A 57,671-nucleotide genomic window follows, 5' to 3' on the forward strand; every position below is an offset into this window, starting at 1 on the left:
ACGGTCATTATCATTGCTCCATGCAATTGCGCAGTTTCCTGCAAAATGTCCGTTTACACAAAATTTTTTACACCCTCTATTCTTCCTGTTTTTTCTGTATTCATAGCCGGCCAGTCTTTAATAAACTCGACAATGTTGACGTGAGTGAGTCCACTTTTTCGCCTAAATTAACTTCGGTAGAAATAAGCAATTGCTGTTGCATCACAGCGCCCGAAGTCCGAAGAAAATTTAAATCGGAGGCACTAAATCTGACATTCTCCAACCGTATACGATTCAAAAAATTATCGACAACTACTTCATTAGCAAATCCATTTTTTCTGACGATTGAGCGCAATTCTTTAGGATTTTCAATAGAAAAAATACGAGCTTTTTCATATGAGGCAAGCAGTTGAAAAACATTATTTGGATAACGAATTAAGAAATCGTCCCTCACATTCAAAAAACCGGGACTATTAAATTCAGGATTGCGATAAAACAATCGTAATTTATCCTCAATTTCAGCTTTAGAGATATAAGGTTCAAGTCCAACCCATGCGTCGACAATTCCCAACTTTAATGCGCGCAATCCTTCCTCATGCGGCAAAAAATGCATACGTACCTTTTCAACTGGAATACTGTGTTGAAGCAAGGTGCGAATCAGAAAAAAATGCGGATCAGTTCCACGAGCAACAGCAATTCGTTTACCAATTAAATCTCTAGGAGTGGCGATTGGGGACCTTTTAGTAGTCAGCAATGCAGTCCATTCTGGTCTTGCAAATATACTGATTACTTTTATACCAACACCTTTCGAACGCGCCAGTAACGATGACGCTGCTGCAGTAGATCCAAAGTCGAGTGTCTCTAAATATAATCCCTCTACTGCTGCTTTGCTGGATGATGACTTGACCCAAGAAACTTTGATTTTTTGCTCTGACAACGCTTGTTCCAAATATCCTTTTTCTTTAAGCACCATACTTAAGGGATTATAGTCAGCATAATCAATTCTGATTTGTTGCAACTTTTCGTTTGCTTTACTTGATTCTCCCAAAAGAATAAGTAATACAAACAAGCTCAAACGAACGTTCAATATATTATTTAATGTCATTTTTTTGCAATACTAATAAACTGATCCTCCACAAAACACATGGATGATCTATTTGCTCGGTTGGTCAAACAATGAAATTTTAAACATCACCGAAGTGGCATATAGCATTTCAGAATTATGATTTGAACTTTCAAATTACGCGTCGTATCTAACCAGAAAACCGTCCACAAACAATCGCTATCAAAAGTAATTCATTTTCCGTTAAATATCACATAAGAAGTTAGTCACTTAATAGTCACTTAACGCTCCGAGCATAATGTAATTTGAATCTAGTTTAGAGGTCAAATGCAGAATTCGCATCGACACTATGCGTTATAAACATAGTCAATTAACGTCGTCATCATTACTACTTGTTTAAATTATGAATGCCTAACTGTTAGCATATTTTTTGTATTGGCCATAGATCGACCTGATCGTGGAAGTGCTTTAATAATTGAAGATTGATGATGAATTGGGTCCAGCTTAAAAACAGACACTGCGTGTACTAAATCTTGAGCTTGCGTCAGCAATTTATTTGTGGCACCCGACATTTCTGCAACAAGCTCTGTATTTTGTTGCGTTCCTTGCTCCATCTTGAGCACAGCGTCACCTACATGCGCAACACCAATTGCTTGCTCTCTACTTGCAATACTGATTTCCGACAAAATATCTGTAACACGATTAATTGAGCTGACAACATCTCCCATCGTGTTACCTGCCTGATCAGCTAAATTCGCTCCTTGCTCTACTCGCTCAACACTCGCATGAATCAATGCCTTGATTTGTTTGGCCGCTTCGGCAGATCGTCCTGCAAGACTTCTAACCTCAGATGCGACGACCGCAAAACCACGCCCTTGCTCACCTGCGCGTGCGGCTTCAACTGCTGCGTTTAAAGCAAGGATGTTCGTTTGAAACGCAATTCCATCAATGACTCCGATAATGTCTGAAATTTGCTTACTAGATTCACTAATTTTACGCATTGTGTGTACAACTTCGGAAACGACTTGTCCGCCCTGTTCTGCTACATTTGAAGCATTTTTCGCGAGTATGTTTGCTTGTGACGTATTGTTAGCAGTCTGCTGCACCGTTGAAGATAACTCTTCCATGCTAGTGGCAGTTTCTTCCAGTGCCTTCGCTTGAGACTCGGTGCGGTAGGATAGATTTTGATTTCCTTTTGCGATCTCGGAGCTGGCAGTTGAGACTAAATCAGAACTTTTACGAACTGCACCAACTACACGTACTAAATTCTCTTGCATCGATTTTATTGACTGCAGCAATCTTCCTAATTCGTCTTTACTTGTTATCTGAATAGGTTCAGTTAAATCGCCTTGTTCAACGCATGTTATTACTTCGATCGCTTGATGAAGAGGCGTAATAATTGCTCGAAGGATTAAATAGGCGGCTCCAACAGCGATCAAAATAATGACGGTACATCCCAATATGAGTCGCCATTTTTTAGTTGTGAAAATTACTTGAGCTTCGCGGACAGATCTTTCAGAGCGAGTGGCCGTCAGGGTATTGTAGCTATCGGTTGCTTTGATCAAAGCCGCCAACAGTGGACGACACTCATTATTCATCTTAGCTATTGCAGCATCATTTTGTTTTTTTAGCACCAAATTAACGATCTCAAGTGCAACGGGTTCGTAAAGTTGCTCAACTTTGACTATCGCATCAATTTTATCTTTTACTTCAATAGGGACATTTGAGTGCATAGCTAACGTTTGGAGTTTAGTTAGGTTTTTTCGAACGTCGTCTACTGCCCGCATGACAGTCGTTTTTTCAATTTCTGCGTCTTCTGGCTTTGTTACTAAAACGAGATTACGCGCTGCGATTGCTCTTAGATCTACTGCCTCTCTCAAAATATGTGCCGTAGTCGCACGTTCATTGATACCATGCACATAATTATCGAATCGTTCGTTCTCCGCTGTCATTTCTTTGATAACGAGTACACAGATCAATGCAATTAGGATAATAATTAATCCAAATACTGCAATCAATTTAGAACGGACACTCATGTTTTTCCACGCATTCATTCACTTCTCCTAGCTGCATTTCTATACGAAAAAATATAGAGTTATTTATTGTTTTTTTAAGGGATTATGTTTCCCAAAGTTCTATCTACTATGATTCTCTAAAAATTTTAAACCCATTTTTCCCTGCTGATTTTGCCTGATACATTGCATGATCGGCTTGTTTTAGTAGATCACTGTAAGTACAGCTTTGACCTTCATAAATCGCGGCACCAATACTGGCACTACAAGTATGCATGATGTCGAAAACTTGAAATGGGTGTTTGAAATTCACAATGATTTTTTGCGCTACAGTCTCTACCCAAGTTAGAGAGTCTTGGCCATTTGATCGACTACAATTCAATATAATGACGAACTCGTCGCCCCCTAGTCGAGCTACCGTGTCAGATTCTCGAACACAATCGGTCAAACGTTGAGCAGCTTGCGTTAATAATTCGTCGCCGGCCTCATGTCCCTGAGTATCATTGAGATTTTTAAAATTATCCAAATCCAAAAACAACACAGCAAAATTAGATTGATCTCTGGACGCTTTTGCCAAGGTTAAACGTAGCCGGTCTTGAAAAAGACGACGATTTGGCAGGCCAGTAAGTACATCATAAAATGCGAGTCGCTGAATTTCGGCTTCTGCCGCCTTGGCTTTAGAAATATCTCTTGCGATCTTTGATGCGCCGATTACTTTGCCATTAAAATCATAGACTGGCGAGATGGTGACTGATACATCGATCAAATGACCGTCTTTATGTAGTCGCTGTGTTTCAAAATGATCGACTTTTTCACCATTCGCAATGCGCGCTAGAATCTCTGGCTCTTCATGTAATCGATCTTCAGGAATGATAGTTTGCATTGATTGGCCTATCATTTCCTGTGCCGAAAAACCAAATATTTTTTCAGCTCCTTGATTCCAGCTGGCCACAATGCCTTTTGTCGTTTTACTGAGAATCGCATCGTCGGATGAATCAACAATTGATTTAAAATGAGTCAAGTCAAGCTGAGCAAGTTTTCGTTGTGACTGCGCTATCCATCCAATCACACTATCTTTGTTCTCTGCGCTTAACGAAATCTGAGTTAAGAAATCGCCTCGACCCAACCTAGTTATCGTTTTTTGTAAATCTGAAATGGGGCATCCAATAATGATCAGAAGTTGTTCGCGTAGCTTTAAGATGAGAAATACTAACAAACCTCCAAACACAAATAGCGATGCAATCACTATTTTTAATCGTGTATATGCTACATCAACAGCTTGCTGCGTCCGTTCAATAATCATGCGTTCGGTTTCTACAATTGGTCGCATAATTTCGGCTTTCATTGATAGAAATTTCTCGCCGAATACTATCCGTAACGCCTGCTCTCGTTTAGCTGGATCAGTTGGCGAATCTTCTTCGACCAAGCGCATTGCTTCGTTTTCTATTGATACCAATTGATCAGACACAGCTTTTGATCTTGAGAGATTTTTTAGCTCTGCGGCAGTAACACCTGCTCTACCCATTAACTCGAGTAAAGGGATTTGTTCGCCTTGTTGCTCGCGTTGAATAATATTGTGTTCGGGTGCTGATGTTTTAAAATCCCAATAGGCAAGATTATAGTTTTTTGGTCTTGGGCGTCTTCCATCTCTAATATCAACGACCGCACGAAATTGTTCTTTGAAGATAGGATTACCTGTTGCGACATAGGTGCGCACAAGCCTTGTCAAGTCATTTGAAGATTGACGCAATTCTTCGGCAAGTGCGATTGCTACAGATCTGTTTGACAGTTCTTCTTCGTAGCGCCTTTGTTCGTAGACTAATACTATAAAACTAATGCCAAGAGAAAAAACAATACCCAGCATAAGATAACGGTAAAAATTAAAGCGCGAATACTGATTATCAAAGAGCTTTGACAATTTTCATTTCCTTCAAATGAATTGCCCCTAATTTAGTAGGCAAAACCTTCCTCGACTTGAGAACAAATATTCGTTAAGGTATCAGCGTAATCAGCAAATGTAACTAGCACTTTGGTGCTATATGTATTTTAAAAGCCTCCCTCAATCAACGCGATTACATCTCCTCCTGCTCGAAAGGCAGTGAGCTAACTAAACACGGTTGTTAAATTCTCGAAAGTCCAAAATTTTAAACTAGTGAGAAAAAGAAATTAGCGAATGCAATTCTCACGTTCAAGCATGACCTACCAACGGCAGACGGCACCAAACGACGAAATCATTACGGCTTTGCCTGAATTTGCAGAACAATTTCCGAAATGGGGATTTGGCAAATACTTTCAGTTAGTAGGTCGAAGCGCCCATCCGCATCAACTGACCACAAACCAGTTCCACCGACGAGCGCTGTGTTTATTTCGTACCAAATACAAGCATCAAAACGTCCAAGCTCTCCATGTCTTATCAGAGCTATCTAAAAACTTCACATTGCAATACTTTAGGCACAAAAATTGCTCCACAACAATTCAGGGAAATTTAACTTTCACAAGTGTAAATTTGAAAAACCTTACACGTAAATTCAAGAATACCTCGTTAAATTACACGGCCAAAAATGCGCCGTCAGAGCACAAATAGCACCGTAGGCGCGCCTAATGGAAAATTTGGGATTATGCCTCTGGCATTTGCGTATCACAGTCTATGTAGTACTATTTTTAGCAAACCTCGATAAAAACAGGACTTAGGCAAAATTGCGTTGGCGAGGGCCTAGTGTGAAATTCAAGCACCCCTTGCTTGCTCAGGTAGCAGAACTCGTGCTCGTGTTGTCGCACTTTGCAAGTGAACACAACAACGCCAGTGCTTGTTTTGCGAAAGTCCTAAACATGTGAACAACGCAGAGACACTATGACAAAAGCTTCCACATTAGTAGATGTATTGCGCCGGGAATTAAAAGCTAGACGTATCACTTACCAGGAGCTTGCCAGACGGATATCGGTCTCAGAATCTAGTGTAAAGCGTATGTTTTCTAACCGGAATCTGACTTTACAAAAGCTTGATCAGATTCTCGACGCAACCGAAATCAGCTTACACGATCTGACCTCACGCAGTTACGAGGAGTCTATGGTCGAACAACTAAGCTACGAGCAAGAAGAGGAATTAATTCGCGACCGGAAAAAATTTATCGTCGCGGTCTCGGCAATGAATTTTCTGACAGTGCAGCAAATCACCACAATTTACGACATTAGCCATACTGAAGTAATAGCCTATTTAGTGCAACTCGACCATTTAGGCATTTTGGAATTGCTTCCGAATAATCGGATTAAACTTCTACTGTCGCGCAGTTTTCGTTGGCTACCCAATGGTCCGATTCAACAACTGCATCGCCAAGAATCGTTCGCTGATTTCTTAAATTCTAACTTCAGTGACAAACACGACTTCATGCAATTCGTTAACGTACTGCTTTCTAAGCAGTCGAGCGCGATCTTACTCGCACGTCTAAAGCAATTAGCACATGACATCACGGATCAACATCAAATTGACGCTGCCATTCCGTTCGAAGATAAGCATAGAATGAGTTTTATGCTATCAGCCAGACCTTGGATACCTGAGTACTTTCAAGCTCTGGTGCGGCCTGAATACATCGCCAACTATCAAGCCCAAAAATTAAAAAAGGCAGATAAATAAGCCTCTACAAGGCCTTCACACACAAACGAAAATCGGGATCTTCTTCGTATTTTTTGACTTCAAATTCAAGACTACGCATCAGCCTGATCATATTGTGATTATTGTTCAACACCAGACCTTCGATGTAGGCGAGACCCCGACTGCGCGCCACCTCCATGATAGACAACATCATGCGCGAGCCCAATCCCTGTCCGGCAAAATCATCGGCAATCAATAAAGAAAACTCGCAGGTACTTTTATCGGGATTGGTCACATAACGCGATACACCGATGATCTTTTCGATGTCACTAAAACTGCCATCCTCGTTGGGGACTCGTTCTCGATAGATAGCGACTAATGCCATTTCTCTGTCGTAATCAATGAGCGTGAATTTTGCCAACATTCGATCCGACAATTCGCGCATCGAGGACACGAAACGGAAGTAACGGCTTTCGGGCGATAATTTTCTTACCAAATCCTGCAACATTTCCGCATCGTGCGGATGCAAAGGTCTGACCGTATATTTACGTCCATCGCGTAAAGGCCATTCCATTTCTTTATCGGAGGGATAAGGCGAAATCGCCAGATGCTCGTAATTGCCAGGTTCCGCCGGAGAATGCTGAACCACGATGCGCGCATCTACCACCAAAGCGCCGTCACTATCAACGATCACCGGATTGATATCCATCTCACGTAATTGCGGTAAGGCGCACACCATTTCAGAAATACGCAACAATATCTGCTCCAGCGCCTCACGATTAACCGCTGCCGCACCACGCCAGGCTCCGAGCAAATCGACGCTGCGTACCCGCTCTATCAGACGATGGGCCAAGAATTGATTTAAGGGCGGCAATTCGATCGCCCTGTCCGCGATCAACTCTATCATCACGCCACCAACGCCAAACGAGATCACAGGGCCAAATAATTCGTCGGTGGTGATGCCGATAAAAAGCTCGCGTCCAAATGGTTTGCCCGACATATTTTGCACCGTGACACCATTAATCTTCGCATCGGGGCATAGCTGCGCCACCCTTGCCATCATGTCTTGCCAACCATCACGTACGCCTGCTGCATTCGCTATATTTAAGACCACACCCTGCACATCGGATTTGTGAAGAATATCTACAGAATCGACTTTTAATGCCACCGGATAGGTCAATTGATTTGCCACCAACATCGCTTCGGTTGCGCTGCGCGCCAGGATGGTTTTTGTGACCGGAATATGGAAGGCAGAAAGCAAGGCCTTAGATTCCATCTCCGTTAAGACTTTGCGCCGCTCTGCCAGCACACTTTCTATCAAGATACGCGCGCCTTCTAAGTCAGGTTTGGCCAATTGTGAAAGCGGCGGTGGTACCTGACGTAGCAATTGTTGGTTGCGATGGAAAAGCGAGACATGGTTAAAGGCATCGACTGCCGCTTCCGGTGTACGAAAACTCGGTATGCCGGCCTTAAACAAAATCGTTCTCGCGGCAGTAACTTTTTCATCGCCCATCCAACAACTGATCAAAGGCTTACCAACGGTCGCTTGCAAGTCAGCTAAAGCTTGCGCAATAGCGCCGGTATCGACGCCGGCGATCGGCGACAAAATGACCAAGATGCCGTCTATTTGCAAACTATGAGCACAGGCCGTAACCGCAGCACGATAATGCTCAGCGTCAGCATCTTGTGACAAATCTATCAGTTCATCTATGACGGAAAATGGGGAGATTTTTTTTGCTAATTCTTTCACCACATCAGCGGGTAATTTTGCTAATTCCAAACCCACTTCGTTCACATGGTCGGCCGCCAAAACTGCGGGGCCACCGCCGTTTGAAATCACGGCAAGACGCCGCCCCATAGGTAAATAACGAGCAGACAGACATTTTGCCGCGGCGAATAACTGCACCATAGAATGCACCCGTACCGCACCAGCACGCTGCAATGCCGCATCAAAAATCGCGTCGCTACCAACGATATTGCCAGAATGCGTCAACGCCGCTTTTGAGCCCTCTGGCTTGCGCCCCGCCTTTAATACGATCACCGGTTTCGAGTTGGCTGCAGCGCGCAAGGAGCTCATGAATCGACGCGCATTATTAATACCTTCCATATAGACCACAATGGTTTGTGTATTCGCATCGTCGGCCAGATAGTCAAGTACTTGTGCCAGATCGACTGAGGTATTCATACCCAGGGACACCACAGCGGAAAAACCCACGCCATTCTTCCCCGCCCAATCCAGAATCGAAGTGGTTAAGGCACCCGACTGCGACACCACAGCCAGAGCACCGGGCTGCGCTAATTTACCCAGTGCGCTGGCATTCAGATGCAATTTAGGACATTGAAATCCAAAGCTATTCGGCCCCAATAAATACAGGCCATGTTCTTTAGCGATCGCATGAATTTTTTTAGCTAGTTCGGCATCAACACCGATTGATAAAATCAACGCAGCGCGGCATTGAATACGGCCAGCCACTTCTAACGCAGCCGCCAATTGATCGATAGGCAGGGCAATAATCGCCAGATCAGCCCGCGATGCGGCGAGATCACCGAGTGTGCCTTTCATCGCGATATCCAGATAGGTGATTTTGCCCTGGTATTCTTTACTTTCTAAATGCTGTAACAACACCCGCGACATCGGTGTGAGTTTTTCAGACTGCTCACGATTACCGCCAAACACCACAATAGAGCGTGGCGCAAACAAGGACGCAAGATAGTGCTTATTCATAAGGCTTCCTGTATTGAATGACGCAACAAAAAAGTAAATTGAGACTAGTCCGCACCGATTAGCACACGCACATGCGCTGCCGCACTACGACCCAACGAAGACAAATCGTATCCACCTTCCAGACAAGATACGATACGACCTTGCGCATGGCGCTGCGCTACTTGCACGATCTGCTTGGTGACCCATTCATAGTCAGCTTCGACCAGAGCCAGGTTGCCCATATCATCTTCACGATGCCCATCGAAACCTGCAGAAATAAAAATCATCTCCGGTTGAAATTTTTCTAAAGCCGGCAGCCAGACATCGGTCACCGCCCGCCGAAAAACATCACCACCAGAACGTGTCGGCAAAGCCACATTGACCATATTCGGCCCCATAGGCACATCACCACAAAATGGATAGAGATTTTTTTCAAAAATGGAGCACATCAAGACACGTGGATCATCGAACAAAATATCTTCACTACCATTACCGTGATGCACATCAAAATCGATCAAGGCAATCCGTTCTATTCCGTGATGCGCTATTGCATGGCGTATCCCGACCACGACATTATTAAAGAAGCAGAAACCACCGGCATTACTACGTTCCGCATGATGACCGGGAGGACGAATATTACAAAACGCAACTGGTGCTTGTCCGCTTGCGACCAGATTCGAAGCCAGCACCGCAGCACCCGCTGCGCGTAACGCAGCTTGGTAAGAAAATTCATTGATATTGGTATCAGGATCAATTTGCACGTGCCGCCCTGAGGGCACACGCTGCGCAATTTCGGCAAATTCCTTGAGATAGCTGACACTATGTGCGCGGGCTAATTGTTCCGTCGTCGCCAATGGCGCATCAAGCTGATCCATGTAGTCGAGCAGCCCCTTCATCAAGAGTTGATCGTTCACCGCGCCCAAACGTTCCGGGCATTCAGGATGATGATTGCCCATGTCATGTTTTTGGCAATCGGTATGCGTGATATAGGCGGCTAACAAGACGGCGACTCCTGAATGTAAACGGAACAGACTGAACTAAGCTGATTGATTCTAGACCCATGCGTGCATGCAGTAAAGCAAGACTCGCCCGGATTTGTGCTCGATCAAACGATGGCCGTCATGACTCTCAAAAACCTGGCGGAACGAAGCTGGCGCCCGGATTAAAAAAAAGCGCTTACAAAAGACGGCGCACGTGACACGCTCTTAGAAAATGAAAGCCATACTAAGGTCCCAATTTTTTACTGGTATGGATAGATTTATGCATACGTCGCAGACCCAGCCAAACGGCACCCAAGACCAAGGGCACAGCAATACCGACAGCAGTTTCGGTATGGGCAATCCAGCCAAATTCTTTTGCCGCTTTCGCCACGTAACCAAATAAACCAATCACATAGTAGGAAATCGCCGCGACCGACAAGCCTTCTACCGCCTGTTGCAAATGTAATTGCTGGGCAGCGCGGGCATTCAAAGATTGTAGAATTTTTCGATTCTGCATTTCCTGCACGATACCGACCCTCGTTCGCAACAAATCATTGCTATTAGCAATACGGCGCGCCAAGGCTTCCTGACGATTCGCCACCGCATCACAGGTATTCATGGCGGGCGTTAATCGTCTATCCATAAACTCGGCCACCATGGGCAAGCCCTCTATGCGTTGTTCGCGCAACTCCTCAATGCGAGCGTGCACTAAACCAAAATAAGCCTTAGATGCAGAGAATCGATAGTTATTTTCGAGCGAGAGTTTTTCTATACGCGCAGCCAGATGGGTGATTTTTTCCAGCAGATGTCGTTCGGAGTCACTCTCCTTGTCCAAGCCTTGTTCGCTCAAAGCGTGATCCGCTTCCACCATAGTGCTAGCCAAATCGACCAAAGCACTTTCTATCGCATTGAGTTGTGGCGTTGTGCGCTGTGCAAAAGGCAATCCCAGCAGTGCCATCATGCGGTAGGTTTCTATCTCTAAAATACGCTGTGCCAAACGCCCGGCCTGTTGTGCCTGCATATCCACATCGCGAATCACAAAACGACTAAAGCCATCGGCCTGCACTACAAAGTCTGACCAAAATTCCCCACCTTGCATGACGCGGCTTCCGGCCAAAGCATGTCCTTGAAACAGCTGCCCCACCTCTTTAGCAAACGCTTCTTGAGACAAAGAACGATTATCTAAAATCAAATGCGCCGCGACTAATACTTTGCCTTGCAAGCTGTGCAACCATGCTTCGGGAATCCGCGTAATCGGCATCTGCGTCATACACGCTGCCAAGCTGCGCGCTTCGCTCTGTCCGTCAGGCTGATGCTGTGCGAAAGTATAGGTAGCAAATTCGGTATGACATTCCCATTTCAAACGAAATGGGCCAAAGTCAAAATAAAAATATTTGGCATCGAGTGCAGGTGGACTCACTCCAAAATGCGCGCACAGTGCCAACAACAAAGCATGCTGCTGTTCATGCGCAGAGGCACTGAGGTCGCTCTGCGGCTCTGGGTAGACAGCCAGATGCGACAGTAACTCGGGCGCATGCAATTTCAAAAACGGTCGCGAGTGAATTTCTGCCGCCAAAGGCACGCGCAGATGATGATTCAATTCAAAAAAATGCATAGACATAGTGAAGGCTCAGGAAGTTAAAAAATCTTTGCTGAAACAAAACGCACATTTTTCAATCCTAATGTGCTTGTAATTTGCCAACTCGTTTCAATCCATAGCTTAAGGTGTCTGCGCGCGGCGATGGCCGTGGCTGTCTTTTTGGGAGCTTGATAATCACCAAACGGGCTGTGATGAGCCGGATTCGAAAAATGATTGTAACAAAGATGTGTGAAACCGGTATGACCACTCGACAAAGCCGGACAATCACACGGAAACATTGTTACTTAAACGAAAGATAAAATAGCTAGCCGCAGAGACGCAGAGAGCGCAGAGAAAGACATGAATCAAGTTTTCTCTCTGCGTCCTCTGCGCCTCTGCGGCGAAGTTTTGTTGTGATTTTCCTCATGCAATTTCCCTATTGGGCAAAGCACGGTGCATAAAAAACAGAAATGACAAGCTATATATTGATCTAGCTGACAGTACCCCTGCCAGAAATCACCAGCAGGTACTGGTAAAATGCAGGTCTGTACAGCCAATTGCGTTCAGCAGGCGCTGCTTTTTACTTCAAAGAGGACACTATGACCCAACTCAAAGCCATCATGCAAACCAGCAAAGGCACGATCAACCTGAATTTATTTGCAGACAAAACCCCAGTGACTTGCGCTAGTTTTGTGAACTTGGCACAACATGGCTACTACGACGGTTTAAATTTCCATCGCGTTATCAACGATTTCATGATCCAAGGTGGGTGCCCAGACGGCACAGGCATGGGCGGCCCAGGCTACCGTTTCAAAGACGAGTGCACGAGCGAACTACGTCATGACAAAGCCGGTATTTTGTCTATGGCCAATGCGGGCCCTGGTACGAACGGCAGCCAATTTTTCATCACTCACGGTCCTACACCACATTTGAATGGCAAACACACGGTCTTCGGCGCAGTAGTCAGTGCTGACGACATGAAAGTAGTCAACAGTATCGTCAAGGGCGATGTGATCGAGAAGTTGACTATAGAGGGCAACACCGCTGATTTGTTGGCATCTCAAGCTGAATTGGTCGCAAAATGGAATGAAGTTTTAGATTCCCGCGCTGCGTAAATACGTTGAGTAGTTTGGGCAGCTAAGTTGGGCTGCCAAACTCAGAAGCATCATGAGCCCGGCAGACTTTGTCGGGCTTAGTTTAGAACAGCTGCAAGCCACACAAAAAATAAGCGTGCATTCTAATAGACTTCCGCGCTTACAACTCAACCCATACCAAAGAACGCATTGTTCCCAATGATAACAATACGCGCAGCTACACCCTCCGACTTCGAAAAAATCTGGCCCATATTTCACGAGATTGTTAGCGCTGGTGAGACTTACACTTATCCCAGCGACACCAGCAAGGAACAGGGATTTCAATTGTGGATGACCTTACCCAGACAGACTTTCGTCGCTGAAGAAAATGGTGAAATTTTAGGCACTTACTTTATCAAGACCAACCAAAGCGGTGGTGGTGATCATGTTTGCAATTGCGGTTATATGGTGTCATCACAAGCACGTGGACGTGGCTTGGCTAGTTTGATGTGCGCGCATTCACAAAACATCGCCAGAGGGTTGGGCTATCTGGCCATGCAGTTTAATTTTGTGGTATCGACGAATGAAGGCGCGGTGCGTTTATGGACGCGGTGCGGTTTCGACACCGTGGGCCGATTAGCTAAGGCATTTCGCCATCCTGTACATGGGCTGGTGGATGCCTTGGTCATGTATAAGTGGCTAGCTGATTAAAGTTGACTTCCCGTTTTCACACTAGATCAATTTATCCGCAAACATCTTACGTGCCTTCGCGACTTTCGGTGCCACCACAAATGAGCAATAGCCTTGCTGTGGATGCTGGCGGAAATAGTTTTGGTGGTAAGCCTCAGCCAAATAGAACTGCGGTGCCATGCTGAGCTCGGTGACGATGGGATCATCCCAAATACTGGTCATTTTTAGCATGATTTCTTGCGCAATGTGCTGCTGTTCAGCATCATGATAGTAAATGACTGAACGATATTGCGTACCACTATCAGCACCTTGACGATTGAGCGTAGTCGGGTCATGGATCGTGAAAAAAATCTCTAAAATGTCGGCGTAGCTAATCAACGCAGGGTCAAAGCGCAAACGCACGACTTCAGCATGTCCGGTCGTACCGGTGCAAATTTGCTCATAAGTCGGATTATGAGTTTTCCCACCGCAATAGCCGGATTCCACACTGTTAACCCCACGAATCTGTTGGAAAACTGCCTCGGTACACCAAAAACATCCGCCACCCAAGGTGGCAACTTGTTCAATTTGCGTTGTCATTATTTATCTCCAAACTATTCAAAATCAGGAACTTATCGACTTTTAGTCAATTTTCAGACCACATTCTTACACTATTTGCCTTAAAAGAAATATTTTGCTGTTTTTTGAGGATTCAATTATCAAGACAACGACACAATCTACGCTCTAAAGTAATTTTCTAACAATACTAAACCTCGGTTCAAGCGGGTAAAATGCGGTCATGCAAAATTTTGACGACGAATCCATAGTAAGAATAGAAGACGATTTATCCGATCAGAACGATTTAAGTCTCAAGTCTTACTTCAAATCCAGTTTAACTCCCGACGATGTTGTTGCCCTCGCCCCTTTGCGGCGCGCCCAGCCTATGCTGCAAGCGTTCACCGCATTATTCCACGGTGGCATCAACAGCGTCTTAATGCGCCTGCTGGTCTTGCGCGAATTGACTGCGGATGTCGATTCACCTTCGCTCAGTCGTGCCGATATTAATGCCAAACTCGGTTATCTGGAGCCAGAAGCGCTCGAAACTGTGCTAACGCGTCTGCGCAGCACCGGACTCTTGGTCTGGGATCCAAGTCAATCTGTGTATCGCATTGCACCGATGGCGCGCAATGTCTTAGCGGCGATTGAATCCCTGATTCAAGTTGAGCAGCAAGACGATCCGTCCGAAGTCAGCTATATGTTGACCCAAGTTGCGGGTGCACAAGCCGTCGGTGGTGTGTCGGTCGAACAATTACATCATTTACTCGGCCGCTTAATTGAATTGACCGAAGAATTTTCTGACGCGATTGCCTCAGGTTCAGAATTCCAACTCCGTACCGCGCAGCAAAAATGGCATACCGCCTGTGATTGGGTAGAAAAAGGCTCTCAGATTATTCATGCGATTACCAATGATAGCCGCGCTGACTCTGCAACACACCGGGCCGCACAGGCGATTGGTCGAGCGCAAAGTGCACTGCTGAATATGCAAGGCATGTTCTCACGCGCTTTGAATCAGATCGAACGTCAACGCGTGCATTTAGGTCAATCGGGTTTATCGACGACCGATATCAAGATGTGGTTACTGCAGCGTGAAGATCTCGCTTCGCTTGCCGATGGCGCTTTATCGCATCCAGTGACGCCGCATTTCATTACGCCGTCCGAAATGATAGACGTGGCAGAAAGCGAATTGCTCAGCCATCGCAACTCAGCGGTCTTGGGTGTATTACCGACCGGTGAAAATGCGCCATCGATTGCGAATGACAATAGTGAAGCTTTGTTAGAACTCGATCATTGGTTAGATTTGCTCGGCAAAATTGATGGCAAGTCCTATGATCCAGAGACCAAGAAACACAAGCCGCTACAAGATTATTTATTACCCGCCAGCTTTGCGATTGCCTCGTACCGCGCTTCGTTACTGCCGTTGATAGGTGATGCGAATGAAGCCTCGTTGCAAGGCGCAACGGCGATTTTGGCACGCTTGCCTTTGAGTTTTAACTCTAAAGACAAAATGCGCAAACTATCAGATCCACACATCGCGGCAATCTCGGTGGCTAGCTTGCTACCTTTGAATATGCCGCAGGATGATACCCATGAATAAGTTCCAAACCTCTCAACACAGAGACACAGAGATATGGAGAAAGACAAGAGAAACCTCTATGCCTTCTCTGTGCCTCTGTGTCTCTGTGGTTAATGGTTTTAAAAAAGAGATTTCCCATGACTGAAGACGCACAAATCCTTATCGCCCGTTTGTTGGCGCATCAGACTTTACGTCGTGAAGACAAGTTAGTAAAACGTGCTTTATCCGACGAAAATTTTCGCAGCGACGTTGACGCGCGCTTGAAAGCTTGCGGCATGAAATTTGTCGATAACGTGTATGCCGACCATGTGACGCTGGCATTGACACGTGATAGCGAATCGAAAGTATTCGGCACCAAAGACACCTGGCAGAACAATAATTTCGGCTTGGCACGCGATGGCGTCGCATTGCTGGTCGTACTGTGGTCGCTGATTATTTTGCCGAAACGCGAACGCCAAGAAGCGCATCAAATGGCGCAAGAAGACCAGAACGATATGTTCGGCAAAGAAAAACCTTTGCCACGCGCTGAAGACACCTCGATCGGCATTTCCTACCGCACCTTGCTCGCTGACTTTGGCGAAAAGCTGGGCAAGAAAACGCGTATGGATATGAATCTCGGGCAACTCTCGCGTTTAGGTTTTATCGAACGCAAAATGGATCTGATCATGGAAGGTCCCTTGCTCGATTTGCTGATGGATACCGATGCCTTAAAAGACCGCATCATCAATGGCGCACTATCGGATATTTTCCATATCCCCATGCCACGCACACCAGCGGTAATCGAAGCAGAGCGTTTGGCGGCCGAAGAAGCCGAAGCTTTAGTCGCAGAGTCAAGCAACCCAGAAAATAAATAGTAAAACCTCTCAACACAGAGGCACTGAGACACAGAGGAAAGTCGGAGAAAGTCAAAATCATTCCTCTTGTTTTTCTCCGTGTCTCTGTGCCTCTGTGTTGAGAGGTTTGAAAATCATCCAACGCTCGACGCAAATTTTCTAAAGAAGAACAAAATGTTTCACATCAAATCACTAGAACTGGTTCATTGGGATTACTGGCAACGGATTAAAAACATCCCGCTCGATGCCAAGATTATTACGATCGCCGGACAAAATGGTTCAGGCAAAACAACCCTGCTCGACGCATTGCGTACCTTGTTCGGTCTGGAATGCTCTATGGGACGTTCTTACAAACACTATGCACGCCACTCCGGTCAACAGACGGCATGGATACGCGCTGTGGTGGACAATAGCGCAGTTGGACCACAGATCTCGAACCGCCCTTTCCGCATGTCGGGCTTGTATGAAGATGAAGTCACGCTGTTCTGCAAAATCGAAAAAAACGGTGGTGACTGGAAACGTCAATACTTGATGCGCAGTGGCAAAATCGAGATTGAAGAGATACAGGAAGCCAACGATTGGTTGGGCGTCGAAACCTATCGCAAACGTTTATCCCATGCAGGTCTGTCTTCAGCGATGGGCAAAGTGCTGGCACTAGAGCAAGGTGAAACCGATAAGCTGTGCGAGTACGCGCCGCGTCAATTGCTCGACTTAGTGTTTCAAGTGTTCGGCGATAAAGAAGTTTTGGATGCCTACGACGATGCAAAGCGTCATCAGCGTGACACAGAATCTGAACTGCAACGCTTTGAAACAGAACTTGAAGGCGCCAAAACCAATCTGGAAGGCTTGCGCTTAAAAGTGGCGAACTTCCATCAATGGGAAAGTCTGAACAAAGAAAAACGTGATTTGCAGGAAGAGATTTTACCGACGCTGCAATATCACGAAGACTTAGAACGCGCTTCAGCAACCAGCCAAGCATTACGTGCCAGCAAACGTTATTTGAAGGCGCAAGACGAAGCCTTATCCGAACGCCGTCAAGCATTGGCACAACAAGCACAAAATCACAGCGAAGCCCAGCAAGCCGAAGCGGCATTAGAAGCTGAAGAATCCAACTTGCGCGAAAAACTCGCACAGGTCAATGCCAAGCTCAAACCGCAAGAAAGCTTACTCGAACAAAAAGCGCGTCTACAAAAACTGGCTGCTGAAGCCGATGCCGACATCGCGAACATCGCCGATGAGTTAGAGAAAAAAGAAGAAGAACTCGCGCAGCAAAAACAAGAACGTGATGCCTTGAGTCAGCGCATTGCCGCCGACATGGAAACCATCTCCGCGCTGCAAGGCAAGGCTACTCTGCCCGATCCAGAGAACGTGCGCCAGATGCGCCGTGCTTTGAACGAAGCGAATATCCCGCACAGCATGTTGCCTGAGATCGTCGAAGTTACCGACGCCAAATGGCAAGGTGCAGTCGAAGGTGTGTTGCGCGGTTATACCTCGGTGATTTTGCTCGACAATCCTAGTGACGCCAGTGCTGCCTATCGCATCGGTGAGAAGCAGCGCTATAGCCACTTCATCGTGCCGGATCGCGTCAATGCCCCGGTGGTGAAAGACGACAGTCTATTGTCCGTCGTTAGTTTCAACGCCAAAGCACCGGCCTGGCTGATAGAACAATTAGAACGCATAGAAACCGTCGATAGCATCGATATCGGCATGAAGCTGCACAAGTCACAAGAATGGATTACGCCGGATGCGTATCACTTCGAACGTCGCGGTGGCCGCTCTTTATTTGTTGAAGTATCGCGCTACCGTTTTGGGAATGCTGGTCGTACCCAACGTCTGGAAGCTTTGCAAAAAGCCCTGCCACGTTTGCAATCCCAAGAAGATCAACTCACGATCAAGATCAGCAAACTCGCTGGTGAAATTTCTTCTTACAAAGCACGTCTCGCTGGAGTCGATGCAGCCAAAGAATTAAGTGCTCGTCATGCAGAATTTGAAGAAGCCTCGCGCAATACGCAGCCATTGAAACAACAGCGTATTGAAGTCGGAACACGTCTCGGTGAGATCGCGCCTCTACTCAAAGCTGCAACTGAACAACGTACCGTCGCGCATCTCAAATGGGAACAAGCGAAAGCGGCCATTGCCGATGCAGAATCCCAACAACGGGTTTCAGAAAAGCGTCACGCAGAAGAGCGCAAAGCGCAATTCGAAACCCTGCGTAACATGCGCAACACATGGCATACGCTACCACTCAATTGGAAGCGCAGCTCGCATCGTAAAGAGCTGGTCGCGGAACATGAAAACGTACATCAAATCGAATTACGTTTGCGCAGCCTAGGAAATAACCTGGCACGCGATGATTGGGAAACGGATTCGACGGTCGTTGATCAATACACGCGTTTGAATAATTTGCTGCAAAACCGTCAGGCTGAAACCGACGAGCGTCGCTATCAAAACAATCGTGCGATGGAAGCGACTGTCAACGCTCGTGCCGCCTACATGGACAGACTGCGTTACACGATAAAAACCTATAGCAAGAACATCAAACAACTGGGCGAGTTGGCTGGCATCGAAGTCCACACCGATCCAGTCAAGCTAGAAAACGATGACGTGATGTTGTCACAAGCAGGCTTGCACGTACGCTTTAAGTTCGACGGCAAAGGCCCTATCGGCATGAACGATGGTGAAGCCTCTGGTGGTCAGCAGGTCATGAAATCATTGATCCTTTTGATTGGCCTCTTGAAATCCGAAGACGGCTCGGGCGGCTTTGTGTTTATCGATGAACCCTTCGCGCATTTGGATATCCGCAATATTCAATTGGTCGGTGAGTTCTTGAAAAACACCGATGCGCAATACCTGATGACCACGCCGTTGACGCATAACACTGACGTCTATGATCCTTCGGAACTTACCTTAATTACGAGTAAGAAGAAAAAAGATACGGAATGGGCGCAGCCGATTTTTGTATTACAACGCCGAGTTGAAAAACAAAAAGATGCACGAACATAGGTTTCAGAAATTGCTCTACCGAAAAAGTATTGGAGCTTGTTCGTCGCAAGCTCCATTTATAATCAAGCCTTAAGGCATAGGGCTCTTGCTCAATGCCGCGTTGGCGTCCATGCCTGACTAGACCTCATTTTTTGACTCCCGAGATCCATCTCCACCACAATCCGGTCTCGAATATTTTGCAAAACATATTTGCAAAGACAATTGAAAACCCAGTACCGACAAACACCAAAATTGCAAAATGTAAATGCATCAAATTGGTAGGTAAATGCATTTCCTCTATCAAATGATTCGTTATGGCCAAGACTGGAATATGAACCAAATAAAGTGAATAAGAAAAATGACCTATCTTGGTTAAAGCTTTGCCTTCCAATAATCGGCGAACCATGGAATGCGGTGCACGCCCAGCAAGCCATACCAAGCCAATACTTACCAATACTGCAAACACGATATCTATCGTTTGCGCTTGCTCGGCAAACCGGGTAGCACTGGCCGCATCCCGAATCGCATAGGTATTCATCAAAGACACAAACCAAACCAGGGCAGCAGCAAACAGAGGCAACAGAATCAACCATTGCTTACGGCGTCTTTGCATATGAGCTTCACCGAATGCTAGCCACGCAGCAAAAAGCCCAAATACGAATAAATAGAGAAAATAGGACGGTGTCATGATGGTCATATGCCAATTCGACACGAACTGAGGTGGATGATTTGCGACCCAGACGATAGCACTCGCCACAATGCAAGACAAAACAAAGGCGATCAATGCGCCAAACTTACGCAGAAAAAATACTAAGAGTGGGAAAAAGAAATACAGATGCCACTCAGTCGCGATACTCCAAAAAGGGCCATTGATGGCATTAAATTGCGGATAGAAGTCTTGCATCAATGAAAAATTAACTGCCAAAATTTCCCAAGAAATTGTCGGCGTCAATCCAATCGGATGTCTCCCCCAAGTACCAAGAGGGATAAAGAAATTGATCAATAAAATAAGGCAAAGAATAGCAAAGTAAGGTGGCAGAATACGCGTTGCCCTCGCCTTAAAGAAGCCCAGTACACCAGCCGACAATCGATTTTGGTTACGAAGCACCGGCAATGCTAGACAGAATCCTGACAACACCAGAAATACCACGACCCCTAAGTGCAGGTATAACAAGGCATTAATGGCTTTTGTCCAGATCGATTGGTGTGAATTCCATCCATAAGCAAATAAATGACAATGGCCCAACACCACCCAAAGAGCTGCCAGCGCGCGCAAACCATCTAGGAATGGCAAACGCGACTGAGCTCTAGATTGTGCCAGATCAACTTGAGATATTGATTTCATAAAAAGCGCCACTAAAATTGTCATTGCTTATATAGCAAAGCGCAGAACTGTAACAGTACCGCTCTTTATCGACAATAAAAAATCTTGGATATAGATAAAATTTAATCCCCAATAACCTATATCCAATACATACAAATCAAGGAGGAGCAGGCCCGACAATTTCCTTAAGTTGGATTTCTCCATTTGCAAGAGCATCTTCTAATTGCTCAAAGAATTTTGTATGTTCGCGTGCGTGAGAGACTATTTTTTCTATTCCAATTGCACGATTACGCCCTTTAGCTTTTGCCAGGTATAACGCCGCATCGGCGAATTTGATACTTTCCTCAAAGCTGACTTGCCTCGTCGAACGCCATTGCAAGGGCATCAAGACATAACCTATCGAAGCACTTAAGTGTATTTGTTGGCCGTCGAATTCCATGGGTAAGCTTCGCAGCTCAGTCAAAATGCGAGTTGCCATCATGCCCGCTTGTTGGGCATCACAGGCAAAACTACAAATCAAAAATTCTTCACCACCCCAACGCACGACGATGTCGCTATCACGCACAATCAATTGGATACGTCTGGCAATTTCAATCAAGGCAGCATCACCGGCAGGGTGTCCAAAATTGTCATTAATTTTCTTAAAATAATCAGCATCGATGATGAGCATGGCCGCGCTTTGGTTTTGAATTTTTTGCCATATTGCATTGCGATTTTCCATCACATAACGGCGATTGAATAATTGCGTCAACGGATCTTGAAATCTTTGTATATCTAATTCCTTATTTTCTATTTGCAACGCTGAATTACGTTGTCTTATTTGAATAAACAAACGCACCGACCAGGCAAGCGCCAGTAGCAAAAAAAGCGCCAGGAATACCCAGCGTTGTAGGCTCAATCGGTTCTTCTCGACCTCGGCTTGCAAGCTGAGATTTTCTTTGACACGTTCTTCTGTTTTAAGTAGTTCTCGTAATTCATTGGCAGCATGCCCACGGCTCTCTCTCTCAATGCGGGTACTCAAGTCTAGTTTTTGTTCCAATGCCGTGTAGGCTTGTTCAAAATAGCCATTTTTTGCGTATGCGCTCGCCATGCTTCCATAAAAATCACGCATCGCTACCTGATCATTTTCTTGTTGAAAAAACTTCGCAGCTTCATTAAATAGCTGTTGTGCTAGCTCTGGATTCTTGTTTTGTATGGCTAGCTGAGCCGCTGTCATTTTTGCGTAGCTATGTAAGGAGACGTCATTATGTTTCTGTGACCAAATTAAGAGGCGATTAATTTCCTTTTGAGCCTGATGAAAGTCACCTTGTGCATAAGCGATATCAGCATAATTACTCCAGACTATCGGTGGCACCGTATCTTCTTTCTGCTTGTAGGCTATGGCTTCTACTTCTCGGTACGCGCTAAGTGCTTCGTCGTAACGTTTTAGCGCAGCCAAAATGTAAGCACGATTTAGTAGGCTATCGGTATCTATGTATTCTGGCGAGATTTTTTTACGTAATGCGACGACTTCCTCAATATGGGTCAAGGCTTCTTCTTTATCACCATAGTCTACTTCCACCATTGCTAAACTACGCAAGGAAACCGCTTGCCTAAAAATATCATGATTAGCCCTAGCCACATCGATAGCCATCTTCGCCGCATCGATGGCATCACGCGCCCGACCTTGCCGGCTTGCTAGTGTCACGTATAAAGTACTGATCCAATAACGCAAGGTTGCAGCTTGGGAGTTTTTCACAAAGTGAAAAGCCCGCGCCAAACTCTGATCGCGTTTTTTCGTATCTACTTCGGCATACATTTGACACAATTCAATCGCCGCTTGCACCGACGTCTTGAAACCGTCTTCCGTCACTATGGATTTCAAGTTCTTTAAAATAGATTGATAGGCGGAGACTTGTTTCAGTTGTGTTGTTAAGTAGCAGCGGTAGGCGCTCAGCGTGGCAAAGTCTTTCAGGTTTTTACTTTGCGGTTCTATCTTCACTAATTGCGCTAAGACCTGACTATCATCATTTCCATATTGATCCGCGATTTTATCCATCGCTAGTTCAAAACTCGAGAACTGATCCTTACTAGCTGGAGCGACCAGATTTGCACTTTGCGCCTGAACATCAAAATTGCTCATTATGATAGCCAGCGCCAGGCAAATCGATAGCACCGTATCAATGCAGTGAACCAGCAATCTTTGTAGCTTAATTATCATCGGCTGTAGTCAGTGGAAGTGAAAATCCAGTGTATTCGCAGCATTTCCTCAAGGCAATACCAAACGATTATGATTTGAAAAATTATCCTCATCTCCCGCCACAACATCCATGTCAAGCTGCCTAGCTATTTTTTCCAAATACTTAGCTTGAGACTATTGAGCGAATGAGGCACAATCGCCACAACAAAAATATGAGGTAAGTCATGGGAATAGAAATGAGTGGTGCGGGAGAAACCCTAACGGATTTAGTCTTAATCAATGAAATGGGGCCAACTCAAAACGAAGGTGGCTCCAATCAAGATCCTAAGCACTGCGGCAATTGCGGGACACAGTTAACAGGAAAGTACTGTCATGCCTGCGGTCAGTCGGGTCACATACACCGCTCCTTAGCGCATATGTTTGAAGAAGTTTTACACGGTATCTTTCATTTTGATACCAAAGCATGGCGTACCATTCCGGCCTTGATTTTCAGACCCGGTCATTTGACGAAAGATTACATTGAGGGCAAACGGACTTCATATGTCTCGCCATTAGCGCTTTTTTTATTCCTGATTTTTTTGATGTTCTTTGTTTTTTCAGTGACGATGAAAGGACCTAGTGATGAGATTCTAAAAATTCCGGTTGTCCGTGAAAACATGGTCAAAAAATTGGAAACCAGTCAAGCCATGCTGCAAGAGCAATCGACTGCTTTAGCAAAACTGCCGCCTGGCAGCTCAGACGCGACTGATCTGAGACAAGAAATTCAAGAACTACAATCAGACATTCGAAAATTTCAAGATCGCCTAGATATTATTGATGGGAAAACCGTCGACCTTCAAGACGCGCAAAAACAGCTAGATGCCAATGAAAAAAATTTAGCTGAATTACGTGCGAAGGAGACCGCGTATGATGCACTCAGCACCGCGGAAAAATCAGCTTCTGAAGTTAAACCTTGGGAGCTTGCGCAAGAAATTCGTCATATTGAACGCGAAATTAAGTATTACAAAAAGCGTCTAGAACAAAACCAAATCGCAAAAGTTGAACAGACGCCTGAGCTCAATCCCAATCAATCAACACCAAAGAATGATAAAAAAGTTAGCTCGCCTACAACCAGCGCAGAGACTAATGCTCAAATAATCGAAGCTGATGGCAATCTTGACGCTGATTTATCAAAAATCCCCTTTATTGGAGAAGGCTTAGCGCATGCCGACAAAAATCGTGAGCTAACTTTCTATAAGATGAAAAAAAATGCGGCAAGCTCAGCTTTTTTATTGATGCCGATTTCCTTGCCATTCTTATGGTTGCTATTTGCCTTCAAACGAAAATATGTGATGTTTGATCATGCGGTATTTTCACTCTACTCATTATCTTTTATGTGTCTGCTGTTAATGTGTATCGCGGTTTTATCAAAATTTGATTTCACCGGGATAGCAGGCGTCTTATTTATGACGGTACCGCCCGTGCATATGTTTGTACAACTGAGGCATGCCTATAGTTTAGGTATCCTTGCTAGTTTGTGGCGCACGATAGCTTTACTCATGATTGCTTTCATCTCTTTGCTGATTTATGCCGCGGTGGTCACCCTCTTAAGTGCCTAATTTGAACACGGAGAAGCACTACAAAATGACTATTTATGTTGCTTTACTACGCGCAGTGAATGTGGGTGGCACTGGTAAGCTACCTATGAAGGATTTAGTCCTTATGTGCGAGGCACTAGGCTTTCAACAAGTGAGGACCTACATCGCCAGCGGTAATGTCGTCTTTCGCAGCGAACACAGCGCAAAAAAATGTCAGGCTTTATTAGAGGCGGCTTTGGCAAACTATGCAGGAAAAGCAGTCAGTATTTTTATCCGCACTCCTGAGGAACTCAAAAAACTGCTGAACGATAATCCTTTTGCCGACAAAGAGGGCAATCGAAGTATCTGCTTGTTTCTCAATGAAGCAAGCAGCACTACGATGTTAGAAACCCTTAAACACAAAGATGAAGAAGAACTTGTTTGCGGCGACCGCGCGCTCTATGTGTACTACGGCAATGGCATGGCGAAGTCGAGATTGATTATTCCGGCAGCCAAATCGGGAACCGCGCGGAATATGAATACCGTCGCTAAACTGTATCAGATAGCGCAGGCCCTGGATTTGACTTAGTTTGCCTCAGGCCCTGGGCAGTTGACCTAATATGGCTTGGGCAAAACGCTGCGGCGCTTGCGCATCCAATTCTAAAAACAATTCAGGCTCCAGCAACTCCAGCTCCATCAGCAAAAATTGCCCATCACGTATCACGCCATCCACTCTGGCATAACAAGGCATGTGCGGCAAGGCCTGCACAATTTTATCCGCTTGCGCAATCAATTCCGGTGATGTTTGCATCGCTTCGACACTGCCACCATGATCGGACTGCACCCGAAAATCACCTTGTTTGGCACGCTTGATCAAGGCATGGCTATAGGCACCATCAAAGAAAACTAAAGAGCACTCACCTTGCGTCACGATTTCAGGCATAAAGGGTTGTACTAGAAAATCCTGTTCCAGCCGCCACTGATTGAAATCATTTTCATGTAATGCAGTTTTGCCTTTTTGCACACGCAAAGTACGCCAGGCACCGGCTGATTGCACTGGCTTTACCACTATCTCATCGGTCTGCATGGCAACCAATAAGTCGTCGAGTGAACGCTGGTCATCTGGTTTTAAACAAATGCTGGGAATCAAGGCTAGTCCCGCGTTCTGCAATTCGAACAAGTAGTTTTTATTCAAATTCCATCGCAGCGTGTCTAAGTCGTTCACGACCTTAATCTGCAACTGCGCCAGGTGATCCAACCATGTCAAGAATTCAGGCAATTTCTCGTGGTAATCCCAAGGGCAACGAATCACAATAGCATCAAACTCCGTCCAATCCAGATTTGGCGCATCCCAAACACAGATACTAACTTTCATGCCGAGCGCCTCCAAAGCAAGAGGCAATAATTGCTCGCCGCCGAATAACTCAGGTAAATCCGCACTTGTTACTAAAGCGATGTGATAACTCTGCATACGACTTGTTTCCTAAATTCAACTGAGAAGTTCATGATACCAAAAATAGGCTTAGGCGAGATCAGTCGGTTTAGCTAGCTGAGGAAGCTAAATACCACTTGATGTCACTGAAAATTAAATTCTTTTAAAAACAATTCAATACAGAAACTTAATCGACAAATATATTAATACCAGATAAAAATTACCACAATATGAAGTGCACTTTAAATAGCAAACTGAATTTACTTTTATGAGCATAATATCGTATAAATCAAGCTATTTTTATATGAATTGCGTGAATCGAAGGCATATTTAATATCTACGAAAGATTCTTCGGTTCGCAGATCAATGATCATTTATCTCGCTTGAAAAAAAAATAGCATTGACTTTCCGTCAATCTCATTCTCTGTTCTACTCATTCCCGATTGTCGCCCACTGCATACCTACATGAGGCTCAGTGTCAGTCCTGTGTTTACCAAGCAAAGGCGTGGTGACAATCAAGATCAACAAATCGAACTAATTATTCGAACTAAGTGAGTCAAACCAAGCTTGCAATCAAGCAAGTCGTCAAAAACAGGGAGAGAGACATGCAACAGAGAATACTATCGAGTTTAGTGTTAGGTTTAGTCCTGGCAGTTACGAGCAGTGTCACGATACAAGCGGGCGAGAAAAAAGTCTGGATCACCCTCGGTGATAAAGCCTACCAAGAATTAAAACAAATTGCCCCCACCACGATACTTACCGAAAGTCGTCTGGTTGAGTCTGGCTCAACGGGCTTTAGTAGCCAGGAAAGAATACATTTGGTGCAAGTTGAACAATCATCAATTCATGCCTTATCAGGTGCGATTCATGAAAAGCTAAAGCGTTGCGGCGGCTTTATTGAACATAGCAGTGAAGCCGTTGGTCGTGCCGCGCTGGGCAATACCGCTGCGGGTTTTGCGCCAGCCTCTGCAATCGCTAGTCTTGCGCCGTCTTACACCATCGATAACCAAAGTACAGTCACGCCACTTTTGACGCAGATGCAAGCAAGCAACATCGGTCAAACCATCGTGGATTTGTCTGCTTTCGTGAATCGTTATTACACCACCACGGGCGGTGTCAACGGTTCCAATTGGATCAGAGACAAATGGCTGGCGTTGGCGAATGGCCGTAGCAATGTCACCGTCGAACAATTCACTCATGCTGGTTTCCCACAAAAATCCGTCATCATGACTATGCAAGGTAGTGATAATGCATCGGAAGTTGTGGTTCTGGGCGGCCACTTAGATTCGATCAACACTGCCGGTACCACTGAGACGACTAAGGCACCGGGCGCCGATGATGATGCATCAGGTATCGCCAGTTTGACCGAAGCCATTCGGGTCATGCTAGCCAGCAATTACCAACCGCGCCGTACCATCAAATTTATCGCTTATGCGGCAGAAGAAGTCGGCCTGAAAGGCTCAGCAGAAATCGCGAAAAAATTCAAAACAGACGGTGTCAAAGTGATCGGTGTTATGCAGCTCGATATGACCAACTATAAAGGTTCGGCTAAGGACATCTACTTATACACGGACTACACCAACGCAGCGCAAAATACCTTTGTTGGCAATCTGATTACCACCTATCAACCGACTCTGACCATAGGCAACGATACTTGTGGCTACGGTTGCTCTGACCATGCGTCCTGGCACGCACAGGGCTATCCAACGTCGATGCCATTTGAGACGGCGATGAGTGAAAGTAATCCTAAAATTCATGGCACAGGCGATACCTACGCCAATATGGGTAGTCAAGCCAACCATGCGCTGAAATTTGGCCGTCTCGCGACTTCGTTCGCAGTCGAACTCGGCAGCGATGGTCCAGCTTTACCTCCAAGCACAATTCCTCTGACAAAAGATGTATCAGTTGCAGTATCAGGCGCAGCCAACGCACAGGCAAATTACAGTTTCGTCGTACCGAGCGGCGCCAGCAATTTGACATTCAAAACAAGTGGCGGCACTGGCGACTTAGACATTTACGCGAAATTAGGTAGCCTCGCAACGACCACCAGCTATTTACAAAAATCAGACGGTGCAAATAACACTGAAACCATTACGATCGCAGCGCCAACAGCAGGCACTTACTATGTGCTGACCAATGCAGCCAGCGCGGTCAGCGGCGCATCACTGGTAGCAAGTTACCAAACCACAAGCGGCAATGTATTAACCAGTGGCGTCGCAGTCAGCCTAGGTAGCATGGCGCTCAATGCCACGAAAACCTATAGCATAGTGGTACCAAGTGGAAAAACCTCGCTGAGCTTCAAACTGTCTGGCGGCACAGGTGATGGCGATATATACGCCAAACTGGGTGCAGCCCCGACCACCACGACCTACGATAAGAAATCTGATGGTGCCACTAACGCCGAAACCATCACATTCAGCGCACCACAAGCGGGAACTTACTACGTGCTAGTGAAAGCTTATGCTGCAATGAATGGCGCTAGTTTACTAGCAACCGTACAATAAGCTGAACATAATCAGCATCAAAAAAAAGACGCCCGTTCAGCACTTTTGCTAAACGGGCGTTTTTTCATGACTGCATTGTGGCGGCAAATATTCGTCTGTATTGGTATACGTCCACCTGCATATTAAGTTCTGCAAAATTGAATAGCTTTTGCAAACTTAAGCACGATCAATTTATGCAGCTAACACTTTATTTATTCACATTCACCAAAGGCGTGGCATTCCCCAACAAGACCGTATTTCCTGCTTTACTGGCAACCGCAATAGCCGCATCGCGATGAATTTCTGCAAGCCGCAATTCCTTCAATGCTGGCGTCAAGGACTCGCTGATAATTTTATTCGCTTTCGCCTCGCCTTCCGCTTGTACGATCAAGCGCTCGGCCTCAGCACGAGCCAGATCCACTTCTTTCAGTTTCTTTTGAATCGCCTGATCGGTCTCTGCACGTTGTCGTATCGCTGCCTCGATTGCCGGGTCAGTTAATAAATTACGCACATTGACAGCAGTAATCAAAAACGCACCTTTATCATTCGCATCTAATTCAGCCTGCAAACTTGCGCGTACCATTTCCGCCAATTCCGTGCGTTTGGTGTGCATCGTCGTGGCATCAAGCTGGGCGATGGATTTGTATACGGCCTCACGCGCTTCACGTGACACACGGCTATATGCCATCACCAAATCGCTGGTACCATCTTTGACCACCTGTTTATGTTGAACGACGTCACCTTGATACTTGGTATATAAAGCTGGAATCGCAGCAGGCATAGTCTTAAAGTAAATATCAATATCAACATCTTTCATCGTCAAATTGTCACGACTCTTAGGTGTCATATCCTGCAATTGAAAATTCACTTCTTTCGCAGTGAATTCATCGACCGTTTTAAACACGGTGAAATACACACCAGGAGGCAAAGCATCTTTACCCACTTTGCCTAAAGTCCGTTCAACACCCACATTACCAGTATCGATCTGAGTACAGCCAGTCAATAGTCCTGCCAATAAAATGACACTGAGTGGTAAGTATTTTGCGTTAAATCGTTTCATCATTTTTTCCAAATTAAAGTAAGTGAATCGGTGGGAAGTAATACGCCAAGAGTAACAAGCCAAATAAAACTAAAACAAACACCAGTATGCGTAACAAATGCCGCGTCATCGCGGGTCCGGCGTAGCGCCGAAGTAAAGGTTGGGTGAGTTGCCACACGCCGTACAAAGTTAAGCCCGCGATCAATAACAAAACGAAGTGCTTCATTGCGCCTCCTTTATCCGATATTCAAGTTCAAAGCCGGAGTGTAATTTCTTCAGGCCTGTTGTGCTACAAAAAAGTATTGGTAATCGTGAATAGGAAAAACCATAGACACACAGTTTCGACATTGGAATAAAACAATTTCCCGCTCGCAAATCGTATTTGTTACACTAACGCTTGATTTATTAAGCCTTATTTCCCGTGCCGCTCTCTGCTTTCCTCCTAGTTATCCTCGCTGGTCTTATTCACGCTTTATGGAATATCGCGGCAAAAAAAGCCGGTGGCGACGTGCGCTTCGCCGGATTGACCGCCATCATCATGGCAGTGGTATGGGCACCGGTCGGTGTTTATGTGGGCTGGGATGTCGTGCCCAACTGGGGTTGGCTGGAGTGGAGTTTCATAGGTTTGAGTGGCTTACTGCATGTCTTGTACTTTATTACTTTGCTGCGTGGTTATCGCAAAGCAGATCTTACCGTGGTTTATCCACTGGCACGTGGTGCAGGCCCTTTGCTATCGTCCGCAGTCGCCCTGATTTTCTTAGGTGAGCATTTATCGCTCTTTGGTGGTCTGGGTATCTTAGCGGTAGTCGCTGGTGTTTTTCTAATTGCGGGTGGCCCTAAACTCTTGCACAGCTTAAAATCAAATTCGAACGCAAGTGGTGTGAACCAGACACAGCATTTACGCGTGCGTAAAGGTATATTTTATGGCTTATTTACTGGTGTGTTTATCGCTGGCTATACGGTACTCGATGGCTATGCGGTGAAAGTACTTTTGCTCTCGCCCATTTTGATCGACTATTTTGGCAATTTCGCCCGTATCGCTTTATTGCTGCCTAGCTTATTACGAGATATCCAAGCCACTCGAATCTCTTGGCAAAAAGAATGGAAATATGCGCTTATCGTCGGTGGCATCAGCCCGATTTCTTATGTACTGGTTTTATACGCAATGCAATCTGCGCCTTTAAGCCATGTTGCGCCCGCACGCGAAGTTTCCATGTTATTCGCGGCACTAATCGGTGGCCATTTATTAGATGAAGGTGATCGCTTGCAACGCTTAGCAGGCGCACTGTGTATCGCGGTGGGCGTCATTGCTTTGGGTAATTTCTAAGCGGCACATCAACTCTAATTCGCTAAACCGGAACGCGATAGCGCTAAGCACAAAGAGTACTCGATACCGTCTAGAAAGTAATCTATTCCGAAAACGCATTCATGACGATTCTGAATTTATTGTGTCAAATAGAAGCGTTCTGATTGATTCACTTTTTTACCAAGGATGAACAAGTGATTGAAGTGAGTTCCGCGCAACTGTCACGAATTGCTACTCGAATTTAGCTTAAACCTCATCCATACAACTTCAAGAAAAATACCATGCCAAATACAGACCTACTGGAACAAGCCAAGCTAGCACGGCAGCACGCCTATGCACCCTATTCTCAGTTTCAAGTAGGTGCCGCATTATTGACCAGAGACGGTAGAATTTTTCATGGTTGCAATGTCGAAAATGCGTCTTATGGCTTATGTAACTGCGCTGAACGAAGCGCATTTTTTAATGCATTCGCTGCGGGATACCGTGCATATCAATTTCTAGAATTAGCCGTCATTGCAGATACAACTGAACCGATATCTCCCTGCGGTGCCTGTCGTCAAGTGATACTGGAATTAGGTGGCGACGAGCTGGCGATCACATTGGGGAATATGGAAGGAAAAATCACGACTACCAATGCTGGGGCACTATTGCCAGGCGCTTTTCAAGCTATTAATTTGCATAAATAAGCGAGAAATACAGTTGTGGTTTTTCTTTTTGCCCGAACCTGCAGAGAGTAAGCAATATCGGCAGGCTCATTTCAATCACTCTTTTTCAGGAGCCTATTTTTTCGACGAAAATTTTTCAAAATTCTTGTCTAATTTGGGCTCAAATATCGTCGACTCCTTCGTTGTCGGATTTTGCGCAGTACTCACATGTTGATCGACATTTGTTTTGGTATTTTCCTTACCAAGTGGCATCGTCTTTTTCTGGCTTGCGACAGTCTGCACTTGTGGCGTTGGCTGCTTGGCCCACCACCAAAAAACAGTGCCAGCGATCAGTGCAGTAACAACAAATGCGATACGAGTCGAGGTCAGCCAAGAGTTATTTGCATTACGCTGTAAATAGAGTTCGAATTCATCTTTACTGTCGTAATTTGCGAGCGCTATCGGGTTGTCACGAACACGTGCGGTGGACGCATCACTCAAATCGATCTTACTCAAATCCGTATTATGATCGACCGACTCGTTTACAGCTACTTCGCAAACACTGGCATTTAATCCTGTGTTAACTGCTGCGTCTGTCAGGCTATCAGCTTCGGATTGGCCATGATCTGCAAACGCTTGTTCCGCCAAGGGTTCAGATTTTTTGTTGTCGTCTGCGTTGCTGTCTTGTTGTTCAATAAACTGCGTTTGTGTCTGACTTCCTTCCGCGAATCGCGCAGCCAATGGTTCAGCGGCAATACGATTCTCTTGTGCAAGTGCCTCGGCTTGCAATTCTAATTCTTGTCGCTGCTCAGCTATTTGTTGCGCCTCCTGCTCACGCAACATGCGTTGACGGGCTATCAGAGTAGCTTGTTTTTCCGCCTGAATTTTCGCCTTAGCATGTTGGCTCAAGGCCAATTCACTGGCAATCAAGCGATGCGCCTCGGCCAGCAACTCACGTTCATGCTCCACCTGTGCCGTCAGCGCATCCAGATCCAGCGTCAATTGCGCTGCTTGCTGTTCTGCAGCTGCTCTTTGCTGGGAAATGCTTTCGGCTTCTTGCTGCGCTTCTTGACGTTGCACAATTAAGCTTTGCAATACCTGCTCTGCATCATAGTGGCGCGCCTGCGCTTGCCGCAGATTAGCGACGATATTTTGCTGCTCTTGAAATTGGGCTTGCGCTCTCTCTTCCGCGATTTGCCTTTGTTGCGCCATCTCGTCCGCTTGCGCTTCCAACTCAAATTGAGCCTTGCTTGCGCTCAACAACTCTGCTTCCGTCAACAGTCTTTGTTCAACCAAACGTTTTGCATCAAGTTCTGCCTGGATACGCTCTTGTGCTTTTTTTTGCGCCAAAATCGATGCATCAACTCTGTCGCGTGCTATTTTTTCTGCCGCGATTTCGGCGGCAGCTAGTTGCCGTGATGCCTCCAACAATGAGGTCTCAAGCTGCAAACTATGCTGTTCCGCTTTTATCACCTCAGTGTCTTTTTCTTGCCTCTGCAAGACTGCGGCCTGAGCATCCAATTCAGCTTGCAAGCGCTGTTGCATCAAGGACTCTGCCGCCTGTACCTGAGCTAATTTTTCATTTGTTGCCGCTGCTGCGCGTTGTTCGACCAGAGTGCGCTGTTCAACTTGTTGCAATAGAGCGGCTTCTGAGGCTTGACGACGATTCGCATACTGCAATGCCTCATTCTCTGCTACTACACGGTTCTCTGCAGCCAGCATCAATAGGTGTTCCTGAGTTGATTTTTGCTTGGCTATTTGTTCCGCCTCTTGCTCTGCCATAGACATGGCTACGGCGGTTTCCATCAACTCAATTTCCTGCTGCGCTTTTTCTTTAATCAACTGTGCCAGTTCGGCTTCAACGGCTATTCTCTCTTGCGCTTTTTGTTCCGCCAAACGACTTACCAGTAAACGTTCTGTATTTTTTACTTTGGCATCGCGCTCTATCGACGCCCGCAATTTTGCCGCCTTTATTAATTCGTTCTCTGCGTCTATTTTGGCGCTATCGATAGCGACTTGATGCTCATCCGCAGTTTGCGTTTGTAATAGTAAGGCCTGAGCTTGTTGTTCTTGCCTGACGCGCTCCTCGACCGCTTTATGTGCGTCCTGGCTGGCCTGAATTTTCTGTTGACTCAAGATCAGATTGGACTGTTCAACAGCATTTTTTTGTTGAATTTTCTCCAGTGTTTCTTGCTCGAGTCTTAGCCGCAATTGCGCCTGAGCCTGCTCTTCCTGTTCAGTTTTGGCTTGCAACTCAAGCGCAGCCACCAGCTCCGCTTCTGCGTCACGTCGTTGCTGCGCCATGTGTGCTGCCTGCTGTTCCGCCTGCGCACGTTCGCTGGCGCATTTAGCGGCCGACTGGGTTGCCTCCAATTGTTCACGCGCTAAGCTCAAAGCCTTCTGCTCCGCTTCTGCCACTTTTTGCGCGTTCAGTAATAGACTCGCTTCATTCTCGGCCCGATTGCGTTCCAAATTGACGACGATCTGCTCAGCGATATTTTTCTCTTCCAATAATTTCAGAACCTCTGCTTCGCTTTCCAGACGTTGTTGCATTAATTTTTCAGCTTGCTTTTCCGCCAATAATCGCGTGCGGATTTTTTGTAGTAAATCTTGTTCAAAATCGACACGACTATTCGCATCGATCAATAAATCACGCTCGACTTTGGATCTGGCATAAGCAGCTTGCTGCAAATTCCATTCTTTATCGATCTGGTCGAGAACGCTATGCGAGGCAGAATCATGAATCACTGTATTTTCTGGCACAGGCGTATCGCTAGAGATCCTGTCACTCTCGTCAGCCTGATCTGAACGTCCTAATAGAGATTGCCGAAATTGTTTAAACATGAAAAGAAAACCCAAATGTGATTTTTGCCTAGGAAAAGAAAATATCTTTTGCTAACTTTGTCGTTCATTTTTTCGCTTACTTTGTAGGTTTGGGAGCAAATTTCTTTCAAAACTGCTACCTATCCGCGCTCAAAAAAATCACGTGACAAAGATAATGGAAAGCTCGTTATTTTACCGAAATTCCTAGTAGTTTCATGTCAGCGATGCGCCTGCAAGCCAGGATAACCAACTAAAACCACAGTTTGCACAAAAAATACCTAAATTCTAAGTGTCCCGGGGTGCGAATAGCGCCTATGCATAGGCTTGCTCCGCGTGAATTGCGCTCCACAGTAGCTTTGAAATCTCAAGTGCCCCAGAAAAAACTCCAAGCACCGCAAGGAACTTTTCTAACAGTCAGTGATCTAAGCGCAGGGATATTTTTATCATTACAATTCATCCTTGCCATTTTCTTCCACCTCATGGAGTAAAAATAATGCGTTTGCCTGTTTCATTAGTGCTCTTATGTTTGAGCATGCCCGCTTTTGCTGGCGGTCAATCCGACGACAAGTTTCGTCAATTAGAAGAGTTATTGCCAACGCCGACCTCGGTACGTGCCGCTTCTGGTGCTCCTGGTCACGCCTATTGGCAACAACGTGCTGATTATGTGATCCGCGCCACCCTGGATGAATCCAAGCGTGCCATCACTGGTACAGAGACCATCACTTATCACAATAATTCACCTGATACGCTGAATTATCTGTGGATACAATTAGATCAGAACATTTTCCGTTCTGATTCTGATGCGAATACCACCCGTACTTTGCCTTCACGCGATGCATGGAAAAACCCAAATGCGGTAAGTTTTCAAGCGATGGCGGTAATGAATGAGCGCGACAACTTCGATGGTGGCTTCAAAATCGGTAGCGTAAAAGGCGCTGATGGTCAGGCATTGAAACATGTCATCAATCGCACCATGATGCGCATCGATTTGCCTAATGCTTTAAAACCTGGCGCTAAAATTGCCTTCAGCATCGATTGGAAGTACAACATCGGCAACGGCAAATTGCTCGGTGGTCGCGATGGCTTTGAACACTTCAAAGAAGATAAAAACGATATCTTTGAAATTGCCCAATGGTTCCCACGTATGGCAGCCTACTACGATGTCTACGGCTGGCAGCATAAGCAATTCTTAGGTTCCGGCGAATTTACCTTGGAATTCGGCGACTACGACGTACAGTTGACTGTACCTAGCGATCACGTGGTTTCTGCGACAGGCGAACTGAGCAATGCTGACAAAATTTTGACAGCGACACAACTCGATCGTTTGAAACAAGCACGTACTGCAAAAACACCGGTTGTTATCGTGACGCAAAAAGAAGCAGAAGAGGCTGAAAAAAAACGTGCTACCGATACCAAGACCTGGCACTTCAAGGCCAAAAACGTACGTGACTTCGCTTGGGCATCTTCCCGTAAATACATCTGGGACGCGCAAGGATACAAAGCAGGTACCAGCACGGGTTTAGCGATGTCCTTCTATCCTAAAGAAGCAAATCCTTTGTGGGGTCAATATTCCACTCAAGCGATTATTCACACTATCGAGCAATACAATAAATTTTCACTCGACTATCCTTACCCAATTGCACAATCCGTGAATGGCCCACAAGGCGGCATGGAATATCCTATGTTGTCTTTCAACGGCGGCCGCCCAACTAAGGACAAGAAAACCGGCGAAGCAACTTATTCCAAGCGCACCAAGTACGGTTTGATCAGCGTCATCATTCATGAAGTCGGTCACAACTACTTCCCTATGATCGTCAACTCGGACGAGCGTCAATGGACATGGATGGATGAAGGCTTGAACTCTTTCGTACAAAGTCTGGCAGAACAAGCTTGGGAAGAAAACTATCCAGGTACACGCGGTGAACCACGTGGCATCGTTGATTACATGAAGAGCCAAGGTCAAGTACCTATCATGACCAACTCAGAATCTATTTTGCAATTTGGTCCTAATGCCTATGCCAAACCGGCAGCAGGCTTGCACATTTTGCGTGAAACGATTTTAGGTCGTGAATTATTTGACTTTGCTTTCAAAGAATATTCACAACGCTGGAAATTTAAACGCCCGACACCAGCCGATTTCTTCCGCACGATGGAAGACGCCTCTGGTACCGATCTGGATTGGTTCTGGCGCGGTTGGTTCTACACAACGGATCCGGTTGATATCAGTATCGACGGTATCGTTGAATACACCATGTCTACTAAAGATCCAGAAGTAGAAAAAGCATGGCGTCGTGCGCAGTTTGCATCTCAGCCTACCTCTACCGCGAATCAAGCAGACAAAGGTAAATTGGAACGTCGTCTGGATTCCCATCCAGAACTGAAAGACTTCTACAATCAATATGATGACTTCACCGTCACGAATAAAGATCGTAATACCTACAACGACATGATGAAAGGTCTGGACGAAGACGAAAAAGCGATGCTGAAATCGGGCAAGCACTTCTATCTGGTCGATTTCTCTAATGTCGGTGGTTTGGTCATGCCTTTGATTTTGGAAATTCAGCTGCAAAGCGGTAAGAAACTTATTCAGCGTATTCCAGCTGAAGTATGGCGTTATAACTCCAAGAAATTTACTAAGCTGATCGTTACCGATGAGCCTATGGTGAGCTTGACGCAAGATCCTTATTTGGAAACAGCGGATATCGACACCAATAATAATTCTTGGCCACGTAAGATCACACAATCACGTTTGGAATTATTCAAAATGAATTTCCCTCCAAGCGACATGATGCTGGATTTCAAAACGCCATTAAAAACAGATGCTAAGCCAGAAGCCAAAGATGAAGCCAAAGAAGCTGCGAAACCAGCAACTGAAGTGGCTAAAGAAGCGGCCAAAGAAGTTAAAGCAGCCGAAGTAAAACCTGTGGAAAAAGCCGCTAAGTCTGCGACTAAACCCGCAGCTAAACCAGCAAAAGAAGTAAAGTAATCGAGTCCTGATGAGCACATTTAACTTTATCAAGTTGTTCAAAGTTAGCTTGGCTAGCGCACTGATTTGTATCGGTGCGCTAGCGCATGCTCATCGGTTTCATGCTGGTATCACCGATATCAGCATGAACCCGAACACGGGCAGCATCGAGATCATTCATACTTTTATGGCCCATGATGTCGAAGCTTTGCTGGAGAATCTATATCAGCGCCAGTTTGACTTAAGCGATCCAGAAGATATACAGATATTTCAACGCTATGTAGAGCAGCAATTTATTCTCAGCAGCAAAGAGCAACGACTACCACTGAAATGGGTAGGACTAAAAATCGATCCCAACTCTGTCATCGTATTTCAAGAAATCGAAAAACAAACGCTGCCCGAACAAATGGCAATACGCCAGGCGGTGCTCACCGATTTCTTAGTTGATCAAGTCAATACCGTGAATATTACCAAAAATGGCAGCACACAAAGCCTGACATTTACGCGTAGCAAACGCGAACATCAAATCCCTTAAGACCTCCATTAAAATTCATCGTCGCTGATCTTGATCCCACTATCTGAGACGATGGATGCACTTCCTTCGTGAGCAAGCTTAGTAATTTATGAAACAAAAAAAACTAGCCCATCTGATCGCCACTATCCTGGCAACACCATTCGTCTTCTTGCTAGCCACTCCGGCTCAGGCGGATGACTCCGTCTTGCATCGTGTTTTGCTCGATGGCAGCAGGGCCAGTCAACTAGGCTTAACCGATGCCGCGAATGCGGGTATGGTTGGTCAAAAAAAGCTAGAAGCGATGACGACTTATCGCCCGGGCGAATTACTCGAAGCTATACCTGGCGTCATCGTCAGTCAACACAGTGGCGAAGGCAAAGCCAATCAATTCTATTTGCGCGGCTTCAATCTCGATCATGGTACCGACTTACGTACCACAATAGACGATATGCCCGTCAACCAACGCAGTCATGCGCATGGCCAGGGTTGGACGGACCTAAACTTTTTGATTCCAGAATTGGCCGCACGTATGGATTACAAAAAAGGTCCTTACTCGTCGACCACAGGCGATTTTTCTTCCGCTGGTAGTGCTGCAATTACTTACGCCAGCCGCCTGTCGCGTAGTATTGCGAGCCTCACCTTAGGCGAGAATAATTTCGCCCGTAGCCTACTTGCTGGTTCGCCTGATTTTGCCAATGGCAGCTTTCTATATGCGCTGGAATTGATGCGTAACGATGGCCCATTTACCCGTCCTGACGATTTTAAAAAAGTGAATGCGGTCTTTCGTTATAGCGAAGGTTTCGCCAACAATGGTTTTAATCTGACCGCGATGTTATATCGTGGTAGTTGGAATTCTACTGACCAAATTCCGCAACGCGCCTTACAAAACGGGACACTTAATAATCGCCTCGACACTATAGACAAGACTGATGGCGGTGCAGCCCATCGTTACAGCTTATCTGGCATGTGGCGCCGCACGAATACCGATGAAGCAAGTAAGGTCAGCGCCTATCTGATACGAAATCAATTAGACCTGTTTTCTAATTTCACTTATTTCATGGACGACCCCATCAATGGCGATCAATTTAGTCAACCAGATCGTCGCATCACCAGCGGTATCAATGCCAGCCATACCTGGCATACGCATTTTCAAGGCAACAATACCGACATCAGCATAGGCAGTCAGCTACAAAACGACAATATCTTCAATGGCCTATATAAGACTCGAGAACGTCAAGCACTCTCCACGGTGCGCCAAGATCACATTACTGAAACAAGTTTGGGCTTGTACCTCGACGCCAGCACGCGTTGGACCGATTTCTTCCGCACTAATTTTGGCCTGCGCCATGACGCCTACCAATTCAAAGTGAATGGCGACCGTCAAGCAAACTCCGGGAAAGCCAGCGATCACATCTGGAGCCCAAGTGCCAGTTTGGTTTTCGGCCCTTGGCAGAAAACTGAGTTTTACTTCAATCTTGGCAATGGTTTTCACAGCAATGATGCACGTGCGACTTTAACCACGCTTGATCCTCAAAGCTTAGAAGCTACTGCAAAATCTCCTGGCCTAGTGCGCTCACATGGCATGGAGTTAGGCGTACGCAGTGAATTTATTCCGAAGCTACAAACTTCATTCGCGGTTTATCGGCTTGACTTTGATTCCGAACTCAACTTCGTCGGCGATGCGGGAACTACCGAAGCGGGTCGCCCTAGCCGCCGCTACGGCATAGAAATGTCACACAATTATCAAGCGACCGACTGGCTCTCTATCGATTTTGACGCCGCTTACGCCAAAGCGCGTTCACGAGATTTTGACTCTGCAGGATCTTATGTCGTTGGTGCAGTGGAAGGTGTAGCACAGCTCTCCGCCAATTTTGAGAAACTCGGCAACTGGTCTGGTGCACTACGCTTACGCTACTTCGGACCGCGCGCTTTGATCGAGGATAACTCAGTACGCTCGCGTCCAAGTGCTACGCTGAACGGTCGCATCAGTTATAAATTCAGCCCAACCTTAAAACTGGAATTAGAAGGCTTTAATCTCAGTAATCGTAAAGATTCAGCCATTGATTATTACTACGCCTCGCAATTGAAAGGCGAGACTACGGCGAAAGAAGATATCCATTTTCATCCACTGGAACCTCGCTCGTTCCGTGTGATGATGGTGAAGTCTTTCTAGGTTTTACGTTGAGCAAGGTTCAAACTCAAACGCCGCTTTTAGCTTGAGTCCAACACATTTAACAATTGGCTTTTCTGATAGTGATATGATCACAACGCTGTGATCCACTCCGCTTTTTTATCAGGAAACCGTCATGACTAAGCCGCTCAAAATTCTTGTTATTGTCCTATCCGCCATCGTATTGATAATTGGCCTGGGGATTGCCTACCTCAGTTTTGTCTTTGACCCCAATCAATTCAAAGCTCAACTAATTGAATTAGTCAAAGAGAAGAAGCACAGAACTCTCGTCATCGATGGCAATATTCAACTCAATTTTTTTCCAAAGCTAGGCGTGAGTTTGGAAAAAATTCGCCTCTCCGAATTTGAATCGCCGACCCAATTTGCTCATCTGGACAAAGCCCAGGTTTCACTGGCTTTAATGCCACTGTTTCAAAAACAAATCGTGGTCGATAAAATTTCCTTGCATGGTTTGCAGTTGCGTTATCAACGCGATGCACAAGGCAAGTCGAACATAGATGATTTGTTGGCAAAAGAACCGTCTGAGTATCAAACGAAAACCGATACTAGCGACACCAAGCAAATGCGTTTCGACATTGAAGGTATCGACATCGCCAACTCACAATTCGAAATTGACGATCAAAAAGCGGCGTTAAAAGGCAGCATCAAAGATTTGAATTTGAGTACAGGAAAAATTGCTGACAAGAAGAAAACGCCTATCAAGTTCAGTGCGGCGTTCAACTTTCAACAACCAAAAGCGGAAGCAAAAATCGACCTGAACACGCAACTCAGTTTTGACATGACGCAAAAAAGCCTAGACCTACAAGATTTCAAAACCCAGATCGCAGGCAAGCTAGGCAAGGACACGCTAGAAGTTCTACTTGAAACCGCGGCCTTAAGCTGGCACGCGGAGCACAGCAAAAGCGAGCAAATCAAACTCAATGCAAAGCTCAAAGGCGCGCAGGAATCGGCTGCCAATATCGTACTGAATAAATTTTCGCTACAGGATAAACAATTAAGCATCGCTGAAGTGCAAGTGCAGGCGGAGAGCAAACAAGACGGAGCATCCAAGCAGTTAGAATTAAAATCACCGGTCTCTATGGATCTGAACACGCAATTATTAAAGCTGCAGCAGCTAGCGATACAAATCAAAATCAACGATCCTAAATTAGCCCAAACCGCGATAGCAATCCCCATCACAGGTCACGCTTCAGTCAATCTGAAAGAGAAAAATCTAGACAGCGTGCTCGATGCAAAATTCGACGAAACACAATTGCATACGTCTTTGCAGGTACAAAATTTTTCTGCGCCCGCGATCAATTTTAAGGTCGATATCGACAAACTCAATCTGGATCGCTATATCAAGCCGACAGCAGAACCGTCTAAGACCTCGGAGAGCAAAGAAGAAGATTTAAATCTTACCGGACTCAAGGCACTCAATTTGAATGGTGTGGTCAGAATTGGCGCCTTGCAAGTCAAAAACCTGCATATCAATCAAGTCAATTTACCCATCAAAGCGGCGCAAGGAGAGATCAGTATGAATGGCTTGCAGGCGCAACTGTATCAGGGCGAAGTCGCGGGCAATCTTCGTTTTGATGTGGATGGCAATCATTTGCAGGTACAACAAAAATTGAGCAATATCCAGATCAGTCCTCTGCTGATGGATTTTATGAGTAAAGACATCATTGAAGGTCGCGGCAACTTGAGTTTGCAGATTAATACGCATGCAAAACGTGTGTCGCAATTCAAAGAAAACTTAAATGGCACGATCAGTACCCAATTATTGGATGGTGCAGTCAAGGGTATTAATCTGGCCAAATCTTTGCGCGACTTCAAGGCCAAAATCTTAAACAAAACAGACCAACAACAAGGCGCGAATAAAAATGAGAAAACCGATTTCTCCGCCCTATCTGCCTCGATTAATTTTGTTGATGGCGTAGGTAACAGTGATGATCTGGATATGAAATCACCATTCCTGCGTGTCGGCGGCAAAGGCAAAGTCGATCTGCGCGCCAACCACCTCGACTACACCGCCAAAGTCACCGTCGTCAATACCGCAACAGGACAAGATGGTAGCGATTTATCGCAACTCAAAGACATCAGCATTCCGGTACGTATCAGCGGCCCATTCGACAAATTGTCCTACCAATTGCAGTTCGCCCAAATCGGTAGCGAAGCCTTGAAATCGGCATTCAAAGCAAAAGCTGCACCGGCATTGGAAGAGAAGAAAAAAGAATTGAAAGAGAAGGTGAATGAACAGTTGAAAGATAAGTTGAAAGGTCTGTTCAGTAAGTAAAACTTACCGACTATTAAAACTTACTCACTATTGTTCTGAGCTCCTTCGAATAACGATCACATCACTAATTACTTGCCAGGTCACTGGCAAGTTTTATGGTTGACTAACATTATCAATGCGACCAAATTTCACTAAAACGCTGTCCTCTAAGTCTTTGTTCCATAATGGTAAAGAAAATCGCTCATAAGAATTGACTTTATTAAATAACTTTTGCTTCGCCGTGTCGAAAGAAATCGTATCAACACCATAGGGAGCATAAAATCCCACGTCAACCGTTCGTGAGTTACAGGGGTTGCCAGAGGCCAGCAAGTTAACATAGGTGCTAAATACTATCGAAACGTCTTGCTTCTCAATCGCCCATCTGACCTGGCATTCCAAACGAAAATCACCGAAGCGTTTGGTATTCAGAGGCAAATTGGCACTCTTGACGTAAGGTCGAATCAGAAACTGTCCCTTGGGTATGTTCAATATCAAATCATATTCATCATCACTTTTGGTTTCAATAAAAGGTAGTTTGAATTGACCTGAAGAATCAACTGGAATATCGACCGATACCTCATCACTTGCCAGCCTCATTTTTAGCTCGCGTAAATTCGCCGATTTAGACTTAGGAATCAAGATAAAAAATAACTCGGACTCTGGCGCGAGGCTACGTTGATCATTGTAAACTTTCAGGCCTTTAAGTAATTGAGAATAGGAACGCAGTTCTGGATCTCTTAAGGCTGAAATTTTGATCTGATCCATGCTTTCCTTTGATTTGTCAGCATCGACAACATCTTGGGCCAATGTAGGAGCGAGAACAAAAAAGCAACTACAAACAAAGAAACTTAATGGTTTAACTAACATTTTCACCTTTCTGGTATTGGAGATCGAGAACTAAGATTTGCACTTTCTCAGTGTCTTTCTACTTGGCGTATGGACACAAAAAAATAACGCCATGGTGGACAATACAAAAATCGAAATACCACTTCACCGTCCATTTTGGAGTTACACCTTGAAGTAACTTCACTACATCTGTGTCTTTTGTTGGAATAAAGTTTATTAATGCAATCACAATGGAAATATCGGCAGCATACCGGATACTATTGTATTTAGGTGTAGCACGAATTAATAGAATATAAAATAAAAATTTGAGAACTGGATCCGCTAGCGGATATCGCGAATTTATCGACGCGAGCACATTCTATTTACTCAGAACAAACCCGAAAAACAAACTCAAGGGTCTGTTCGAGCGTTAATACGGTGCACAACAAATCCGCTGCCATTGAATTAAAAAAGGCTTATCTCTCACGAGATAAGCCTTTTTCTATGCTACTTTTTACCTAAGGTCAGCAGCACTTCAGCTGTGTATGTCATCAAAAGTTATAACGTGCAGTCACACGCAAAGAACGTGGTGTTTGGAAGCCCGTTGGTGACTGATAATTTTGATTAAAACGCCCAGGTGGCGTCTTACTCGTGCTACGACTATAGTCACTACGCTCAGACCATTCTTGCACAGTGCGCGTGTCAAAAACGTTGACGAGCGAGAATTGCACTGTCAACAAATGATTACCAAATTTTTGATTATAGTTCAATGATAAATCTAACTGAGTTGTCCACGGTGTACGAGGACCCGAGCCACGTGGATGCAATTCACTCACGCCATCTTTATTCAAACAATAGTAACTAGAAGCACTGCCATAGGCACCAGAGCCGCCGCTGGTGGTACCGCCTGCACCTAGATAATCAGGCACGGTAGTTGGTACATAACCGAGACAACTTGTTGCACGGCCTGAGGTGATACGAGAATTCAAGCCACCAGTCCAAGTATCATTCAGTTTGTACGAACCATACAGCTTAAACTGATGACGACGATCGTTTGGCAGATAGCCATAGGCGCCGTCAGTGAATGAGCCAAAGTCAAAATCTTGAGTGATACCCGCATCAGTTTGATTTAAATTTGACTGTACATAGCCTTCTGCGGTACCTCGACTCTTAGACCAAACATAAGATGCGCCCGCCATCCAATTTCCATCAAAAGGACGATCCAAAGTGAACTCAAACGCGTCGTAGTCACGTTCATATTTTGCCAAACCCAAATACTTCGCCGGAATTGTGCCACGTACTAATTTACCGTCACCATTTAAGTCCATAGCTAAAGTCAAATCCTCACCTGGATTCATCAGCACACAACCAGCTAAAGACTTGTAATTGAACTTACTATAGCCTTGATCCTTGGCCCACGCCGCTATCTGTGCCGTGCCACAATAATCATCCATACCAGCGTTGATACGATTCTTGGTGTACTTCACGCCATAGGCTAATGATTTACTGATGGCTTGCTGAAAACCTAAAATAATTTCGTCTTTATTCATTGGCTTCAAGTTAGGATCTGATACCGTAGCAGGATTCGGTAAACGTTCAGAACCATTAATAATGGCCTGGCCGATTTCAGTTAAACCAGTCGGAACCGCAGTCTTAGGATCCTTTCCCGAGAAGGTATAGAATTTTTGTTCGGTGTAGGCGATCTGTGTGCCGCGAATATTCGTATTTGATGCAACCGGAATGTAATAGCGTCCCGCATTCGCATAGACCTTCAACGAAGAATCGCCTAACACGTTCCATGACACACCCAAGCGCGGTGCAAACAAATTCTTCTTCTCTGCAAATGACACGCCATCTGCATTCTTATTGACAAAGGATTCCCAACGCATACCGCCTGTCAAACGCAAATTACTTGTTGCCTGCCAAGTATCTTCCAAGTATTTTGCATCATTCAAAACTGTGTAGATACCGGAAGAACTGTAGCCGTAAGAAACTGATACATATTCCCCTCCTTTTGCGACGACGTTAGGAATGCCGTTCACGGCGCCGTTGGATGAAAAAGCGTATGCATAAGTCTTGCCACCAGAACTATTGACGGAGCCAGATTGAGCCGAGACAAATTTTTGGTTATCCAGACCAGCACGTAGGGTGTGGTTTCCCCAATTATATTCAAGATCAAAACGGGTATTTCTGCGCTTGTCAAAATTTTCACCAAAATTAGGATCGCGAGTGCTTACAGTTGGAAATGCATAACATCCTTGACGCTGCCCGCTAGTGGGCCCGGTAACAGCAGGGCAACTAGGATCATAGGGACGTGAGGCACCTGCGCCTTTTGTTAATCCATAATACCCATTAGTACCACCTGTCAAAATAGAGACGGCGAAGTCATCGGTTATAGATCCTGTGTACTTACCGATGAATACCGTCGACAAATTATCATTAGTACTGATACGCGGATCGCCCAGATGACCAATGACATAATTCTGTCCTGTCGGATGTAACCAGCTATAGCTGCGTGAATAGCTATGATTGGAAATTGCTGTCCCTTCCAAACGATGATCGCCACTGATCACGTAATCGATTTTTAACATGCCGTTTGGTCGACCCGAATCCGCCGCACTACTCGAGGTCTTGCCGTATGAATCGGAGCGACTACGTTGTTGCGTTACCATCCCCCAGACGAACAACTTATCTTTGATAATCGGACCGCCTAAGTTGGCATTCACTTCGGTTGATTGACTCGTATTATCTCGAGAAAAAATGAAATAGCCATTAGGGTTATCCAGCACTTCCTTATCGGCAGTGTTCAGGCCCTTAGCACTAAAGTTAGCGGGTGAATAGATGACCGATGCGCCCCCCTTCCAAGTATTCGTACCACGTTTCGTGGTTAAGCCAATGACACCGCCCAATGAACGTCCATATTCAGCACTATAGCCACCAGTTTTAATCTGTTGCTGCTCAATTGCATCGAACGGCAAGCTAGCGAAAGTCAGGAAATTTCGGATATTCGTGACATCCATACCGTTGATGTAGTAACCGTTTTCAGCGATGGATGCACCGGCTACTGAAGGTAAGTTCGCCAAGCCGGCATCACCTTGCACGGTTCCCGGCGCCAGCATCGCTACTGCGGTCGCGCTGCGAGGGATAGGCATGGATTGAATTTCCGCCTGAGTAAAGACCGTATTCGACTCTGAACTAGATACGTCGATTGGGCTACGAGTACGCGAACCGGTAATGACGACTGAGGTGCTTTCTAATTTCACCTCGGTACCAGTACCAATCGTGACTTCAACTTCTCGCGTCACACTACCTGAGGTGATTTTATATTTGCCCGGTGCGACTTTGCTGAAGGTAAAGCTAGCGTCGGCATTTGCTTCAATATGACGAACACTACCATTTTCCACATTTTCTAAGGTAATTTTGGCTTTCGGCGTTGGCGCTCTACCAAAAATTGAACCTTCTGAACTTTGCGCCAAAGCAACTGTCGCGAAGCACATACTGATCGCCAATGCAATCACCGATTTTCTGGCAAAGCTGGCATTTTTATTATTGTGTTTCATTGTGACCCTTTCTTGTGTTTATTATAAAAACTCATATTTGTAAAAATATTTACAAATATGAATTTAATATACTAATCAGCAATAAGTGGTCAAACAAGCGAAATACTAGCTTTTATCACTATATTTTCAGTATACAAATTAAGTATCGCCTTGTAGCAACAATAAAAATTTAACGTCCTTGAATTATTTTTAATGAAGCACTTTTAACTATGAATAAATAAAACTTTTTAGACTAAAAGTTGTCAGCTCGATTCAAGCTAGAAACGAGTAAAAATATGTCTTTCTGGTAATTTTATTTCACATAAATATAAAATTTGATGACAAGGGCGATTGTTGCCCTAAGGCCTGTTGGACAAAAGAAGCGACTAGCGCAATTGAGCTATGTAGTCTAAAAGCGGGATAGTCGCTGGCAACAATGGCTCAACTCCCACTGTTCCTTGCCAAGCAAAGGCTTGGCCCTCCAGACTTTGCGGTTCTCCTGACCATACGCGTGAAATGTAAAAATGTAAGCGCACGTGGGCATGCGGATAAATATGCTCGACCCCGCACCATGGCTCAGCGCTGATGATTTGCACCCCTAGTTCTTCCATGAATTCTCGCTTAAGTGCATCGAGAATTGCTTCGCCTTCTTCTACTTTACCCCCAGGAAATTCCCAATAGCCAGCGTAAGGTTTTCCTTCCGGTCGCTGTCCTAATAAGACATCGCCATTGGCTTTCATCAAAATGCCGACAGCGACATTAACAGGGCTTGCGCTCATGATTTTAGTTCTCGCAGATAAAAGGAAACTAGTTATTGCGCCCAGCATAATCGCGCGCAAACTGCCACGCCACGCGACCTGAACGCGAACCACGTTGTAGCGCCCAGCGCAAAGCGTCGGCGCGGGCGGCGCTGATCTGCTCCGGGGTACAAGAATAGCTCGCTAACCAGTGTGCGACGATATCGAGATAATCGTCTTGTTTGAATGGATAAAACGAGACCCATAAACCAAAGCGTTCGGATAAAGAGATTTTTTCTTCTACCGTCTCACCTGGATGCAAATCGCCATCTTCATCGTGGGTATAGCTCGCGTTATCCGACATGCGTTCAGGCATTAAGTGGCGACGATTCGAAGTCGCATAGATCAGGACATTGTCGGATTGGGAGGCGATGCTGCCATCTAAGGCGACTTTCAATGCTTTGTAACCGGCTTCTCCTTCTTCAAAGGAAAGGTCGTCGCAGAACAGAATAAATTTTTCAGGACGATCCGCGATCAAATCGATGATGTCAGGCAGATCGGTCATGTCAGCTTTGTCCACTTCAATCAGACGCAAACCCTGATCCGCGAATTGATTTAAACATGCTTTGATTAAAGACGATTTACCCGTGCCACGAGCACCGGTCAACAGCACATTATTGGCTCGTTTGCCTTGCACGAACTGCAGTGTGTTTTGCTCGATTAATTGTTTCTGCGGCGCGATGTGTTGCAAGTCTTTGAGCATTAAAGCACTACGGTGTTTAACGATTTGCAGATAGCCTTGAGCGCCACGCGCGCCACCTTTGCGCCAACGCATCGCGGTCGCCAAATGCCAGTCAGGTGTTGGCATCGCTGGTGGCAAATACGCTTCCAAGCGGCTTAATAACAGCTCGGCACGATTTAAGAATTGATCTAATTGGGACATAGAAATTTAGAATTCAGTGTTAGCACCGCAAATCTCGTAGTGCAGGAAAAACGCGCTACGCTAGATCATCGAGTGTCTGAGCGGCGCGGGTTGCATCTCATAGGCGCTAAGCAAATGCCCAAAACCACTAAGCACAGGTAAGCAGCATGCTGCGCACCAGAGATTGAGAGAATACACAGAGAAAAAATTTTCTGTGTGAATTGGGAGAATTTAGCTATCTCTTGCCTTTCTCGATGTCTCTGTGTCTCTGTGTTGAGAGGCTTTAGTTTTTCTTTTCGATTTTGCTTAGCGTTGATGGGCTTGCACCCGTCCTACAATAGGCTGCCACTCTTATTAGTGTGATCAGGGACGCCCAGTTTTGTTAAGTGCATGCTCTTCCGAGTCGCGCAAATTAAGAACGATAGTCGGCGTTAATCGACACATACTCATGCGACAAATCACAAGTCCACACTGTCGTTCTAGCCATGCCGCGCGCCAGTTTAACGCGGATCGTGATTTCACTTTGCTTCATCACACGCTGACCATCGGCTTCTTGATAATCGGGATTACGTCCGCCGTTTTTGGCAACCCAAACATCGTCGAGATAGAGATTCAATTTGCCGACTTCGAGATCGTTAACACCGGCATAACCTATCGCTGCCAAGATACGTCCCAGATTTGGATCGGAGGCGAAGAACGCTGTTTTGACTAAAGGCGAATGCGCGATGGAATAAGCAATCTTGCGGCACTCTTCCACATCGCGACCTTCTTCAACTACGACGCTGATAAACTTAGTTGCGCCCTCACCGTCACGGATAATCATGTGTGCCAGCTTTTGCGACAAGGCAATGACCGCTTCCGACAAGGCCTTGTATTCTGGCGTATCAAGTTCATTGATTTCCAATGCCGAGGTACCAGTGGCGATCAGCATGAAAGAATCATTGGTGGATGTGTCGCCATCTATCGTGATGCAATTAAACGATTGATCCGCCGCTTTTTTGACCAAGTGATCGAGCACCGGCTGCGACACTTTTGCGTCCAGTGCCAAATAACCAAGCATGGTCGCCATATTCGGCTTGATCATGCCTGCGCCTTTGCTGATCCCTGTCATCGTGACGGGAATACCATTAATAACCACCACGCTGGATGCGGCCTTAGGCTGAGTATCCGTGGTCATAATGGCTTCTGCTGCAGCAAACCAATTGTCTTCATTGAGGCTGGCAATTGCTGCTGGCAGACCTGCGATCAGACGATCCACGGGTAATTGTTCCAAAATCACGCCCGTAGAGAAGGGCAAAATCTGTGCGGCCTCGCAACCCAGATACTCGGCCAGCGCCGCGCACGTTGCATTTGCTGCGGCCAAACCAGCGTCGCCGGTACCTGCATTGGCATTACCTGTATTGACCACCAAAGCGCGGATAGGGCCGAGCGCCATATGCGGGCTTTCCAAATGAGCTTTGCAGACTTGTACTGGCGCTGCGCAAAAACGGTTAGTAGTAAACACACCAGCCACCGTGGCACTAGGCGCTAATTTCATCACCAATAAATCTTTACGATTCGCTTTACGGATACCAGCTTGAGCGTAGCCTAGCTCTATACCTTTTACAGGTTTCAGATCGCTAGCAACAGGGAGAGGAGAATTAACGGCCATAGTGCGTATCCATGTAGAGTGAAAGTGGAGATGGAAAGAATAAGGCGATATTGTAGGATATTTTGACGGTCATTTTCTTCGGGAAACACTATTTCCCACTAAAAACTCATAAACCCGGCATTCATTTCCTCAAATGCGACTTGGGCCTGTCAGCCTAGCTGGGTGCTTTGAAAAGAAAGGCATGCGTCTGACTACCACGGCGAGCGCCGGCATTGTTGACAATTAATTCCTAAGGCCGTAGATGATGGGCTTAACCGTAATGCAGGTTAGCTAACATGAATTTGAAATCGGGTGAAAAATAGACTGCTCGAATTCAATACGGTGGCTTTGGACAAAAAATCAAAACCTCTCAACTCAGAAGCACTGGGGCGCCGAGTAGCGTAGAGAAAAGCAACAAAATTCTGCTTTTCTCTGCGGATCTCGGCGTCTTTGCATCTCTGCGTTAAGAGGTTTTAAGGTACGATTGACGATCTTCTTTGTCTAACTGAACGCCATTAGAGCTTACCAGGCAATTGTAATTGTGCATTTAAGGGGTGGATAGCTGCAACTCACGGTAACTGTCACACGCTCCGCCGTTGCCCCGCCACCGGTTGGCACTAACATGCTCTCTGCGGCTTTGCGAGCACGATCCACTTTCATCTGCACATCTTTAGGTAAGGACTCGGCACGCATCGCCTGCCCTTTGTCATCCACAATCTTGACGTCCACCGCCGATGCGCCAGCACGCGCTTGCGCTGGTGCCATACTCGATTTACCGACCTGTGCCGTGCCAAGGCCAGAGAATCCTAATAAAAGTACGAAACAAGAAACTACTGCGAAATTCTTTTTCATGGTGATACACCCCTTTTAGTAAAAGTTGAAAAACCTTACTACTCACTTCACTACTGCACTACCCACCGCACAAAATCTACTTAGCAATGGATTCCCTTTATTCAAATTTGACGATATCGCCGCGTGCGGGTGGATCACCGCTTACGACGTTGGCAATCGAGACTTTTTCATTCACTGTTTGCAGTTTGATGGTGCCCACATTTGCCATCAAAACCTCGAGCACGACGCCAGTATCTGGGTCGGTGAGGACTTTCCCTTTACGATAAACATGGAGCACCGTACCCACTTGCAGGTTCTGCGCACGACCTGCGCTGACATACACTTTTCCCCCATCAAAGTCGGACACCGTACTTGACCATGGCAATTTCGCCATCCCCAAAATAATTTGTTTTACTGCCGCATTGATGGCTGACTCGGCCGCCGCCCCCAAGGGGGTATTTTTGAAAGTATTTGCACCAACATTTGCCCCTGTCTGATTATTGGTGGCAGTCACGTTTGCACTGGTTGAATTAGCGCTGCCTGTTGCCTTGGAAGTCGCGACGATTTGTCCGGTACTGGTGTCAATAATGCGCAGACTAAATTCCACGATGGCTTTTTGGTCGCTGACACCAGCCGAACCGCCCAATAATCGGCCAAATGGAATCCCTATCTGCAAATCACCACCGCTCGCATTCGCTTCGAACTTAGTCACGGTTGCCCTTACTACCGCACTGGCACCTAACATGCGCCCGGTTTGCGCTGCGGTTGCCGCCGTGCTAGAGCCATTCTTTCCTAAATCTTGTTCAAGTTGAATATCGTCTAAAGCAACACGTTCTAGCACCACAAAGGCACCGCTACGAAGCAAGGCGTCAACCAACATGGCATTGAGTCCTTCATTGGTGGTGCCAACAGCCCGCATGCTGCCGTACATCGCCTCGACCGCACCAACGACATCGACGAACACGGATTTCTTGGGTCCTAAATACGTATCTGGCGACGAACTTGTTGCCGTGCTTTGCTGCGCGTTTTGCTGGACACTTGTACTAGCCTGCATTGCGTGGCCCGTTACAGCAGCATTTGCCACACCAGCTATTGCGCCACTAAAAAAGAGACTGACTAAAACATCTGCGACCCTACGTTTACCCAGTATTTTCATTGAGCGCCTCTGAAGTACAAAATTCAAAAAAATGACCCACTAGCCAGAGCTTAATGTGTACTGCTTAGCAAATGAGCATTCGAAAAATTAAAGCGGACAAACGATATTAGAAGACAAAAAAACCGCTAGGTATTCAAAGAGGTAATACGTGTTCGAGAAGGCTTCCGTCATTTAGTGCGTGCAAACAGAAGCCGCCTAAATTTGCTGATTTAAAAAACCAAATTAGCGCATCCAAAAAAATCGTCAATATGAAAGATATTGAGACTTCGGCATTAAAGAGTAGAGAAACCCGGGCATTCGGCCCCGACTGATTTCCGGAGATTTCTGGATGTTATACGGCTTAATTTTGGCACGCAAGTTCTTCCCGACTAACGGCGGGTGTCAGTTTTGACCGGTAAAAAGAATCACTACTTGCTTGCTGCCTACACTTAAAATGCAAAAAATTGCGTTAAAAAATTTTACCGAAATGGCAATTTACTACCTTTCCGCAATGCGATTGAAATATAATTTAATAAATCATTCATGCAATTTTCTTTATGTTGTAAGGCTGATGCAAAATTGTGCTGGTCTGTGTCTGTTTTGCCCTAAGCCCTATTTTGAAGACTTACTAGCAAACTGATAAGCCTTCGATACACCAAGAGAACCTGACCGTTGCGCGACTGTATATGCCGCCCTCATCAGGCACTGAAAAGCGGAGTCGCATACATACAAACTGGGTCAAACATGAACCAGCCGTCCAGCTTTCCAATCGGGCAAAAACGCAATCAAAGCGAGCTCGCATACCATGTTTGAATTTCCGATGACGCTATGTGATCCTCATTTTTACTTGAAACACTGACACTGAAAAAAATCTTAGATAAAACTACTATGCACAAACTTGCTATGTTACTGACTTTGATCTGCTGCCAAATCGATGCCCAAGAAGTCTATAAGTGGAAAGATGAAAACGGCAAAATCCATTATGGCGATCGCGCAAAAGCACCGGCCACCAGCAAAAAAGCCGAGATCAAAGTCTTAGCACCCGCCACGATTCCGACAAGGCCAGAAAGTACAAGTCCCAAAGCCGATTTGGGTAACGCGAAAACGACCACGGTAGCGCGCCCACCCAAAACTGATGAAAACAGAGGATCCACGCCAGTAGATCCATCACGAGTAGCGCCACGCTGCCAAGGTATCGTCGATGAAATCGCTAAAGTACCGCCCGGCACACCATGGATGGGATTAGCACAAGAGTTCGGAAGAACCTGCCCGGGACTGACTTATGAATGCATCACATCGAAATCGCGTCCCGAGACCAACAAATGCAATTGGGTTGAAAAGATAGGGAATACTATAACGAATACAAAACATTTTGAATGAAAGTCTCACCACTTGGAGAGTGTCGAAATGAGGCTGAGCAAACAGCAAAAGTACGTTGATCAAATTCAAGCGCGGCGTTATCAAAACTGAGCTCTGATCTTTAGCATTTGCCGCCGAGGTTTACTCCCACTGCTTGGCTATACTCCGCTTTGTTCATACGCCGCCATCAACATTTCGATATGCACACGTTCGACTTCCGGGATGGGGAATGTGAGATCACCTGCGATACCCTTCAGCAGGTAATACTCAGTTTCATTTCGAATAGCACTGCGTTTCAGCAGCTTTTGGTACTTCGACCAGTAGCGCCGACGAACTTCTGAGAATGTGAGTAAGCCATTCGCTGCTAGTGAGGAATCAACACTTTGAAGTTCTGCACCACTGAGTTCCGCATATTGTTCAACCTTGTCGTGAATAGCCTGCCTCAAACCTTGAAGCGCCTTTGACAAGCCATATTTCTCCGCGATTCGATCAACGGCATTGGCAGGATGACCCGCGTCCTCAGGCGACATGCAGCAGGGAAACAGATGGCGTTCCCAATAGATAAAGAAAGCGCGTAATTCCACCCACTCACGTTGTCGCTCTGGTGACATTTGACGAGCCATAACTTTCAGTCTCCTTGGGTATGACGTTTGAATTGAAGGGCAGTCCGCTTGCGGGACGTCCAGCACAAGCCGAAGGCTGGAGCAGCTTTAACACGAAGGTTAGGTTTCTTGACCATTGACCTTGGTTGCCAACTCTACATTCGCCGCAAATTGCTCGCTGACAGGAATGCCTGTACGACGGCTTGTTTGAACCGACCCTTGCTCCGTCCAGAGGAATGGGTAGAAATTAAAGCATTGATCTCCATGCAAATGTTTTGCATCAGACTGCCAATTTGTCCAACGCAAATTGGCATAAAACTTTTCTAAATTTGGGCTTAATGACCACTTGAGAAATTCGCTGTACCCGATGCCAAGTTCCTCCCAAACCAATGTGTCAGGCGCCCAGTAATACATTGCACCGGTATCTCCACCTAGCCCCCCTGAATTAATTGCAAAAAAGCCGCCGACCACATCATCGGCCACTAGCAGAAAGCCAGAGGCCCGGTCTCTATTCCAACCAGTAATTGTTCGTTCTAGCTTAGGATTGCCTGAACCTAAAACTCTAAGCCAACCGTTATCAATCAAAAGGCCACCTGTCTCAAATGCAATTGTCCCCATTGGCGAGCGAGTGGTGATCTGCAATTCCAGGAGTACAGAAGCGCGCGCTTCTGAGGGAGGTAACACTTCACAAGACAGCGGTGAATGCTCAATCCATTCAAGGACGAGAGGAAGTGCTGGCTCATGGACATTGATCAGTTCGGAGAGTACGCGCATAGAAATCTAACGAACTACGTTTACCCGCCGCACCGGAAACGCAAAAATAAGAATCCGCGATCATTGCGGCGGATAAACCTTGTTGAACTGAACCGAAGCGAGTCGGTTGATTAAGAGGATTGTATGCGAATTGATCGCTTGATTGCTAGTAAATTAGCAAAGGATTCTTTAACTTGTGATGCGCTTTGTGTGATCGGATGATAGGCGATACTTTTTGTCTTCCTGCGTGAAGGTACTTTACCTGTATTTTGGGCTTGAGCACGAAGCAGCCCGAAGCGTCCATAAGCTCGTAGGAGCGATTAGTGCAAGGTAATCGCAGGTATGTTTGATGTCTTTATCTATCAATGGAATCCTCATAAACATCCTTGTTAGGTGATCGACAAAGTGCAGCGGTCATCATGCATTCTTCGATTCAATTTTTAAGATCCATGTGTGCGATTAGCTTGCTGTGATCGTACCTACGGCCCTGCTACGACTCGCCGAACAAAAATATTTAGAACTCTAAAACCATGTGATGGCAATTAAGCTGAAAGCCTTTTCCCAAATACACACGATGCGCGGCATGACGCGTATATCCTGTATCTAAATGAACGGCATTACAAGCGGAAGATTTGGCGTATTCGATTAACCAATTCAATAAAGAATCTGCAAAACCATTCCCTCTCGCATTGGGTAAGGTTGTCAGATCGTCGATATAAAGAATTTTTCCCCACGCTAAAAATTCACAAAACCTAAAGCCCGCAGCACTTTTAATAATGCCATTTTGACGGAGTGCGAGAATTTTGTATGACTGACTTTCTTGCCTTCTAATCTGAGCAAGAAAGTCTTCAAAATTCAGCTTTGGCCTTAACTCTTTAAATGCAGGAAAACATGAATTAATGTCTTCATCAGAGTTTGCAATAAAAATCTCAATTTCCAATGGAACCGCCCTTTTGTTTGTTGAACGTTACAGTGATGTGCGCTGCGTGTTGCAGCATGCACGAAGAATGGACAATTGCATGGCGTCGATATCGACTATCTTGTTAGGTCTCACTGACAACGAACATAGTACTTGCAGACGCGGCATAATACCCTTATCCGGATTGATGATGCTGTTTGAGTTGAGCTGCGTCATCCGCTGGCATGCTCCACGTACTGTGGCATTTACAGCCTTCGATTGGGCAGCTAATCCAGCCCTCAGTGGGCGGACGCGATGTAGCGAATAGACGATGCTCTGCCCAAGGGTGACCACAGCTCTGACAAAGGCCACTCTTGGGACTGTCACCATGGACTCGGACGCCGATTGCCTCTGCATCCCCGATTCTCGCACTGATTGGATCGCTCATCTGTGAGACCTATGCCCGCGCTAAACGGGACTGCGCGCAACTCGACGTAACAGAAAAGCTAATGATTAACCACATGCTGAACGTTGAGGCGCCTATATGCTCAGTGTTATGCCAGAACGATAATTGACAAACCATTAGTTGAGTCTCCTGAGTACTTGGTTGAGAAGCGGAAGGCGAACTTCGCGAATATCGGAATTACTTTTAAATTCTTCAATTTGTCGAAGTTCCAGCAAATAACGATCCCAAAACGAATTCCATTTCTTCACTTTTTTCGGTGCTGGCACATGTAACTTCCAATGAACCCGCACACATTCTCGTCGACAAAGCGGACAGAAAAATGCATCAATATTCTGATCCTTTCTTTGCAACTTCCGACAGTGTAGGCAAGCAAATGTCCGATTACTCATAAGGCATAACGTTGAGATGTCGGGATCGTCAAGACGTTCATAAATTTATGCGAAATAGTCATTGGCGATTCTCCGTCGATTGACTTGTTAAACAACTTCGTGCCAAGCATGACTACACCAATGGCATTGTTTTGCGCGCGGCGTACGTACGATCCGCTCACAGTTTGGGCAACGATTGATAAATACTTGATCAGTGTGCTCTCTTAAAACTCGGTCACGAACTCTTTCGCGAAAAATATCAACACCGTTACTTAGCGCTGTAACCACCTCGGGATCGTTTTCTGCGCCCCACTTATTTCGCAACATTTCAGCCATTTTTGGACTCGAAGCAACGTTAGCCTTATCTTCAGCGAGGACGGCTTTTACGCCCAATTGCTCTAGCCGAGAAAATAGATGCTGATAATTATTCCAGATATACTGCGTAAGAGTGTCACCGTCGTTGTAGTCGAACTTATTCATATGATTAACTCTTAGCTAAACGGAAATCCGCATACAGCACATAAACCGAAAAGAAAGTAGTTAATAAACTACCGTAGGTCGAATTGCCAAGATGCGCAGATTCCGAGTTGAGCGCATGGTTAAAACGCTGCACCATGTTTCAACCTTTCACCGTCATCGAAAATAAATTCGTTGCGATCTTTAAAATCAAGAATCCGCATCGACTTATTTGTAGCTAAATTCTTCAAATAATAAACAACGTCCTCCTGATTAAACCAGGTTTTTGCGACGAGTTTAGGTGGAGAACATTGCAAATCAACGACGGCAAATCTGCTCGCGGAGTGGCGATAGAAGCCAGCAGGGATTTCAACCCCCGCAGCTTCACAGTATTCCTTAATGCGATCAGTATATTTTTCTGCCATGTTGTTCTGAGTTTTAACGCCGAGCTAAGCAGCAGTTTTTAAGTTGTAGTTTTGCGGAATACTTTTGCGCAGAAAAACCACAAAACTGCGACTTAAAAACTGTCTAAGGAGCGTAGCGACTGGGGCTTGAGCAACTTGTTAAATTATGTTTTACATGCGAAGCAACACAAATTCTTGTGGTTTAACTATTTCAAATAAATTAGCTTCATTTTCGATAACTTCACCACAACATATTTCGAAGCTATTACCATTTACAAAAATTTGTAGCCCTACCAATTGTTTCGTTTCGCTATATATTTCTGTAACTTTTTCAATTCTTCCTGTAGGTAAATTTTCAAGCGTGACGAGACGAATAAAATCACCAGTTTCAGGCTCTGAAAATTCTAACTTCCTTTCAGACTGTACAAGCGAAAGACAA

The 57,671-nt window shown here is 45.6% G+C and carries 42 protein-coding genes (1 of these 42 running past the window's edge); 16 read left to right on the forward strand and 26 right to left on the reverse strand.

Annotated features, from left to right (window positions below; genetic code table 11):
- Nucleotides 1-100 precede the first annotated feature (100 nt).
- From AC1RR2_RS16385 to AC1RR2_RS16395, 3 genes are all read right to left on the reverse strand, one after another.
- Complete coding sequence (locus AC1RR2_RS16385) at nt 101-1,084, reverse strand: aliphatic sulfonate ABC transporter substrate-binding protein (RefSeq protein WP_493223344.1); 984 nt, start codon at nt 1,082-1,084, stop codon at nt 101-103.
- A 359-nt stretch (nt 1,085-1,443) separates the two neighbouring features.
- Nucleotides 1,444-3,096, reverse strand: a complete 1,653-nt coding sequence (locus tag AC1RR2_RS16390; RefSeq protein ID WP_493223345.1) for a methyl-accepting chemotaxis protein — start codon at nt 3,094-3,096, stop codon at nt 1,444-1,446.
- 88 nt (nt 3,097-3,184) lie between these two features.
- Nucleotides 3,185-4,972 carry a diguanylate cyclase domain-containing protein gene (locus tag AC1RR2_RS16395; protein WP_493223346.1) on the reverse strand — a complete coding sequence of 596 codons (1,788 nt, stop codon included), beginning with the start codon at nt 4,970-4,972 and terminating at the stop codon, nt 3,185-3,187.
- A gap of 933 nt (nt 4,973-5,905) precedes the next feature.
- Here AC1RR2_RS16395 and AC1RR2_RS16400 point away from each other — a divergent pair.
- Nucleotides 5,906-6,685, forward strand: a complete 780-nt coding sequence (locus tag AC1RR2_RS16400) for a helix-turn-helix domain-containing protein (RefSeq protein WP_493223347.1) — start codon at nt 5,906-5,908, stop codon at nt 6,683-6,685.
- A gap of 4 nt (nt 6,686-6,689) precedes the next feature.
- Here the strand turns inward: AC1RR2_RS16400 and AC1RR2_RS16405 are convergent, their stop codons facing one another.
- From AC1RR2_RS16405 to AC1RR2_RS16415, 3 genes are all read right to left on the reverse strand, one after another.
- Nucleotides 6,690-9,368 (reverse strand): bifunctional acetate--CoA ligase family protein/GNAT family N-acetyltransferase, encoded by a 2,679-nt coding sequence (locus AC1RR2_RS16405; RefSeq protein WP_493223348.1) that lies wholly within the window; start codon nt 9,366-9,368, stop codon nt 6,690-6,692.
- Between the two features lie 44 nt (nt 9,369-9,412).
- Nucleotides 9,413-10,348: a histone deacetylase family protein gene (locus tag AC1RR2_RS16410; protein WP_493223349.1), complete on the reverse strand. Its 936-nt coding sequence runs from the start codon at nt 10,346-10,348 to the stop codon at nt 9,413-9,415.
- Nucleotides 10,349-10,571: 223 nt separating this feature from the next.
- Complete coding sequence (locus AC1RR2_RS16415; protein ID WP_493223350.1) at nt 10,572-11,948, reverse strand: DUF3422 family protein; 1,377 nt, start codon at nt 11,946-11,948, stop codon at nt 10,572-10,574.
- A 557-nt stretch (nt 11,949-12,505) separates the two neighbouring features.
- Between AC1RR2_RS16415 and AC1RR2_RS16420 the strand changes: the two genes are divergently transcribed.
- Together AC1RR2_RS16420 and AC1RR2_RS16425 are read left to right on the forward strand one after the other, a co-directional pair.
- Nucleotides 12,506-13,021: a peptidylprolyl isomerase gene (locus AC1RR2_RS16420; protein WP_493223351.1), complete on the forward strand. Its 516-nt coding sequence runs from the start codon at nt 12,506-12,508 to the stop codon at nt 13,019-13,021.
- Nucleotides 13,022-13,198: 177 nt separating this feature from the next.
- Nucleotides 13,199-13,690, forward strand: coding sequence for a GNAT family N-acetyltransferase (locus AC1RR2_RS16425; protein WP_493223352.1), 492 nt, complete (start codon nt 13,199-13,201; stop codon nt 13,688-13,690).
- Between the two features lie 21 nt (nt 13,691-13,711).
- Here AC1RR2_RS16425 and msrA read toward each other — a convergent pair whose 3' ends face one another.
- Complete coding sequence (gene msrA, locus AC1RR2_RS16430) at nt 13,712-14,248, reverse strand: peptide-methionine (S)-S-oxide reductase MsrA (protein WP_493223353.1); 537 nt, start codon at nt 14,246-14,248, stop codon at nt 13,712-13,714.
- A 199-nt stretch (nt 14,249-14,447) separates the two neighbouring features.
- On the opposite strand from msrA, the gene AC1RR2_RS16435 reads away from it, so the two are divergent.
- The 3 genes from AC1RR2_RS16435 (at nt 14,448) to AC1RR2_RS16445 (ending at nt 19,618) form a co-directional block, all read left to right on the forward strand.
- The gene (locus AC1RR2_RS16435) at nt 14,448-15,803 is read left to right on the forward strand and encodes a hypothetical protein (protein ID WP_423053810.1); all 1,356 of its coding nucleotides are present in this window, start codon (nt 14,448-14,450) and stop codon (nt 15,801-15,803) included.
- A 116-nt stretch (nt 15,804-15,919) separates the two neighbouring features.
- Nucleotides 15,920-16,636: a hypothetical protein gene (locus AC1RR2_RS16440; RefSeq protein WP_493223354.1), complete on the forward strand. Its 717-nt coding sequence runs from the start codon at nt 15,920-15,922 to the stop codon at nt 16,634-16,636.
- A gap of 153 nt (nt 16,637-16,789) precedes the next feature.
- Nucleotides 16,790-19,618, forward strand: coding sequence for an ATP-binding protein (locus tag AC1RR2_RS16445; protein ID WP_493223355.1), 2,829 nt, complete (start codon nt 16,790-16,792; stop codon nt 19,616-19,618).
- A 124-nt stretch (nt 19,619-19,742) separates the two neighbouring features.
- Here the strand turns inward: AC1RR2_RS16445 and AC1RR2_RS16450 are convergent, their stop codons facing one another.
- Together AC1RR2_RS16450 and AC1RR2_RS16455 are read right to left on the reverse strand one after the other, a co-directional pair.
- Nucleotides 19,743-20,942 (reverse strand): acyltransferase family protein, encoded by a 1,200-nt coding sequence (locus AC1RR2_RS16450; protein WP_493223356.1) that lies wholly within the window; start codon nt 20,940-20,942, stop codon nt 19,743-19,745.
- A 136-nt stretch (nt 20,943-21,078) separates the two neighbouring features.
- Entirely contained in the window at nt 21,079-23,043 is a 1,965-nt protein-coding gene (locus AC1RR2_RS16455) for a tetratricopeptide repeat-containing diguanylate cyclase (protein WP_493223357.1), read from the reverse strand.
- 281 nt (nt 23,044-23,324) lie between these two features.
- On the opposite strand from AC1RR2_RS16455, the gene AC1RR2_RS16460 reads away from it, so the two are divergent.
- Together AC1RR2_RS16460 and AC1RR2_RS16465 are read left to right on the forward strand one after the other, a co-directional pair.
- Nucleotides 23,325-24,698: a DUF3667 domain-containing protein gene (locus tag AC1RR2_RS16460; protein WP_493223358.1), complete on the forward strand. Its 1,374-nt coding sequence runs from the start codon at nt 23,325-23,327 to the stop codon at nt 24,696-24,698.
- A 25-nt stretch (nt 24,699-24,723) separates the two neighbouring features.
- Nucleotides 24,724-25,245, forward strand: coding sequence for a DUF1697 domain-containing protein (locus AC1RR2_RS16465; protein ID WP_493223359.1), 522 nt, complete (start codon nt 24,724-24,726; stop codon nt 25,243-25,245).
- 6 nt (nt 25,246-25,251) lie between these two features.
- Here the strand turns inward: AC1RR2_RS16465 and AC1RR2_RS16470 are convergent, their stop codons facing one another.
- A complete protein-coding gene (locus AC1RR2_RS16470) occupies nt 25,252-26,127 on the reverse strand; it encodes an ATP-grasp domain-containing protein (protein ID WP_493223360.1) in 876 nt (291 codons plus the stop codon).
- 566 nt (nt 26,128-26,693) lie between these two features.
- Between AC1RR2_RS16470 and AC1RR2_RS16475 the strand changes: the two genes are divergently transcribed.
- The gene (locus tag AC1RR2_RS16475) at nt 26,694-28,592 is read left to right on the forward strand and encodes a M20/M25/M40 family metallo-hydrolase (RefSeq protein WP_493223361.1); all 1,899 of its coding nucleotides are present in this window, start codon (nt 26,694-26,696) and stop codon (nt 28,590-28,592) included.
- 187 nt (nt 28,593-28,779) lie between these two features.
- On the opposite strand, the gene AC1RR2_RS16480 is transcribed toward AC1RR2_RS16475, so the two are convergent.
- Together AC1RR2_RS16480 and AC1RR2_RS16485 are read right to left on the reverse strand one after the other, a co-directional pair.
- On the reverse strand, nt 28,780-29,631 hold the full coding sequence (locus AC1RR2_RS16480) for an SPFH domain-containing protein (protein ID WP_493223362.1): 852 nt from the start codon (nt 29,629-29,631) through the stop codon (nt 28,780-28,782).
- A 13-nt stretch (nt 29,632-29,644) separates the two neighbouring features.
- Nucleotides 29,645-29,836, reverse strand: coding sequence for a hypothetical protein (locus AC1RR2_RS16485; RefSeq protein ID WP_493223363.1), 192 nt, complete (start codon nt 29,834-29,836; stop codon nt 29,645-29,647).
- Nucleotides 29,837-30,031: 195 nt separating this feature from the next.
- On the opposite strand from AC1RR2_RS16485, the gene AC1RR2_RS16490 reads away from it, so the two are divergent.
- Together AC1RR2_RS16490 and AC1RR2_RS16495 are read left to right on the forward strand one after the other, a co-directional pair.
- On the forward strand, nt 30,032-30,937 hold the full coding sequence (locus AC1RR2_RS16490; RefSeq protein ID WP_493223364.1) for a DMT family transporter: 906 nt from the start codon (nt 30,032-30,034) through the stop codon (nt 30,935-30,937).
- A 260-nt stretch (nt 30,938-31,197) separates the two neighbouring features.
- On the forward strand, nt 31,198-31,602 hold the full coding sequence (locus AC1RR2_RS16495; RefSeq protein WP_493223365.1) for a cytidine deaminase: 405 nt from the start codon (nt 31,198-31,200) through the stop codon (nt 31,600-31,602).
- A gap of 93 nt (nt 31,603-31,695) precedes the next feature.
- Here the strand turns inward: AC1RR2_RS16495 and AC1RR2_RS16500 are convergent, their stop codons facing one another.
- Nucleotides 31,696-34,404, reverse strand: a complete 2,709-nt coding sequence (locus AC1RR2_RS16500) for a coiled-coil domain-containing protein (protein ID WP_493223366.1) — start codon at nt 34,402-34,404, stop codon at nt 31,696-31,698.
- A gap of 472 nt (nt 34,405-34,876) precedes the next feature.
- On the opposite strand from AC1RR2_RS16500, the gene AC1RR2_RS16505 reads away from it, so the two are divergent.
- The 4 genes from AC1RR2_RS16505 to AC1RR2_RS16520 all read left to right on the forward strand — a co-directional run bounded on the left by AC1RR2_RS16505 (nt 34,877) and on the right by AC1RR2_RS16520 (nt 42,328).
- Nucleotides 34,877-37,369: a M1 family metallopeptidase gene (locus tag AC1RR2_RS16505; RefSeq protein ID WP_493223367.1), complete on the forward strand. Its 2,493-nt coding sequence runs from the start codon at nt 34,877-34,879 to the stop codon at nt 37,367-37,369.
- A gap of 10 nt (nt 37,370-37,379) precedes the next feature.
- On the forward strand, nt 37,380-37,883 hold the full coding sequence (locus tag AC1RR2_RS16510; RefSeq protein WP_493223368.1) for a DUF6702 family protein: 504 nt from the start codon (nt 37,380-37,382) through the stop codon (nt 37,881-37,883).
- Nucleotides 37,884-37,971: 88 nt separating this feature from the next.
- Nucleotides 37,972-40,035, forward strand: coding sequence for a TonB-dependent receptor (locus AC1RR2_RS16515; RefSeq protein WP_493223369.1), 2,064 nt, complete (start codon nt 37,972-37,974; stop codon nt 40,033-40,035).
- Between the two features lie 133 nt (nt 40,036-40,168).
- Nucleotides 40,169-42,328: an AsmA family protein gene (locus tag AC1RR2_RS16520; RefSeq protein WP_493223370.1), complete on the forward strand. Its 2,160-nt coding sequence runs from the start codon at nt 40,169-40,171 to the stop codon at nt 42,326-42,328.
- 93 nt (nt 42,329-42,421) lie between these two features.
- Here the strand turns inward: AC1RR2_RS16520 and AC1RR2_RS16525 are convergent, their stop codons facing one another.
- The 7 genes from AC1RR2_RS16525 to AC1RR2_RS16555 form a co-directional block, all read right to left on the reverse strand.
- A complete protein-coding gene (locus AC1RR2_RS16525) occupies nt 42,422-43,174 on the reverse strand; it encodes a hypothetical protein (RefSeq protein ID WP_493223371.1) in 753 nt (250 codons plus the stop codon).
- Nucleotides 43,175-43,683: 509 nt separating this feature from the next.
- Nucleotides 43,684-46,692: a TonB-dependent receptor gene (locus AC1RR2_RS16530; protein WP_493223372.1), complete on the reverse strand. Its 3,009-nt coding sequence runs from the start codon at nt 46,690-46,692 to the stop codon at nt 43,684-43,686.
- A gap of 365 nt (nt 46,693-47,057) precedes the next feature.
- The gene (locus AC1RR2_RS16535; protein ID WP_493223373.1) at nt 47,058-47,450 is read right to left on the reverse strand and encodes an NUDIX domain-containing protein; all 393 of its coding nucleotides are present in this window, start codon (nt 47,448-47,450) and stop codon (nt 47,058-47,060) included.
- Nucleotides 47,451-47,478: 28 nt separating this feature from the next.
- A complete protein-coding gene (locus AC1RR2_RS16540; protein ID WP_493223374.1) occupies nt 47,479-48,351 on the reverse strand; it encodes an ATP-binding protein in 873 nt (290 codons plus the stop codon).
- A 391-nt stretch (nt 48,352-48,742) separates the two neighbouring features.
- Nucleotides 48,743-49,981: a bifunctional glutamate N-acetyltransferase/amino-acid acetyltransferase ArgJ gene (gene argJ / locus AC1RR2_RS16545; RefSeq protein ID WP_493223375.1), complete on the reverse strand. Its 1,239-nt coding sequence runs from the start codon at nt 49,979-49,981 to the stop codon at nt 48,743-48,745.
- Between the two features lie 501 nt (nt 49,982-50,482).
- The gene (locus AC1RR2_RS16550) at nt 50,483-50,812 is read right to left on the reverse strand and encodes a hypothetical protein (RefSeq protein ID WP_493223376.1); all 330 of its coding nucleotides are present in this window, start codon (nt 50,810-50,812) and stop codon (nt 50,483-50,485) included.
- 97 nt (nt 50,813-50,909) lie between these two features.
- Nucleotides 50,910-51,947: a CsgG/HfaB family protein gene (locus AC1RR2_RS16555; protein WP_493223377.1), complete on the reverse strand. Its 1,038-nt coding sequence runs from the start codon at nt 51,945-51,947 to the stop codon at nt 50,910-50,912.
- Nucleotides 51,948-52,814: 867 nt separating this feature from the next.
- On the opposite strand from AC1RR2_RS16555, the gene AC1RR2_RS16560 reads away from it, so the two are divergent.
- Nucleotides 52,815-53,306 carry a DUF4124 domain-containing protein gene (locus tag AC1RR2_RS16560; RefSeq protein WP_493223378.1) on the forward strand — a complete coding sequence of 164 codons (492 nt, stop codon included), beginning with the start codon at nt 52,815-52,817 and terminating at the stop codon, nt 53,304-53,306.
- Between the two features lie 137 nt (nt 53,307-53,443).
- Here AC1RR2_RS16560 and AC1RR2_RS16565 read toward each other — a convergent pair whose 3' ends face one another.
- The 6 genes from AC1RR2_RS16565 to AC1RR2_RS16590 form a co-directional block, all read right to left on the reverse strand.
- Nucleotides 53,444-53,908: a hypothetical protein gene (locus AC1RR2_RS16565; protein WP_493223379.1), complete on the reverse strand. Its 465-nt coding sequence runs from the start codon at nt 53,906-53,908 to the stop codon at nt 53,444-53,446.
- A gap of 99 nt (nt 53,909-54,007) precedes the next feature.
- Nucleotides 54,008-54,661, reverse strand: a complete 654-nt coding sequence (locus tag AC1RR2_RS16570; RefSeq protein ID WP_493223380.1) for a DUF2625 domain-containing protein — start codon at nt 54,659-54,661, stop codon at nt 54,008-54,010.
- Between the two features lie 493 nt (nt 54,662-55,154).
- Nucleotides 55,155-55,580: a GNAT family N-acetyltransferase gene (locus AC1RR2_RS16575; RefSeq protein WP_493223381.1), complete on the reverse strand. Its 426-nt coding sequence runs from the start codon at nt 55,578-55,580 to the stop codon at nt 55,155-55,157.
- A gap of 900 nt (nt 55,581-56,480) precedes the next feature.
- Complete coding sequence (locus AC1RR2_RS16580) at nt 56,481-56,852, reverse strand: hypothetical protein (RefSeq protein ID WP_493223382.1); 372 nt, start codon at nt 56,850-56,852, stop codon at nt 56,481-56,483.
- Nucleotides 56,853-56,971: 119 nt separating this feature from the next.
- Nucleotides 56,972-57,253, reverse strand: coding sequence for a hypothetical protein (locus AC1RR2_RS16585; protein ID WP_493223383.1), 282 nt, complete (start codon nt 57,251-57,253; stop codon nt 56,972-56,974).
- Nucleotides 57,254-57,403: 150 nt separating this feature from the next.
- On the reverse strand, nt 57,404-57,671 hold the 3' portion of the coding sequence (locus AC1RR2_RS16590) for a hypothetical protein (protein ID WP_493223384.1). Its footprint extends 212 nt past the window's final position; only the last 268 of its 480 coding nucleotides appear in the window; its start codon lies beyond the right edge, outside the window — the gene reads right to left on this strand; the stop codon is at nt 57,404-57,406.

This window comes from Undibacterium sp. GW821-FHT11H02, assembly GCF_058808015.1.

What these genes read in the sequence shown, in the direction of transcription:
- AC1RR2_RS16585 (WP_493223383.1), bottom strand. Translation starts at nt 57,253, where the DNA reads ATGGCAGAAAAATATACTGATCGCATTAAGGAATACTGTGAAGCTGCG.
- AC1RR2_RS16420 (WP_493223351.1), top strand. Translation starts at nt 12,506, where the DNA reads ATGACCCAACTCAAAGCCATCATGCAAACCAGCAAAGGCACGATCAAC.
- AC1RR2_RS16560 (WP_493223378.1), top strand. Translation starts at nt 52,815, where the DNA reads ATGCACAAACTTGCTATGTTACTGACTTTGATCTGCTGCCAAATCGAT.
- argJ (WP_493223375.1), bottom strand. Translation starts at nt 49,981, where the DNA reads ATGGCCGTTAATTCTCCTCTCCCTGTTGCTAGCGATCTGAAACCTGTA.
- AC1RR2_RS16445 (WP_493223355.1), top strand. Translation starts at nt 16,790, where the DNA reads ATGTTTCACATCAAATCACTAGAACTGGTTCATTGGGATTACTGGCAA.
- AC1RR2_RS16535 (WP_493223373.1), bottom strand. Translation starts at nt 47,450, where the DNA reads ATGAGCGCAAGCCCTGTTAATGTCGCTGTCGGCATTTTGATGAAAGCC.
- AC1RR2_RS16555 (WP_493223377.1), bottom strand. Translation starts at nt 51,947, where the DNA reads ATGAAAATACTGGGTAAACGTAGGGTCGCAGATGTTTTAGTCAGTCTC.
- AC1RR2_RS16525 (WP_493223371.1), bottom strand. Translation starts at nt 43,174, where the DNA reads ATGTTAGTTAAACCATTAAGTTTCTTTGTTTGTAGTTGCTTTTTTGTT.
- AC1RR2_RS16520 (WP_493223370.1), top strand. Translation starts at nt 40,169, where the DNA reads ATGACTAAGCCGCTCAAAATTCTTGTTATTGTCCTATCCGCCATCGTA.
- msrA (WP_493223353.1), bottom strand. Translation starts at nt 14,248, where the DNA reads ATGACAACGCAAATTGAACAAGTTGCCACCTTGGGTGGCGGATGTTTT.
- AC1RR2_RS16400 (WP_493223347.1), top strand. Translation starts at nt 5,906, where the DNA reads ATGACAAAAGCTTCCACATTAGTAGATGTATTGCGCCGGGAATTAAAA.
- AC1RR2_RS16390 (WP_493223345.1), bottom strand. Translation starts at nt 3,096, where the DNA reads ATGAATGCGTGGAAAAACATGAGTGTCCGTTCTAAATTGATTGCAGTA.
- AC1RR2_RS16515 (WP_493223369.1), top strand. Translation starts at nt 37,972, where the DNA reads ATGAAACAAAAAAAACTAGCCCATCTGATCGCCACTATCCTGGCAACA.
- AC1RR2_RS16475 (WP_493223361.1), top strand. Translation starts at nt 26,694, where the DNA reads ATGCAACAGAGAATACTATCGAGTTTAGTGTTAGGTTTAGTCCTGGCA.
- AC1RR2_RS16530 (WP_493223372.1), bottom strand. Translation starts at nt 46,692, where the DNA reads ATGAAACACAATAATAAAAATGCCAGCTTTGCCAGAAAATCGGTGATT.
- AC1RR2_RS16425 (WP_493223352.1), top strand. Translation starts at nt 13,199, where the DNA reads ATGATAACAATACGCGCAGCTACACCCTCCGACTTCGAAAAAATCTGG.
- AC1RR2_RS16435 (WP_423053810.1), top strand. Translation starts at nt 14,448, where the DNA reads ATGCAAAATTTTGACGACGAATCCATAGTAAGAATAGAAGACGATTTA.
- AC1RR2_RS16465 (WP_493223359.1), top strand. Translation starts at nt 24,724, where the DNA reads ATGACTATTTATGTTGCTTTACTACGCGCAGTGAATGTGGGTGGCACT.
- AC1RR2_RS16510 (WP_493223368.1), top strand. Translation starts at nt 37,380, where the DNA reads ATGAGCACATTTAACTTTATCAAGTTGTTCAAAGTTAGCTTGGCTAGC.
- AC1RR2_RS16415 (WP_493223350.1), bottom strand. Translation starts at nt 11,948, where the DNA reads ATGTCTATGCATTTTTTTGAATTGAATCATCATCTGCGCGTGCCTTTG.
- AC1RR2_RS16570 (WP_493223380.1), bottom strand. Translation starts at nt 54,661, where the DNA reads ATGCGCGTACTCTCCGAACTGATCAATGTCCATGAGCCAGCACTTCCT.
- AC1RR2_RS16385 (WP_493223344.1), bottom strand. Translation starts at nt 1,084, where the DNA reads ATGACATTAAATAATATATTGAACGTTCGTTTGAGCTTGTTTGTATTA.
- AC1RR2_RS16460 (WP_493223358.1), top strand. Translation starts at nt 23,325, where the DNA reads ATGGGAATAGAAATGAGTGGTGCGGGAGAAACCCTAACGGATTTAGTC.
- AC1RR2_RS16450 (WP_493223356.1), bottom strand. Translation starts at nt 20,942, where the DNA reads ATGAAATCAATATCTCAAGTTGATCTGGCACAATCTAGAGCTCAGTCG.
- AC1RR2_RS16495 (WP_493223365.1), top strand. Translation starts at nt 31,198, where the DNA reads ATGCCAAATACAGACCTACTGGAACAAGCCAAGCTAGCACGGCAGCAC.
- AC1RR2_RS16565 (WP_493223379.1), bottom strand. Translation starts at nt 53,908, where the DNA reads ATGGCTCGTCAAATGTCACCAGAGCGACAACGTGAGTGGGTGGAATTA.
- AC1RR2_RS16480 (WP_493223362.1), bottom strand. Translation starts at nt 29,631, where the DNA reads ATGAAACGATTTAACGCAAAATACTTACCACTCAGTGTCATTTTATTG.
- AC1RR2_RS16485 (WP_493223363.1), bottom strand. Translation starts at nt 29,836, where the DNA reads ATGAAGCACTTCGTTTTGTTATTGATCGCGGGCTTAACTTTGTACGGC.
- AC1RR2_RS16470 (WP_493223360.1), bottom strand. Translation starts at nt 26,127, where the DNA reads ATGCAGAGTTATCACATCGCTTTAGTAACAAGTGCGGATTTACCTGAG.
- AC1RR2_RS16440 (WP_493223354.1), top strand. Translation starts at nt 15,920, where the DNA reads ATGACTGAAGACGCACAAATCCTTATCGCCCGTTTGTTGGCGCATCAG.
- AC1RR2_RS16455 (WP_493223357.1), bottom strand. Translation starts at nt 23,043, where the DNA reads ATGAGCAATTTTGATGTTCAGGCGCAAAGTGCAAATCTGGTCGCTCCA.
- AC1RR2_RS16405 (WP_493223348.1), bottom strand. Translation starts at nt 9,368, where the DNA reads ATGAATAAGCACTATCTTGCGTCCTTGTTTGCGCCACGCTCTATTGTG.
- AC1RR2_RS16505 (WP_493223367.1), top strand. Translation starts at nt 34,877, where the DNA reads ATGCGTTTGCCTGTTTCATTAGTGCTCTTATGTTTGAGCATGCCCGCT.
- AC1RR2_RS16500 (WP_493223366.1), bottom strand. Translation starts at nt 34,404, where the DNA reads ATGTTTAAACAATTTCGGCAATCTCTATTAGGACGTTCAGATCAGGCT.
- AC1RR2_RS16540 (WP_493223374.1), bottom strand. Translation starts at nt 48,351, where the DNA reads ATGTCCCAATTAGATCAATTCTTAAATCGTGCCGAGCTGTTATTAAGC.
- AC1RR2_RS16550 (WP_493223376.1), bottom strand. Translation starts at nt 50,812, where the DNA reads ATGAAAAAGAATTTCGCAGTAGTTTCTTGTTTCGTACTTTTATTAGGA.
- AC1RR2_RS16580 (WP_493223382.1), bottom strand. Translation starts at nt 56,852, where the DNA reads ATGAATAAGTTCGACTACAACGACGGTGACACTCTTACGCAGTATATC.